The 57113-nt window shown below is 70.6% G+C and carries 48 protein-coding genes and 1 tRNA gene (1 of these 49 cut by a window edge); 28 read left to right on the forward strand and 21 right to left on the reverse strand.

What is annotated here, in order from left to right; all coding sequences use genetic code 11:
• On the forward strand, positions 1-270 hold the 3' end of the coding sequence (locus tag AB0B50_RS23310) for a pentapeptide repeat-containing protein (protein WP_362335043.1). The gene continues 591 nt to the left of window position 1, outside the view; the window shows 270 of its 861 coding nt (coding positions 592-861); its start codon lies beyond the left edge, outside the window; the stop codon is at positions 268-270.
• 36 nt (positions 271-306) lie between these two features.
• Here the strand turns inward: AB0B50_RS23310 and AB0B50_RS23315 are convergent, their stop codons facing one another.
• The gene (locus AB0B50_RS23315; protein WP_362335846.1) at positions 307-1203 is read right to left on the reverse strand and encodes a hypothetical protein; all 897 of its coding nucleotides are present in this window, start codon (positions 1201-1203) and stop codon (positions 307-309) included.
• A gap of 275 nt (positions 1204-1478) precedes the next feature.
• Between AB0B50_RS23315 and AB0B50_RS23320 the strand changes: the two genes are divergently transcribed.
• Both AB0B50_RS23320 and AB0B50_RS23325 read left to right on the forward strand, forming a co-directional pair.
• The gene (locus AB0B50_RS23320) at positions 1479-2273 is read left to right on the forward strand and encodes a serine protease (RefSeq protein ID WP_362335046.1); all 795 of its coding nucleotides are present in this window, start codon (positions 1479-1481) and stop codon (positions 2271-2273) included.
• Between the two features lie 201 nt (positions 2274-2474).
• Positions 2475-5588, forward strand: a complete 3114-nt coding sequence (locus tag AB0B50_RS23325; protein WP_362335049.1) for an endo-alpha-N-acetylgalactosaminidase family protein — start codon at positions 2475-2477, stop codon at positions 5586-5588.
• Between the two features lie 841 nt (positions 5589-6429).
• On the opposite strand, the gene AB0B50_RS23330 is transcribed toward AB0B50_RS23325, so the two are convergent.
• On the reverse strand, positions 6430-8193 hold the full coding sequence (locus tag AB0B50_RS23330; RefSeq protein WP_362335052.1) for a beta-galactosidase family protein: 1764 nt from the start codon (positions 8191-8193) through the stop codon (positions 6430-6432).
• 123 nt (positions 8194-8316) lie between these two features.
• Between AB0B50_RS23330 and AB0B50_RS23335 the strand changes: the two genes are divergently transcribed.
• From AB0B50_RS23335 to pepN, 3 genes are all read left to right on the forward strand, one after another.
• Complete coding sequence (locus AB0B50_RS23335) at positions 8317-9225, forward strand: AraC family transcriptional regulator (RefSeq protein WP_362335055.1); 909 nt, start codon at positions 8317-8319, stop codon at positions 9223-9225.
• Between the two features lie 11 nt (positions 9226-9236).
• Positions 9237-9593: a chorismate mutase gene (locus AB0B50_RS23340; RefSeq protein ID WP_362335058.1), complete on the forward strand. Its 357-nt coding sequence runs from the start codon at positions 9237-9239 to the stop codon at positions 9591-9593.
• 114 nt (positions 9594-9707) lie between these two features.
• The gene (pepN, locus tag AB0B50_RS23345; RefSeq protein ID WP_362335061.1) at positions 9708-12284 is read left to right on the forward strand and encodes an aminopeptidase N; all 2577 of its coding nucleotides are present in this window, start codon (positions 9708-9710) and stop codon (positions 12282-12284) included.
• A 68-nt stretch (positions 12285-12352) separates the two neighbouring features.
• On the opposite strand, the gene AB0B50_RS23350 is transcribed toward pepN, so the two are convergent.
• Entirely contained in the window at positions 12353-12502 is a 150-nt protein-coding gene (locus AB0B50_RS23350) for a hypothetical protein (protein ID WP_362335063.1), read from the reverse strand.
• Positions 12503-12521: 19 nt separating this feature from the next.
• Between AB0B50_RS23350 and AB0B50_RS23355 the strand changes: the two genes are divergently transcribed.
• From AB0B50_RS23355 to AB0B50_RS23365, 3 genes are all read left to right on the forward strand, one after another.
• Positions 12522-13376, forward strand: a complete 855-nt coding sequence (locus AB0B50_RS23355) for an NAD(P)H-binding protein (protein ID WP_362335066.1) — start codon at positions 12522-12524, stop codon at positions 13374-13376.
• A gap of 147 nt (positions 13377-13523) precedes the next feature.
• Positions 13524-14909 carry an aminotransferase class V-fold PLP-dependent enzyme gene (locus AB0B50_RS23360; RefSeq protein ID WP_362335069.1) on the forward strand — a complete coding sequence of 462 codons (1386 nt, stop codon included), beginning with the start codon at positions 13524-13526 and terminating at the stop codon, positions 14907-14909.
• Positions 14906-16357, forward strand: a complete 1452-nt coding sequence (locus AB0B50_RS23365) for a SidA/IucD/PvdA family monooxygenase (RefSeq protein WP_362335071.1) — start codon at positions 14906-14908, stop codon at positions 16355-16357. Before AB0B50_RS23360 ends, AB0B50_RS23365 begins: the two co-directional genes overlap by 4 nt.
• Here AB0B50_RS23365 and AB0B50_RS23370 read toward each other — a convergent pair.
• Entirely contained in the window at positions 16347-16757 is a 411-nt protein-coding gene (locus tag AB0B50_RS23370; protein WP_362335073.1) for a hypothetical protein, read from the reverse strand. The genes AB0B50_RS23365 and AB0B50_RS23370 overlap by 11 nt on opposite strands.
• Before the next feature lie 104 nt (positions 16758-16861).
• On the opposite strand from AB0B50_RS23370, the gene AB0B50_RS23375 reads away from it, so the two are divergent.
• Positions 16862-18043 carry a GDSL-type esterase/lipase family protein gene (locus AB0B50_RS23375; RefSeq protein ID WP_362335075.1) on the forward strand — a complete coding sequence of 394 codons (1182 nt, stop codon included), beginning with the start codon at positions 16862-16864 and terminating at the stop codon, positions 18041-18043.
• Positions 18044-18047: 4 nt separating this feature from the next.
• Here AB0B50_RS23375 and AB0B50_RS23380 read toward each other — a convergent pair whose 3' ends face one another.
• Positions 18048-19868: a 5'-nucleotidase C-terminal domain-containing protein gene (locus tag AB0B50_RS23380; RefSeq protein ID WP_362335078.1), complete on the reverse strand. Its 1821-nt coding sequence runs from the start codon at positions 19866-19868 to the stop codon at positions 18048-18050.
• A gap of 140 nt (positions 19869-20008) precedes the next feature.
• On the opposite strand from AB0B50_RS23380, the gene AB0B50_RS23385 reads away from it, so the two are divergent.
• Together AB0B50_RS23385 and pyk are read left to right on the forward strand one after the other, a co-directional pair.
• Positions 20009-20737 carry an SIMPL domain-containing protein gene (locus AB0B50_RS23385; protein WP_362335081.1) on the forward strand — a complete coding sequence of 243 codons (729 nt, stop codon included), beginning with the start codon at positions 20009-20011 and terminating at the stop codon, positions 20735-20737.
• A 120-nt stretch (positions 20738-20857) separates the two neighbouring features.
• Entirely contained in the window at positions 20858-22294 is a 1437-nt protein-coding gene (gene pyk, locus AB0B50_RS23390; RefSeq protein ID WP_362335084.1) for a pyruvate kinase, read from the forward strand.
• Positions 22295-22317: 23 nt separating this feature from the next.
• Here pyk and AB0B50_RS23395 read toward each other — a convergent pair whose 3' ends face one another.
• The 3 genes from AB0B50_RS23395 to AB0B50_RS23405 all read right to left on the reverse strand — a co-directional run bounded on the left by AB0B50_RS23395 (position 22318) and on the right by AB0B50_RS23405 (position 25323).
• A complete protein-coding gene (locus tag AB0B50_RS23395) occupies positions 22318-24258 on the reverse strand; it encodes an alkyl sulfatase dimerization domain-containing protein (RefSeq protein ID WP_362335087.1) in 1941 nt (646 codons plus the stop codon).
• 119 nt (positions 24259-24377) lie between these two features.
• Positions 24378-25142 (reverse strand): transcriptional regulator, encoded by a 765-nt coding sequence (locus AB0B50_RS23400; RefSeq protein WP_362335089.1) that lies wholly within the window; start codon positions 25140-25142, stop codon positions 24378-24380.
• Positions 25143-25249: 107 nt separating this feature from the next.
• Positions 25250-25323 (reverse strand) — tRNA-Leu (locus AB0B50_RS23405).
• 100 nt (positions 25324-25423) lie between these two features.
• On the opposite strand from AB0B50_RS23405, the gene AB0B50_RS23410 reads away from it, so the two are divergent.
• Positions 25424-26080 carry a response regulator gene (locus AB0B50_RS23410; protein ID WP_362335092.1) on the forward strand — a complete coding sequence of 219 codons (657 nt, stop codon included), beginning with the start codon at positions 25424-25426 and terminating at the stop codon, positions 26078-26080.
• An 84-nt stretch (positions 26081-26164) separates the two neighbouring features.
• On the opposite strand, the gene AB0B50_RS23415 is transcribed toward AB0B50_RS23410, so the two are convergent.
• The 5 genes from AB0B50_RS23415 to AB0B50_RS23435 form a co-directional block, all read right to left on the reverse strand.
• Positions 26165-26881: an ABC transporter ATP-binding protein gene (locus AB0B50_RS23415; RefSeq protein WP_362335094.1), complete on the reverse strand. Its 717-nt coding sequence runs from the start codon at positions 26879-26881 to the stop codon at positions 26165-26167.
• On the reverse strand, positions 26881-27702 hold the full coding sequence (locus AB0B50_RS23420) for an ABC transporter ATP-binding protein (protein WP_362335097.1): 822 nt from the start codon (positions 27700-27702) through the stop codon (positions 26881-26883). Before AB0B50_RS23420 ends, AB0B50_RS23415 begins: the two co-directional genes overlap by 1 nt.
• Positions 27703-27705: 3 nt before the next feature.
• Positions 27706-29550 carry a branched-chain amino acid ABC transporter permease gene (locus tag AB0B50_RS23425; RefSeq protein ID WP_362335100.1) on the reverse strand — a complete coding sequence of 615 codons (1845 nt, stop codon included), beginning with the start codon at positions 29548-29550 and terminating at the stop codon, positions 27706-27708.
• 5 nt (positions 29551-29555) lie between these two features.
• Positions 29556-30485, reverse strand: a complete 930-nt coding sequence (locus AB0B50_RS23430) for a branched-chain amino acid ABC transporter permease (RefSeq protein ID WP_362335103.1) — start codon at positions 30483-30485, stop codon at positions 29556-29558.
• Positions 30486-30648: 163 nt separating this feature from the next.
• A complete protein-coding gene (locus AB0B50_RS23435; protein ID WP_362335106.1) occupies positions 30649-31902 on the reverse strand; it encodes a branched-chain amino acid ABC transporter substrate-binding protein in 1254 nt (417 codons plus the stop codon).
• Between the two features lie 523 nt (positions 31903-32425).
• Between AB0B50_RS23435 and AB0B50_RS23440 the strand changes: the two genes are divergently transcribed.
• Positions 32426-32749, forward strand: a complete 324-nt coding sequence (locus AB0B50_RS23440; RefSeq protein WP_362335109.1) for a hypothetical protein — start codon at positions 32426-32428, stop codon at positions 32747-32749.
• A 34-nt stretch (positions 32750-32783) separates the two neighbouring features.
• Here the strand turns inward: AB0B50_RS23440 and AB0B50_RS23445 are convergent, their stop codons facing one another.
• From AB0B50_RS23445 to AB0B50_RS23455, 3 genes are all read right to left on the reverse strand, one after another.
• On the reverse strand, positions 32784-33182 hold the full coding sequence (locus AB0B50_RS23445; protein WP_362335111.1) for a hypothetical protein: 399 nt from the start codon (positions 33180-33182) through the stop codon (positions 32784-32786).
• A gap of 138 nt (positions 33183-33320) precedes the next feature.
• A complete protein-coding gene (locus AB0B50_RS23450) occupies positions 33321-33794 on the reverse strand; it encodes a hotdog fold thioesterase (RefSeq protein ID WP_362335114.1) in 474 nt (157 codons plus the stop codon).
• A 48-nt stretch (positions 33795-33842) separates the two neighbouring features.
• Entirely contained in the window at positions 33843-36122 is a 2280-nt protein-coding gene (locus AB0B50_RS23455; protein ID WP_362335117.1) for an FdhF/YdeP family oxidoreductase, read from the reverse strand.
• A gap of 124 nt (positions 36123-36246) precedes the next feature.
• Here AB0B50_RS23455 and polA point away from each other — a divergent pair, with 124 nt between their 5' ends.
• The 5 genes from polA to AB0B50_RS23480 all read left to right on the forward strand — a co-directional run bounded on the left by polA (position 36247) and on the right by AB0B50_RS23480 (position 43520).
• A complete protein-coding gene (gene polA / locus AB0B50_RS23460) occupies positions 36247-38988 on the forward strand; it encodes a DNA polymerase I (RefSeq protein ID WP_362335120.1) in 2742 nt (913 codons plus the stop codon).
• 246 nt (positions 38989-39234) lie between these two features.
• The gene (locus AB0B50_RS23465; RefSeq protein ID WP_362335122.1) at positions 39235-40185 is read left to right on the forward strand and encodes a serine hydrolase; all 951 of its coding nucleotides are present in this window, start codon (positions 39235-39237) and stop codon (positions 40183-40185) included.
• A gap of 200 nt (positions 40186-40385) precedes the next feature.
• Positions 40386-42185 (forward strand): lytic transglycosylase, encoded by a 1800-nt coding sequence (locus tag AB0B50_RS23470; RefSeq protein WP_362335125.1) that lies wholly within the window; start codon positions 40386-40388, stop codon positions 42183-42185.
• 172 nt (positions 42186-42357) lie between these two features.
• The gene (locus tag AB0B50_RS23475) at positions 42358-42492 is read left to right on the forward strand and encodes an SPW_0924 family protein (protein WP_362335128.1); all 135 of its coding nucleotides are present in this window, start codon (positions 42358-42360) and stop codon (positions 42490-42492) included.
• Positions 42493-42512: 20 nt separating this feature from the next.
• Positions 42513-43520 carry a DUF3068 domain-containing protein gene (locus AB0B50_RS23480; RefSeq protein ID WP_362335131.1) on the forward strand — a complete coding sequence of 336 codons (1008 nt, stop codon included), beginning with the start codon at positions 42513-42515 and terminating at the stop codon, positions 43518-43520.
• Here the strand turns inward: AB0B50_RS23480 and hrpB are convergent.
• Positions 43517-46096, reverse strand: coding sequence for an ATP-dependent helicase HrpB (hrpB, locus tag AB0B50_RS23485; RefSeq protein WP_362335134.1), 2580 nt, complete (start codon positions 46094-46096; stop codon positions 43517-43519). The genes AB0B50_RS23480 and hrpB overlap by 4 nt on opposite strands.
• Positions 46097-46100: 4 nt before the next feature.
• Positions 46101-46922: a class I SAM-dependent methyltransferase gene (locus tag AB0B50_RS23490; protein ID WP_362335137.1), complete on the reverse strand. Its 822-nt coding sequence runs from the start codon at positions 46920-46922 to the stop codon at positions 46101-46103.
• 344 nt (positions 46923-47266) lie between these two features.
• Between AB0B50_RS23490 and rpsA the strand changes: the two genes are divergently transcribed.
• Complete coding sequence (rpsA, locus tag AB0B50_RS23495; protein WP_362335140.1) at positions 47267-48769, forward strand: 30S ribosomal protein S1; 1503 nt, start codon at positions 47267-47269, stop codon at positions 48767-48769.
• A gap of 170 nt (positions 48770-48939) precedes the next feature.
• On the opposite strand, the gene AB0B50_RS23500 is transcribed toward rpsA, so the two are convergent.
• Complete coding sequence (locus AB0B50_RS23500; RefSeq protein ID WP_362335143.1) at positions 48940-49911, reverse strand: right-handed parallel beta-helix repeat-containing protein; 972 nt, start codon at positions 49909-49911, stop codon at positions 48940-48942.
• A 234-nt stretch (positions 49912-50145) separates the two neighbouring features.
• Here AB0B50_RS23500 and AB0B50_RS23505 point away from each other — a divergent pair, with 234 nt between their 5' ends.
• The 4 genes from AB0B50_RS23505 (at position 50146) to AB0B50_RS23520 (ending at position 52573) form a co-directional block, all read left to right on the forward strand.
• Positions 50146-51084 carry a PAC2 family protein gene (locus AB0B50_RS23505; protein ID WP_362335146.1) on the forward strand — a complete coding sequence of 313 codons (939 nt, stop codon included), beginning with the start codon at positions 50146-50148 and terminating at the stop codon, positions 51082-51084.
• 23 nt (positions 51085-51107) lie between these two features.
• Positions 51108-51707, forward strand: a complete 600-nt coding sequence (coaE, locus tag AB0B50_RS23510; RefSeq protein ID WP_362335149.1) for a dephospho-CoA kinase — start codon at positions 51108-51110, stop codon at positions 51705-51707.
• 18 nt (positions 51708-51725) lie between these two features.
• Positions 51726-52109: a DUF3592 domain-containing protein gene (locus AB0B50_RS23515; RefSeq protein WP_362335152.1), complete on the forward strand. Its 384-nt coding sequence runs from the start codon at positions 51726-51728 to the stop codon at positions 52107-52109.
• 86 nt (positions 52110-52195) lie between these two features.
• Positions 52196-52573: a tetratricopeptide repeat protein gene (locus AB0B50_RS23520; protein WP_362335155.1), complete on the forward strand. Its 378-nt coding sequence runs from the start codon at positions 52196-52198 to the stop codon at positions 52571-52573.
• Here the strand turns inward: AB0B50_RS23520 and AB0B50_RS23525 are convergent.
• Positions 52570-52830, reverse strand: a complete 261-nt coding sequence (locus tag AB0B50_RS23525; RefSeq protein ID WP_362335849.1) for a DUF6343 family protein — start codon at positions 52828-52830, stop codon at positions 52570-52572. The two genes, AB0B50_RS23520 and AB0B50_RS23525, sit on opposite strands and share 4 nt — an antisense overlap.
• A 128-nt stretch (positions 52831-52958) precedes the next feature.
• On the opposite strand from AB0B50_RS23525, the gene AB0B50_RS23530 reads away from it, so the two are divergent.
• The 3 genes from AB0B50_RS23530 (at position 52959) to AB0B50_RS23540 (ending at position 55162) form a co-directional block, all read left to right on the forward strand.
• Positions 52959-53861 (forward strand): acyltransferase domain-containing protein, encoded by a 903-nt coding sequence (locus AB0B50_RS23530; protein WP_362335852.1) that lies wholly within the window; start codon positions 52959-52961, stop codon positions 53859-53861.
• Positions 53862-53930: 69 nt separating this feature from the next.
• On the forward strand, positions 53931-54623 hold the full coding sequence (locus AB0B50_RS23535) for a class I SAM-dependent methyltransferase (RefSeq protein ID WP_362335855.1): 693 nt from the start codon (positions 53931-53933) through the stop codon (positions 54621-54623).
• A 107-nt stretch (positions 54624-54730) separates the two neighbouring features.
• Positions 54731-55162, forward strand: a complete 432-nt coding sequence (locus AB0B50_RS23540; RefSeq protein ID WP_362335158.1) for a DoxX family protein — start codon at positions 54731-54733, stop codon at positions 55160-55162.
• A gap of 22 nt (positions 55163-55184) precedes the next feature.
• Here the strand turns inward: AB0B50_RS23540 and AB0B50_RS23545 are convergent, their stop codons facing one another.
• Entirely contained in the window at positions 55185-55610 is a 426-nt protein-coding gene (locus tag AB0B50_RS23545) for an RNA-binding S4 domain-containing protein (RefSeq protein WP_362335161.1), read from the reverse strand.
• Positions 55611-55747: 137 nt separating this feature from the next.
• Here AB0B50_RS23545 and AB0B50_RS23550 point away from each other — a divergent pair, with 137 nt between their 5' ends.
• Positions 55748-57112 carry a M20/M25/M40 family metallo-hydrolase gene (locus AB0B50_RS23550; RefSeq protein ID WP_362335164.1) on the forward strand — a complete coding sequence of 455 codons (1365 nt, stop codon included), beginning with the start codon at positions 55748-55750 and terminating at the stop codon, positions 57110-57112.
• The last annotated feature ends 1 nt before the right edge of the window (position 57113 follow it).

The raw sequence follows: 57113 nt of genomic DNA on the forward strand, positions 1-57113 counted from the left end.
GGCGCCGACCTCTTCGGCGCCCGGCTCAAGGGTGCCGACCTCAAGGGCGCCGACCTGCGCGGCGCGTACCTCATCGCCGCCGACCTGCGGGACGCCGACCTGCGGGCGGCCGACCTGATCGGCGTGGACTTCCGCGACGCGGACCTGCGGGGCGCCGACCTCACCGGCGCGCTCTTCCTCACCCAGACGCAGGTGAACGCGGCCAGGGGCGATGAGCGGACGAAGCTGCCCAAGTCCCTTGAGCGGCCTTCGCATTGGGGCAGCGACTAGCGAGGCATCTTGGGCCGCAGCCCAGCGGGACCTCGGCTACGCGTCGCAGTCGAGGACCGTCCGGCACAGCGTGCACCGCGCCCGCACCCGCCCCCGTGCCGGCACCCTGATCCGCTGGTGACAGGTGGGGCAGGGGAACGACACCCGTAGCGTGCCGAGGCCGTCGGAGGAGAAGGAGTACACTCCCGCGGCCCCGCCCCGCGGCCCCGAAGCCCCTGCCGCCGCGGCTCCGTGCTCTCGCGCGTACCGCCGGTCCTTCGCGTACCGCCGTCGGCCCGCCCAGCCCGCGGCCGTCAGCGGCGGCTGCTGTTCGTCGCGGCGGGCCTGGGCGAGCCCCTTCGTGTACGCCGTGTACGCCTGCGGGCTGGTGAACCACGTCTCCGGCGCCTCGCCGAACGCCAACGCCCGCTTGGCCAGGACGTATCCGAACTCCTCCGGCGTGAGATAGCCGAGCTTCTGCGAGGACGCGCCGTCCTCGCGGTAGGCGTCGAGCAGCAGCCAGCCCGCCCCCAGGTACGTGGTGGCGGTGTCGGTCAGGATCTCGTTGTCGCGCGTGCCGGGGAACGACAGGTCGAGCCGGTGCAGATACACGTGCATGACCTCGTGGGCTAGCGCGGCGCCGATGTCCCTGCGATGCCTGCGGAAGCGGTCGTTCAGCTCGATGAAGTACTCGGGCCCCGCGGCCAGTTCGACGTATGCGGCGTGTTCCATCTCGCGGAAGCTGACGATCATCCGGGCGTCGGGAAGGCGCAGGTGCCGCACCATCTCGCGGGCCACGCGCTGCACGCCGAGGTGCAGGTCGTCCTGGTCGCTGAAGGCCACGTCGGCCGGGGCGACGCTGGTGTCGAAGGTGTGGACGGTGTCGTACGAAAGGCGTTTGTAGAGCGCGGTGACGGCGGCGCGCACGGTCTCCAGATGGGGGTAGCCGTGCATGACTGGACCGCCGTCGACCGTCACGTCCGTACCCCCGTAAGTCCGTTTCCCGGGACACCGCAACTGGGTCCCACTGTACGGGGGTTGCCGCGTCCGGGAGCGGGACCGTGCGACACGCCGTGGCTGGAAACCGCCCCTTGTCCTGAGCGGACACCGATCTCCATAATCCGCAACAACGCTTTGGCGGGCTCATGCCATCCACGCGCACCCTGTGGGGACGGCAAGGGCCCGTCATGCGTGCAACCCCCCACGAACCCCCCACGAAGGGAAGTCAGTTGAAGACCAAGCTGCGTGGAGTGAAGAGAGCCGCCACCCTCGGTGCGATCGGTCTCGCCGCCGTCAGCCTTCAGCCCGTGGCCGCCCAGGCGGCCGCGAAGCCGACCCCGCCGAGCGAGCGCGTCGTCGGCGGCACCCCTGCCGAGCAGGGTGAATTCCCGTTCATGGTCCGTCTTTCGATGGGCTGTGGCGGCGCTCTGTACGCCAAGGACATCGTGCTGACCGCCGCCCACTGTGTGGACGGCTCCGGTGACAACACCGGCATCACCGCCACCGGTGGCGTCGTGGACCTCGAGAGCCCCGACGCGATCAAGGTGAAGTCCACCAAGGTCCTCCAGGCCCCCGGCTACAACGGCAAGGGCAAGGACTGGGCGCTGATCAAGCTCGAGAAGCCGATCGACCAGCCCACGCTGAAGATCGCCAAGGACACCAAGTACAACGAGGGCGAGTTCGACATCGCCGGCTGGGGTGCCGACAAGGAGGGTGGCGACCAGCAGCGCTACCTCCTCAAGGCGAAGGTCCCGTTCGTCAGCGACGCCGACTGCGAGGCCGCGTACGGAGCCGACCTCACGCCCGGCGAGGAGCTGTGCGCGGGCAAGCTCGCCGAGGGCGGCACGGACACCTGCCAGGGCGACTCCGGCGGCCCGATGTTCCGCAAGGACGAGGCCGGCGAGTACATCCAGGTCGGCATCGTCAGCTGGGGCAACGGCTGCGCGCGGCCGAAGTTCCCCGGTGTCTACACCGAGGTGTCGACCTTCGCGGCCGACATAGAGAAGGCGGCGTCGGAGCTCTGAGGCTCTGATGTCCACGGCGGGGCGTTCGCGGTCGCGAGCGCCCCGCTTCGCCGTGTCCGGCGGCCGTGACGCTCCCCGGCACGCCACCCGACGGTTAGTCCAACACCTGTCCCTCCTTTGTCCATGGGCGCGTTCACCCCGTGCGACGCATGGTGAGCGGCACGAATTCCGTCCGTGTTCCGTCCCGTGGAGGGGTGCCCCATGCTGCCGTCAGAGACGTCAGGACCGACCGGACCGAGCCGCAGAGCCGTGGTCGCGACGGGTGCGATCGCCGGGATCGGGGTCGCCGTGGGGGCGGGTGGCAGCGCGTTCGCCGCGCCCGCGCCCGGTGCGCGCCCCGCGGACGAGGTGGTCCTGCGCTCGGCCGACCTCCACGTGCGCGTCGCCACCGACTTCCCGCGCGTCGTCTCGTACACGGACCGCCGGAGCGGCGCCGTGCTGCACGGCCGCGGTGACGCCGTCACCACGGTCCTCGTCGACGAGGCCGAGCACACCCCGAAGGTCACCGCGTCGGCGGGCAGGTCCCGCATCGCGTACGTACTCGCCTTCGAGGGCGGCACCCGGATCGACGTCGAGATCGCGGTCGAGGGACGGCAGGTCCACTGGCGCGTCACGAAGATCGCGGACACGGACGCGCTGCGGGTCGGCACCCTGCGCATCCCCGGCCTCGCCCTGCTCTCCGTGCGCAGTGACCAGCCCGGCGCGACCCTCCTCGCCGCGAAGATCCAGCTGGACAAGGCCAAGAGCGGCGACACCCTCGTGCGGCCGACGAAGGACACCCCTGCGGAGAAGGCGACCGGCTGCGCGTACGCCGTCGTCGCGCACGATGCGCTGGGCGGTGCGATCGAGACGAACACCGTCTACGACAAGCCGACCAGCGAGGCGGGCACCACGTGGGAGAACGGTCGGCTGTGGCGCGAGACGGTGAAAACAGGTGACTACGTAGAGGCGAGGTTGGCTCCGGGGCAGTGGACGCACCGCGCGGCGACCGCGCCCGTCGACGCCACCGAACCCCTCCCGTACGCGACCGTCGTGATCACGGGGGACAGGAACGGCGACGGCAAGGTCGACTGGCAGGACGCCGCCACCGCCTTCCGCGACATCATGGTGACCCCGCTCGGCGCCGACGAGCAGCATCTGCGGGTCGTCCCGCACATCCCCTTCAACTTCGCCTCGCAGGCCACCAATCCGTTCCTCGCCACGCTCGACAACGTCAAGCGGATCCATCTGGCGACCGACGGACTGCGCCAGTACACGCTCCTCAAGGGCTACCAGTCCGAGGGCCACGACTCCGCCCACCCGGACTACGCGGACAACTACAACGAGCGCGCGGGCGGCCTCGCGGACCTCAACACCCTGGTCCGCGAGGGCAAGAAGTGGAACAGCGACTTCAGCGTGCACGTCAACGCCACCGAGTCCTACCCCGTGGCGAACGCCTTCTCCGAGAAGCTCGTCGACAAGGCCGACGAGCAGTGGGACTGGCTCGACCAGAGCTACCGCATCGACCAGCGCCGCGACCTGGTCTCCGGAGACGTCGTCAAGCGCTTCGCCGATCTGCGCGCGCAGACCGACAAGGGCTTGAACACCCTCTACATCGACGTGTTCCGGGAGTCCGGCTGGACATCCGACCGTCTCCAGCGGGCCTTCCGCGAGCAGGGCTGGACGATCACCACGGAGTGGGGCCACGGCTTCGAGCGCTCGGCGATCTGGTCGCACTGGGCCACCGAACCCGACTACGGCGGCGACACCTCGCGCGGCATCAACTCCCGTCTGATCCGCTTCGTACGCAACCACCAGAAGGACGTCTTCGCCGACAAGTGGCCCACCCTCCTGGGCATCGCCCGCATGGGCAACTTCGAGGGCTGGGTCGGCAAGACCGACTGGCACGCCTTCTACGAACTGATCTGGACCCACTCGCTGCCCGCCAAGTACCTGCAGGCGTACCCCATCAAGACATGGGGCGAGCACGAGATCGCCTTCTTCGGAGACGCGCGGTCCGGCGCGGCGACGACGGTCTCCGACACCGGAGGCGCGCGACGCATCACCACCGACGGACGCGTCGTCTACGAAGACGGCCGCTACCTGCTGCCCTGGGAGCCCCGCAAGGCCACCGATCCGGCCAAGCTGTACCACTACAACCCGGCGGGCGGCAGCAGCAGTTGGCGGCTCCCGCGCGCGTGGGCGAGCCGCTCCCGGGTCGCCCTGTACCGGCTCACCGACCAGGGCAGGGTCTTCGAGTCGTACGTCTCCGTAGTGGGCGGAGAAATCACCCTGGACGCCAAGGCGAAGCAGCCCTACGTCGTCTACCGCGAGTCCGCCGCCGCGCTGCCCGATCCGCGCTGGGGGCAGGGCACCCCGCTGCACGACCCCGGCTTCCACTCCGGCTCGCTCAAGGGCTGGAAGGTCGGCGGGCCCGCCGCCGTGGAGCTCAGCGCGCTCGGTGACCACGAACTGGTCGTCGGTGCGGGTGGCGCGGCGTCGGTCGGGCAGCGGCTCGCGCGCCTGAAGGCCGGGACGTACGTCGCTTCCGTGCAGGTCGAGGTCGGGGAGAAGGCGGGGGAGCGGCGCAAGGCGTCCCTGGAGGTGCGCACCGCCGACGGCGTCACCGCGGTCAACTCCACCGAGACGTCCACCGCGGGCAACTATGTCGCCGCGGACCGCAAGCACGGCACCCGGTTCCAGCGCATGTTCACGTACTTCACCGTTCCCGAGGGCGGGGGGACGGCGGAGCTGACGCTGCGGGTCGAGGCGGGGCGGGCGCGGGTGCGCTTCGACAACGTACGGATCGTGGCGGGGCAGCGGCCCGCCAAGGCCCGCGGTGTCCTTGTCCGCGAGGACTTCGAGCATGTGCCGCAGGGCTGGGGGCCCTTCGTGAAGGGGGACGCGGGTGACGTCACCGATCCGCGCACGCACATTGCCCAGCGGCACGCGCCGTTCACGCAGCGCGGCTGGAACGGCAAGGTGATCGACGACGTCGTCGACGGCTCCAACTCCCTGAAGTCGCGCGGTGAGAACGTCGGTCTCGTGTACCGGACGGTGCCGCACAGCGTGCGCTTCATGCCGGGGCGTCGCTATCGGGTGTCGTTCCGGTACGAGAACGAGAAGGCCGGGCAGTACGTCTGGGTCACCGCGGTGGATGAGCCGGCGGCGCGCGAACTGGACCGCAAGGAGCTGCCGGTGGCTACGGGTCCCACGACGCTCGCCTATGAGTTCACCACCCCCGCGGAGGGGGAGACGTGGGTGGGGCTGCGGAAGACCGGGGAGGACGGGAAGGCGGAGTTCGTGCTGGACGGGTTCGAGGTGACGGAGGTGTAGGGGCTGGGGTCCAGGAGGGTTCCCTTCCCCAAGCCCGCCCCTTCCCGAAACTGGGGCTCCGCCCCAGCCCCCGCTCCTCAAACGCCGGAGAGGCTGGAAAAAAGGCAGGCGTCGGAGGGGTTGAAGGGAAGTTGGCGTCGGACGGGGCCGAAGAGAAGCGGACGCCGGAGGGGTTGGAAAGGAGCGGGCGTCGGGCGGGGCGAAGAGGAGCGGATGTCGGAGGAGCTGAAGAGGATCAGACGTCAGGCAGGGGCGAAGAGGAGCGGACGTCGGAGGGGTTGGAAAGGAGCGGGCGTCGGGCGGGGCGAAGAGAAGCGGATGCCGGAGGGCTGAAGAGAGGCAGGCGTCAGGCAGAGGGAAAGGAAGCGGACGTCGGAGGGGTTGAAAAGAAGCGGGCGTCGGACGGGGCCGAAGAAAAGCGGACGTCGGAGGGGCAGGCAAGAAGCGGGCGTCGGGCGGGGCTGAAGAGGAGTAGGCGTCAGGCAGGGGCAAAGAGGAGCGGACGTCGGAGGGGTTGGAAAGGAGCGGGCGTCGGGCGGGGCTGAAGAGGAGCGGATGTCGGAGGAGCTGAAGAGGAGTAGGCGTCAGGCAGGGGGAAAGGGAGCGGACGTCGGAAAGGCTGGAAAGAACAGGCTCCGGAGGGGCTGGAAAGAACAGGCTCCGGAGGGGCTGGAAGGAACCGATGTCCGGGCGGGCTGGAAAGAACGGGCGTCGGGTGGGATGGGGGTTTCAGCCCGTCCGGCGTTTGAGGACGAGCGCGGAGCGCGATCGACCGAGGCACGGGCGGCGGAGCCGCGAACTTCGGGAAGGGGCGGGATGGGGGAGAAGGAGCGTCTGAGCCTCAGCCCAGCTCCACCCGCTCCCCGGCCCCCTCCAACTCCAGCACCCACACCTCGTTCGCCCCCTCCCGAAGTACCGGGCCCGGAACGTACAGCGAATTCTGCGGGCCCGCACACCAGTAGCGGCCCAGGTTGAAGCCGTTCACCCACACGAAACCCCTTGCCCAACCCGGGAGTTCGAGGGACGCGTCACCCGGGGCGGCGAGTTCGATGACGCCTCGGTACAGGCCCGGCCGGCCCTCCCCGGGGCCGGTCACCGAAACCCCCCGCACCGCCGACGCCACGTCGAACGCGTCGAGCCGCAGCGCCCGCGCCCGCACCCCGTGCAGATACTGCCGCTCGTGCAGCACACCCCCCGTGATGCCCTTGGACTCACCCGTCCGCGGCCCGTAGTTGACCCGGCCCAGCGACTCCACCCACAGCTCCACGCGCGCGTGCCCGGCCACAGGGGCGAGCAGGGTGGGGGTGCCTTCCGTGAGGACGCCGGCCCGTTCCCCGTCGACGTACACCACCGCCCGGTCCCGAAGGCCCCGCACGCTCAGCGGATACGGCTCGCGCGGACCCGGCACGGTCAGGGAGTAGCGGACCAGGCCTCGGTCCACGTCCAACTCCTCGAACGTGGGCGGGACCGCGTGCTCGGACTCGGGGGTGCCCAGGGCGTCCAGGAGCGTGTCCAGGGAGCACCAGTCCGTCAGGGGGGCCGATACAGGCGAGCCCAGGGACGGGAGCGGTGGGGGCGGGTCAGGGAGCGGTGCGCTCGCATACTGCGCCAGGATCTCCCTGAATGCCCAGAACTTGGCCGTGGGGCGGCCGAACTCGTCGATGGGCGCGTCGTAGTCGTATGACGTGACGTCCGGCTGCAGCTCGCCGTCGTGCAGCGCGCCCCCGCCCCGGTTGGCCCCCGCCCAGCCCGCGAAGTTCGTGCCGCCGTGCGCCATGTAGAGGTTCACCGACGCCCCGCACTCCAGGATCTCGCGCAGCGCGTCGGCGGCGTCGGCGGCGTCCCGCGTCACGTGGTCCGCGCCCCAGTGGTCGAACCAGCCGCACCAGAACTCCATGCACATCAAGGGGCCCTTGGACCGGTGCCTGCGGAGCGTGGCGAAGCCCGCCCGCGCGCCCGAGCCGAAGTTGGCCGTGGCCAGGACGCCCGGGATCGAGCCGCCGGTCAGCATGTGGTCCTCGGGGCCGTCCGAGGTGAAGAGGGGGACCGTCACACCCTCGGCGCGCAGCAGGTCGGCCAGGTGGCGCAGGTACACCTGGTCCGAGCCGTAGCTGCCGTACTCGTTCTCGACCTGAACCATGATCACCGGGCCGCCGTCCGCGCCCTCGCCGCCACCGCCGTGCTGGCGCGCCACGATCTGCGGAAGCAGCCGGTGGAACCAGCGGTTCACATGGCCCAGGTACTCCTCGTCGCGGGTACGCGCGCGTGCCCCCACCGCGCCCGTCAGCCAGTGCGGAAGGCCGCCGTTCTCCCACTCCGCGCAGATGTAGGGGCCCGGCCGGACGATCGCCCACAGGCTCGCGTCGTGCGCGGCGTCCAGGAACCGGCCGAGCGCCTCGACGTCGTGGTACGTGCCGGGGCGCGGCTCGTGCAGGTTCCACGGGACGTACGTCTCCACGCAGTTGAGCCCCATCGCGCGCAGCATCGCCAGACGGTGGCCCCACTGCGCCTCGTGCACCCGGAAGTAGTGCAGCGCTCCGGACAGCAGCCGCACCGGCCGCCCGTCCAGCTCGAAATCGTCCTCGCCGACCCTGAACCCGTTCATTGCGTCCTCTCGCTCATGTCCGGCCACGATCACCTCTGGCGGGCGGCAGGGTCCATGGACAAAGATCGAGCCCGGTTGGACGCAAGGAGCGGGCAAGCGCCCGAACGAAAGGGGCGGAAGCGGATGTACCACACGTGGATGCGGTATTTCACTCCCAGCCCGGCCCACCACAAGCTGGGGCTCGTCTGCCTCGGCGTCGGCCTGCAGCACGGCCTCCTGCCGACCGTGGGCCCGCGCACCCTCGACCACCACGTCGCCGTCGTCGTGAGCGCGGGAGGCGGCTGGTTCCGCGGCACCGACGGCAGACGTACGAAGGTGACCGCTCCCGCGCTGATCTGGCTCACGCCCGGCGTGCGCCACCACTACGGACCCGACCCGGACACCGGCTGGGACGAGTGCTTCGTCGACTTCACGGGCCCCGCCACGGCGACGTACACCGAACTCGGCTACATCGAGCCCGCGCGCCCCGTCGTGCCGCTCTCCGACGCGGCGGCCGCCCGTGCCGCCGTCGGCCGCATCGCCCGCGCGGCCCGGCGCGGCAACCCCCTACTGGAGGTCGAGACGGGCGCCGCCGTGCACGAGCTCCTGGTGGCGCTGCGCCGTGCCCGCGCCGACATCGCCCCCGACGGCGACCCCGTCCTGCAGGCCCTGGCCCGCGACGCCTTCCAGCCCCTGTCCGTCGCCGAGCACGCGGCACGGCACGGCATGACCCCCGCCGAACTGCGCACCGCCGTGCGGCGCGGCGCGGGGTGCAGCCCCAAGGACTACCTCCTCGGTATCCGCCTGGGCCGCGCCAAGGAACTCCTCGCCGCCACCGAGCTGCCCGTCGCCGCCGTCGCCCGCCGCGTCGGCTACGACGACCCGGCGTACTTTTCGCGCCTTTTCACCCGCCGGGTCGGCATGGCCCCCGTCCGCTTCCGCGACCAGCAGGGAAGGGCCGTACCCGGCGGCTGGTCCCAGCAGATACCCGACCCCGACCACCCGCCGATTTTGCGCTCATCCGCGGCGGGCGGCACCGGACCGGCAACGTAGGCTCGTGGACCATGACCACCAGCCACACCACTGACGAGAACGGCGCGGGCACCTCCGCGGGCGCCTCCACCGGTACCGACGAGGCCGTGCGCGCCGAGCTGTCCCGTCTGCGCGACAGCATCGACAACATCGACGCCGCCGTCGTCCACATGCTCGCCGAGCGCTTCAAGTGCACCCAGCAGGTCGGCCACCTCAAGGCCAACCACCACCTGCCGCCCGCCGACCCGGCCCGCGAGGCCCGCCAGATCGCCCGGCTCCGCGAACTCGCGGAGAGCGCCAAGCTCGATCCCGCGTTCGCCGAGAAGCTGCTGAACTTCATCATCGCGGAGGTCATCCGCCACCACGAGACGATCGCCAAGTCCGCCTAGCACAGGACACGGGCCTAGCACAGGACACGGTCACCGCGGGGGCTGGGCGGTGAAGGCGCGGGGCTGAGAGCTCGGTCCTACACCGATGGCGGTGGCATCGGGCAGCATGGGCCCATGCCCGCACTGACGCGCGACGAAGCGCAGACCCGAGCCCAGCTCATCGATGTCCACCGGTACTCGGTCGAGCTCGACCTCACCCAGGCGGCCGATCCCGCCGGCGACACCTTCGGCTCCCGGACCGTCATCCGGTTCAGCGCCCGTGTGGACGGGGCCACCTTCGTCGAGCTCAAGCCCGTCGAGCTGCACTCCGTCACCCTCGACGGGCAGCCCCTCGACCTTGCTGCCCCGGCTGGACTCGTCGACAACCGCCTCGCGCTCGACGGACTCACCGCGGGCGAGCACGAACTGCGCGTGGACGCCACGATGCGCTATTCGCGCACCGGTGAGGGCATGCACCGCTTCACCGACCCCACCGACGGTGAGACGTACACGTACTCGCAGCTGTTCATGGACGACGTGCAGCGCGTCTTCGCCGCCTTCGACCAGCCCGACCTGAAGGCCGTCTTCGAGCTGACCGTCACCGCCCCCGAGGGCTGGACCGTGCTCGCCAACGGCGTCACCGAACACCTCGGCGAAGGAAAGTGGCAGGCCGCCGCCACCCCGCTGATCTCCACCTACCTCGTCGCCGTCGCCGCGGGCCCCTGGCACTCCGTGCGCACCGAGCACCGCGGGCTTCCCTTCGGCATCCACTGCCGCCGCTCGCTCGGGCCCTTCATGGACGCCGACGCCGAGGAGATCCTCGACGTCACGCGCGCGTGCTACGACCGCTACCACGAGAAGTTCGACGAGCCCTACCCCTTCGACTCATACGACCAGGCGTTCGTCCCCGAGTTCAACTCGGGCGCGATGGAGAACCCCGGACTCGTCACCTTCCGCGACGAGTTCATCCACCGCTCCGCCGTCACCGACACCGAACGGCAGACCCGCGCCATCGTCATCGCCCACGAGATGGCCCACATGTGGTTCGGCGACCTCGTCACCCTCAAGTGGTGGGACGACATCTGGCTGAACGAGTCCTTCGCCGAGTACATGGGCTTCCAGACCACCGCCGAAGCCACCCGCTTCAAGGGCCCCTGGACCGACTTCGGCGTCGCCCGCAAGTCCTGGGGGTACGACGCCGACCAGCGTCCCTCCACCCACCCGGTCGCCCCCGACCCGGACGCCGTGCCCGACACCGTGTCCGCGATGCTCAACTTCGACGGCATCTCGTACGCCAAGGGTGCGAGCGCCCTGCGCCAGCTCGTCGCCTGGCTCGGCGAGAAGGACTTCCTCGCGGGTATCAACACCCACTTCGCGCGGCACAAGTTCGCCAACGCCACCCTCGCCGACCTCATCGATTCCCTCGCCCACGCCACCGACCGCGACGTGCACGGCTGGGCCGAGGCCTGGCTGCGCACCACGGGCGTCGACACCCTCACCCCGCGGGTCTCCCACACCGGACGCGAGTGGACCCTCACCGTCGACCGGGACGGCGGCACCGGCGAGGGTGGCCCCGGCAGGGAAGGCGGCCCCGGTAAGCAAGGCGGTCGCCCCCACCGCATCGCCGTCGGCGTCTACGACCGCGACCTCTCCGGAGGCCCCGCCCTCGTCCTGCGCGAGCGCTTCGAGACGGACGTCCCCGCCACCGGGGCCGCCCCCGCGCGCGACGGCGGCCGCCCCGCCCTGATCGTCCCCAACGACCAGGACCTCACCTACGCCAAGATCCGCCTCGACGCGGTCTCCCAGGAGACCGCGCTGCGGAGCCTCTCCGGCGTCCCCGACGCCCTGACCCGCGCCGTCCTGTGGAACAGCCTGCGCGACATGGTCCGCGACGGCGAACTCGCCCCGGCCGCCTATCTGCGGGCCGCCCTCGCGCATCTGCCCGAGGAGACCGACCTCGCCATCGTCCAGGGCGTCATCACCTTCGCCGGCGCCCACATCGCCGACCGCTTCGCCACCCCCGAGGAGCGGCCCGCCGCCCTGGCGACCCTGGGCGAGCTCTGCCGCGACCTGATCCGCCGCACCGAGGACGGCTCGAACCCCGGCCTGCGCCTGACCGCCGTCCGCTGCGCCATCGACGCCGCCACCCAGCCGGCGCCCCTCCAGGCGTGGCTGGCCGAGGGCACCGTGCCCGGCGGCCCCGAACTCGATCCGGAGCTGCGCTGGCGCCTCCTCGCCCGGCTCGCCGTGCTCGACGCGACCGACGAGGCCGCCATCGACGCCGAGCTGGCGCGGGACCCGAGCGCCACCGGCAGGGAGGGCGCGGCGCGCTGCCGGGCCGCGCTGCCCGACGCCGCGGCCAAGCGGGCGGCCTGGGACGCGATGTTCGCCTCCGACGAGCTGTCCAACTACCTCTTCACCGCCACCGCCCAGGGCTTCTGGCAGCCCGAACAGACCGATCTCGTACGGGAGTACGTTCCCCGCTTCTACGAGGACGCGGTCGCCCTCGCCACCCGCAGGGGAGGAACCGCCATGGCCGAGGCCGCAGGACAGTACGCCTTCCCGCGGCCCTTCGTCGACGCCGAGACGCTCCGCCTGGGGGAGCGGTGCCTGGCCGACGCCCGGCCCACTCCGGCCCTGCGCCGCAAGCTCGTCGACCAACTCGACGACCTCGCGCGGGCGTTGAAGGTGCGCGAGGGACGCAGGTCCTAGGACCTCCGACCTGGTTCCCCTGGTCCCAAACGACGATCCGTCGACCGGTGGGCCCGGCCTAGGCTCGATCAAGAGCCGGGCCGGGCCCACCGGTCCGTCCGGCCGCCATCAGGAATCAGCAACACCCGGATCTCCATCACCCGGATCTCCATCACCCGGATCAGCAACACCCGGATCAGCAACACCAGGACCAGCAACACCAGGACCTGAAACACCAAGGCCAGAAGGAGCCCTCCTGTGATCGTCGTGACCGGTGCCACCGGAAACGTGGGCAGTGCCCTCGTCGACCAACTCGTCGCCGAGGGCGTCCCCGTGCGGGCCCTGACCCGCGACCCCGCACGCGCCCGCTTCCCCGAAGGCGCCGAGGTCGCCCGCCTCGACCCGTCCGAACCCGCCTCGCTCGCCCCGCTGTTCACCGGGGCGACCGGACTCTTCCTGCATCTGCAGGCCGTCGGCGAGCGCGGCGAGCACACCGCCGCGCTCCTCGAAGCGGCCCGCGCGGGCGGCGTCCGGCACGTCGTCGTCCTCTCCTCCGCCATCATCGCGGACGGCGCCGACGAGACCCACCCGATCCACGTCGTGCACGCCGCGCTGGAAGGAGCCGTGCGCGAGGCGGGCCTCGACTGGACCTTCCTGCGCCCGGGGGCCTTCGCCACCAACTCCCTCCAGTGGGCGCCCCAGACGCGCGTCGGCGACACCGTCCGCGGCCCCTTCGGCCGCTACGTGGGCAATCCGATCCACGAGGCCGACATCGCCGCCGTCGCCGTGCGGTCCTTCCTCGACGAGGGGCACAAGGGTGCCGTCCACCGCCTCTCCGGGCCCGAGCCCGTGTCCACCGAGGAGAGCATCCTGGCCATCGGTCGCGCCCTGGGCAGGGAGCTGCGGTTCGTCGAGATACCGCCCGAGGAGGTCACCCCCGAGATGTTCCCGCACGTGTCGGCCGCCGTGCTGCCCGAACTCCTCAAGTCCCTGGGCGCGTTCGTCGGCGCCGAGCCGGAGATCACCACCACCGTCGAGGCCGTCACCGGCAGGCCCGCCCGCACCTTCGGGGAGTGGGCGCGCGACCACAAGGACGACTTCCGCGCCCCGTAGGCCCGCATAGCACCCTCCGCCGCACCGACACGTTTTCTCCGCACGGCAGTACCACTTTCGGGTTCGGTTCGCCCCGGTATCGGGCGCGCCGCCCGCGCGCCGTACAGGCTGGTGCCCCTGTACGCGCGCACCCGAAGGACACGCTTCATGAGCACCCCGCCGCCCCTCGCCGGAGGCGCCCAAGGACCCGATGCCCTGCGGCCGTTGCTCGCGGCCGCGCTCGACGCCCTGCGCGAGGGGGCGGCCGCGCGCACGGGCCCGCTGCCCGCCGGCGGCCCCGAAGCCGTCGCCACGCGCGTACGGGCCGCCGCCGAACCGGTCCTGCCCGAGCGCGGCCTCGGCCCCGAAGCGGCCCTGCGCGCCCTCGTCCACAGCGTCGCCGAGGGCGCCGCCGACCCCGCGGACCCGCTGTGCGCCGCCCATCTGCACTGCCCGCCGCTCGCGGTCGCGGCCGCCGCCGACCTCGCCGCCTCCGCCCTCAACCCCTCGATGGACTCCTGGGACCAGGCGCCCGCCGCGTCCGTCCTGGAGGAGCTCGTCACCCGCGCGCTGGCCGCCGAGATCCACGAAGGCGGCGACGCCCTCGTCACCACCGGCGGCACCGAGTCCAACCAACTCGCCCTGCTCCTCGCCCGCGAGGCCCACGCCGACCGCGGCCCCGCGCGCCTCCTCGTCGGCGAGAACGCCCACCACTCCCTCGCCCGCGCCGCCTGGCTCCTCGGCCTGCCCGAACCGGTCGCCGTGCCCGCCCCCGCGGGCACCCTCGACCCCGCCGCGCTCGACGAGGCCCTCACCGAACTGGGCGGGCCGCCCCACACGTTCCTCGTCGCCGCCACCGCGGGCACCACCGACGCCGGGCTCATCGACCCCCTCGACGAGATCGCCGACCTGTGCGCGGCCCACGGCGCCCGGCTGCACATCGACGCCGCGTACGGCGGAGGGCTCCTCTTCAGCGACGTACGCAAGGGACTCCTGCGCGGCATCGAGCGCGCCGACACCGTCACCCTCGACCTGCACAAGCTCGGCTGGCAGCCCGCCGCGGCCGGTCTGCTCGCCGTCCGCGACCCGCACGATCTGGACGCCCTCGGCCACCGCGCCGACTACCTCAACGCCGACGACGACACCGACGCGGGCCTGCCCGACCTCCTCGGCCGCTCCCTGCGCACCACCCGCCGCCCCGACGTGCTCAAGATCGCCGTCACCCTCAAGGCGCTCGGCCGCACGGGGCTCGGCGCACTGGTCGACGAAGTCTGCGACCAGGCACGGGAGTTCGCCGACCTCATCGAGGCACACCCCGCCTTCGAGCTGTACGACACACCGGCCATCAGCACCGTCCTGTTCCGCCCCGAAGGCGCCGACGACGACCGCATCGCCGACGTGCGAAGGCGGCTGCTCACCGAGGGAACCGCCGTGCTCGGCCGCGCCGACCTCGACGGCCGCCGCTGGCTCAAGGCCACCCTGCTCAACCCCCACACCCGGCCCGGCGACCTCGCCGCGCTCCTCAAGCTCGTGGAAGGAACCACCCCCCGATGACCGGCACGCCCGACCGCCCAGAGCCGCAGCCGCTCACCACCCCCGAAGACCCCCGCGACCTGGTCGGCATCGGCATCGGCCCGTTCAACCTCTCGCTGGCCGCACTCGCCCAGCCCCTCGGCGGACTCGACACCGCCTTCTACGAACAGCGGCCCGCCTTCCACTGGCACCCCGGTCTCCTCATCGACGGCGCCACCCTCCAAGTGCCCTTCCTCGCCGACCTGGTGACCCTCGCCGACCCCGCGAGCCCCTGGTCCTTCCTCAGCTATCTCAAGACCCGCGAGCGGCTCTTCCCCTTCTACTTCGCCGAACGCTTCCACATCCAGCGCGCCGAGTACGACGCCTACTGCCGCTGGGTCAGCGAGAACCTCCCCGGGCTGCACTTCGGCCACCAGATCGACGCGGTCCGCTGGAACCCCGAACGCGGCCTGTTCGAGGTCGACTTCACCCAGCTCGACGCGGACGGGGAAGCCGAGGCCCTGGGGCGCACGTACACGAGGAACGTCGCCCTCGGCGTCGGCACCGCCCCCTACGTCCCCGAGCCCCTCAAGCCCCTCGCCGAGGCCCCCACCGTCCCGGTCATCCACTCCGCGGACTACCTCGACCACCGTGAACTCCTGCTCTCCGCCGAGCACATCACCGTCATCGGCTCGGGGCAGTCCGGCGCCGAGATCTTCCTCGACCTGCTGCGCGCACGCCCCGCCGGGCGCGAGAAGATCCACTGGCTCGCCCGCACCGAGGCCTTCGCCCCCATGGAGTACTCCAAGCTCGGCCTGGAGCACTTCACCCCCGACTACACCCGCTACTTCCACGCGCTGCCCGAAGCCGTCCGCGACGGCCTCGTCCCGCACCAGTGGCAGCTGCACAAGGGCATCGACGGCGACACCATCGCCGCCATCCATGAAGAGCTCTACCGCCGAACGCTGCACGGCGGTTGGCCCGACGCCGTCCTCACGCCCGGCGTCTCCGTGCGCACCGCGGGCCGCGTCGCCACCACCCGCGTCGAGCTCCATCTGGAGCACCTCCAGCAGGGCACCCGCTCCCGGCTCACCACCGACGCCGTGGTCCTCGCCACCGGCTACCGCGAGCGCCCCCTCGACCAGCTCCTCGCCGGACTCGACCCCTACATCCGCAAGGACTCCTCCGCCCGGCCCCGCATCGACGAGCAGTACCGCCTCGTCCTCGACCCGTCCATCACCGGCACCGGCTGCAACGTCTACGTCCAGAACGCCGAGCGCCACACCCACGGCGTCGGCGCCCCCGACCTCGGCCTCGCCGCCTGGCGCAGCGCGACGATCCTCAACTCCCTGACGGAGAAGGCGCCGTACCCCCTGCCGGAGCGCACCGCGTTCACCAGCTTCGGCCTCCAGGCCCCCGAGGGGCCGCACGCCGGCGCCGCGGGACGCATCGGCGAGCAGCGCGGGAACCTCGTACGCCTCAAGAGCTGAGGGATCCTACCGGCGCGATCACCTGCCGCGTCCTCGGGCACGACCACACGGCGACGCCTTTCACCACCCCGGCCTCCAGCGGATGCGAGTCGGGGTGCGTGGGGCACTCCGGCCACGTCGCGGGCTTTCCGGCGGCGCACAACTCCTCGACCGCCCAGCCCTGCGCCTGGTCCGCGAGATCCGCCACCTGCTCGGCGGGCCCCTGCCACTCGGAGACGGAGACGCCCTGACCCGAGCCGCCCGGCGCGTACAGCATGATGGTGTCCTCGCCGAGCCCCATGAAGTTCCGCTCCTCATGGACGATCGGCTGCACAGCGCACGTGGCCTTCACGTCCCGGAGTACGACGTCGAGCGCCACCGCGAGCGCCCTGTCCTTGAGATGTACGAGCTGGTCATCCATGAGCGCAATGGTGCGCCGACCGTTGCCGTCGCGTCGCGCGAATATTCCCCGAAAACAGGCCTCTGCCTCGAAATATCCGACCCGGCCGGGAGGTTGGGGCCATCATGACCACGCACTCCACCGCTTCCTGGGCCGCAGCCTTCCGCTCCGCCGTCATCAGCTCCCACGAGAGCATCGACCTCTTCGAACTCCGCGGCTTCGCCGACCAGACCCTGCGCCAGATCATCCGCCTCGACGGCGGCGGCAGCGCCGTCCGCATCCGCCTCAGCAACCGCTACGGCAAGGAGCCCCTCCACATCGGCGGCGCCCGCCTCGCCATTCGCACCGAAGGCAGCGGCATAGAATCCGGCAGCGACACGCCCCTGCGGGTCGGCGGCGCCGAGGAGTTCACCATCCCGGTCGGCGAGGACGCCGTCACCGACCCCGTCGAGCGGGCCGTGGCCGCGGGCGACGAACTCGCCGTCAGCCTCTGGCTGCCCGAGGACACCGGCCTGTCCACCTACTCCGCCGTGCCCCTGCGCACCGGCTACGCGGTGCCCGGCAACGCCCTCTCCGCGCCCGCCTTCGACGGCGTCGAAGGCCTGGAGGAACTCGTCACACGGCACTTCATCAGCGGCGCCGACGTCCTCGCCCCCGCCGGCACGGCCATCGCGGTCGCCTTCGGGGACTCCTGGTTCGAGGGCACGGGCACCACGACCGACACCGACCGACGCTTCCCCGACCTGCTCAACGACCGCCTGCGGGAGGCAGGAAGCACCGGCTGGGTGGTGAACCAGGGCCTGTCCGCCAACCGTCTGCTCACCGACGAGATCGGCGAACACGCGCTGGCCCGCCTCCAGCGCGACGCCCTCGACGTGCCCGGCGTCACCCACGTACTCGTCCACTTCGGCCTCAACGACCTCGGCATCCCCGGCCAGGAGGCCTACCCCGAGACCGCGCCCGTCCCGACGGCCGCCGAGCTCATCGCGGGCTTCACCGCCCTCGCCGACCGACTCCACGCGGCCGGGCTCACCGCGATCGCCACCACCGTCGGCCCGTACAAGGACACGGTCTTCGAGGGCTACTCCACCCCCGAGGGCGTCGCCGTGGCCCGTGAGGTCAACGACTGGATCCGCGGCGCCGACAGCCCCTTCGACGCCTACGCCGACCTCGCCGCCGCCGTCGCGGACCCGGCCGACCCCGACCGGATCCACGACGACTACGACAGCGGCGACGGCCTGCACGTCAACGACGCCGGCGCGCAGGCGCTCGCCGATGCCGTCGACCTCGCGACCCTCGCGCTGTAACGCCTCAGAACACCGGCGTGCCGTCCCGGGTCAGCTTCCAGTCCACCGACGCGAACCGGCCCGGGTCGATCGTCCCCTTCGCCTTCACCCAGCCGATGATCGTGTTCCGGATCTCCTCCGAGTTGGCCCACAGCTGCTTGGCGCCCGCGATGTGCGGGAAGTTGCCGCCGCCGCTCGCCCGGTAGTTGTTCACCGCGAGGACGAACTCGGCCTTGGGGTCGATCTCCTTGCCCTCGAAGGCGAGCTTCGCGATGCGCGACCCGACCGGCTTCGCGATGTCGATCTCGTAGGTGAGGCCGAGCACCGCGTCGTAGTTGTAGTCGGGGGTGTTGTCGGCGTTCGTCAGCTTCGCCGGGTCGACCGGGCCGCCCGCCGGGGTCCGCACGTAATAGCGCGCCGAGAACTCCAGGTACTCCTTGAGCTGCGCACCCGTGAGCAGCCGTGCCTCCAGGGTGTTCTCGAAGGGGTAGAGGCCCGCTGCGTCCCTGATCGTCACGTCGCCCGCCGGGATCTGCGCCGTGCGCGAGAAGCAGGAGGCCTGCGAGAGGACCGGCAGCGCCGCGTACGCGCCGCCCTTGAGGGCCTCGGCCACCGTCTCCTTCTGCACCTGGTTGATCAGATCGATGATCGGTACGTCCTTGACGGGGCCCTCGGCCGTGCTCATCGCGGCCTTGGAGGTGCCGATGACCTGGTTGACGTAGGCGACGACCTTCTTGTGCTCGTCGGCCAGGAGCCTCGTGACCTTCCTGTCCTCCTCGGCCGTGTTGGAGTTGAGGACCTTCGCACCGACCTTCTCGACCGACCAGCGGCCCTTGGCCCACACCAGGTCGAAGTCGAACAGGGTCAGGCGCTGGCCCCACTTCAGCGGCTCGGACAGGACGACCTTCTTGCCGGTCTCCTTGTTCTCCACGAAGTACTCGGGGATCTCCGTGTGCGCGTGCCCGACCAGGATCGCGTCGATGCCGGGCACCTGCTCGGCCACCAGGCCCGCCGCGTTCTCGACGTACGGGAGCTGGTCGCCGTACGACGAGGTGCCGCTGGAGCCGGAGTGCGCAGACACGATGACGACGTCCGCGCCCATCGACCGCAGCTTCGGCACCCACTTCGCGGCCTGCTCCTCAAGGCCCGGGAACGTCATCCTGCCCTGCACGTTCGCCTTGTCCCAGATCGCGATGCCCGGGTTGGTCAGGCCGAGCACCGCCACCTTCACGTCCCGGCCGTGCGGAGTGCGCAGGCGCCTCATGAAGTACGGCGGGAAGGCGGGCTTCTGCGTCTTCGCGTCCAGCGCGTTCGCCCCGAGCAGCGGGAAGTCGCACTGCTCCTCGAACTTGCGCAGCACCGGGATGCCGTAGTTGAACTCGTGGTTGCCGAGCGCCGCGGCGTCGTACCCGATCGCGTTCATCGCCTGCGCCATCGGGTGCACCGGGCCGTGCTCGGCGGTGATCGGGTCGACCTTGGCGTAGTAGTACGAGAGCTGGGTGCCCTGGATGGTGTCGCCCGCGTCGATGAGGAGGGTGTTCCCGCGGCCCTTGTCCTTGCGGACCTGGTTCACGAGCGTGGAGATCTTCGCCAGGCCCACGTCGTTGTGGTCCTTGTCGTCGAACTCCTTGTCCGTGAAGTAGTCCCAGTTGAAGACGTTGCCGTGCAGGTCCGTCGTGCCGAGCACGGTGAAGGAGTACCGCTTCTTCCGCTGCGCGGGCTTCCCGGGCCGGCCGGGCCTCCCGTGCGCCTGGGCGGCGGACGGCGCGACGGCCGCCCCCGTGAGCGCCACACCCACGCCGGTGGCGGCGGACGTGCCCAGGAACTTCCTGCGGTTCAGCGGCATTTCTGTACTCCTCGGTCGACCCAAGTAACGCGCGTAGACAGCGCGCGTAGATTCTGACCCGGCAGCCACATCCGCAACAGACCCCGCAGGTTTCGATCCGGTGACTGTCCGGTACGTCCAGGCGATGCCAGAGTGTCCGCATGGAAACGACGCCCACCCACACTCCCTACGGCACCCCCGACGCACCCCGCGTCGCCGTCCGCGGCGAGGCACGCCTCGAGGTCGACCCCGAGATCGCCCGCATCGGCATCACGGTCAGCGCCCGCGGCACCGACCGGCGCGAGGCGCTCGCCGACCTCACCCGGCGCAACGCCGCCGCCCTCGACCTCGTCAAGACCTACGGAGAGGCCGTGGAGAAGCTGGAGACCGGCGCCTTCTCCATCAGCCCCCAGCTCACCAAGCACGGCCGCGGCGAGAAGATCCGCGCCTACCACGGCCGCGTCCACATCACCGCCGAGCTCGCCGACTTCACCGCACTCGGCGAGCTCACCACCCGCCTCGCCGACCTCGACCTCACCCGCGTCGAGGGACCCTGGTGGGCCCTGCGCCCCGACTCGCCCGTCCACCGCCGCGCCCGACAGCAGGCCGTCCGCGAGGCCGTGCAGCGCGCACGGGAGTACGCGGAGGCGCTCGGCACCGGCCTCGCCGCCCTCGTCGAACTCGCCGACATCGGCGCGGAGAACACCCCCGCGTACGGCTACGGCGGCCCCGCCGGCGGCATGCGCTCCGCCGCGTACGCCGGGGCGCCCGACTTCGCGGAGGACGCGCCGCCGCTGGACCTCGAACCGCAGCGCCAGCACGTCTACGCACAGGTCAATGCCCGATTCACCATGACACCACCGGAATTGAGGGCGTCGGGCGCACGGTGACCGCTCATCGGAGCGGCGCCCCGCACAATTCAACACTTGTCAATAGCCCTTCATGCAAAGGTTGTTGAGTAGTCACGCCCGACCAATTCTCTACCGGTGGGTAAGGCCTAGGGTCGAAGCATGCGCCGAGCGAAAATCGTCTGCACCCTGGGCCCCGCCACCGACTCGTACGACCAGATCAAGGCACTGGTCGAAGCCGGAATGGACGTAGCCCGCTTCAACCTCAGCCACGGCACCTACGCCGAGCACGAGGAGCGCTACCAGCGCGTGCGAAAGGCCTCCGAGGAGACCGGCCGCAGCGTCGGCATCCTCGCCGACCTTCAAGGCCCGAAGATCCGCCTCGGCCGCTTCAGCGAAGGTCCCGTACTCCTTGAACGGGGCGACGAGTTCACCATCACCGTCGAAGAGGGCGTCCAGGGCGACCGCCAGGTCTGCGGCACCACCTACGAAGGCCTCGCCGACGACGTCACCACCGGCGAGCGCATCCTCGTCGACGACGGCAAAGTGACCCTGGAGGTCACCGCGGTCGACGGACCCCGCGTCACCACCACCGTCATCGAAGGCGGCATGGTCTCCGACAACAAGGGCCTCAACCTCCCCGGCGTCGCCGTCTCCGTCCCCGCACTCTCCGACAAGGACGAGGCCGACCTCCGCTGGGCCCTGCGTTCAGGATTCGACGTCATCGCCCTGTCCTTCGTCCGCAGCGGACGCGACATCGAGGACGTCCACCGCATCATGGACGAGGAAGGCCGCCGCCTCCCCGTCATCGCCAAGGTCGAGAAACCCCAGGCCGTCGAGAACATCGAGGACATCGTCGCCGCCTTCGACGGCATCATGGTCGCCCGCGGCGACCTCGGCGTCGAAATGCCCCTGGAGCAGGTCCCGATCGTCCAGAAGCGCGCCATCAAGTTCGCCAAGCGCAACGCCAAACCGGTCATCGTCGCCACCCAGATGCTCGACTCGATGATCGACAACTCCCGCCCCACGAGGGCCGAGGCCAGCGACGTGGCGAACGCCGTCATCGACGGCACGGACGCCGTGATGCTCTCCGGCGAGACCAGCGTCGGCAAGTACCCCATCGAGACGGTCCGCACGATGGGCCGCATCGTGGAGGCGGCCGAGGAGGACATCCTCGCCAAGGGCCTGCCCCCGCTGACCGAGCGGAACAAGCCCCGCACCCAGGGCGGCGCGGTGGCCCGCGCCGCCGCCGAGATGGGCGACTTCCTCGGCGCCAAGTTCCTCGTCGCCTTCACCCAGTCCGGCGACACGGTCCGGCGCCTGTCCCGCTACCGCTCGCCGATCCCGCTGCTCGCCTTCACCCCGGACGCGGCCACCCGCGCCCAGCTCAACCTGACCTGGGGCGTGGAGACCTTCCTCGGCCCCCACGTCGAATCCACCGACGCCATGGTCGACCAGGTCGACGAACTGCTCCTGAAGATCGGCCGCTGCCGCAAGGGCGACACCGTCGTGATCACGGCCGGGTCCCCGCCCGGAGTCCCCGGCTCCACGAACCTCGTACGGATCCACCACATCGGCGAGGACGACAGCCCCAAGTAGCGGCGCCTCCGCGTCACTTGTGGCTACGGCGTCACGATGGGGAAGTTCGGATCGGGCTTCCCCACCACGCCGAGCAACTCGGTCAGCAGCGACGCGTCACCCTTCACGTCGATGTCGCCGAGCCCCTTGCCGGCCAGCATCGCCAGCAGCTGCGGCTTGGTCATGGTCAGCGTGACCCCGGCCTCCGGGTCGGCCTTCGTGTCACTGCGATACGTCAACACGCCGTGCCGCAGCGTCAGATGCCAGACCTTGCCGCCGAGCGAGGGCAGGCTCCAGTCCATCCGCAGCTTCAGGTCCCACGCCTTGGGGCCCTCGATCCGTATCGCCACGGAATCGATCAGCTGGTCCACGTCCAACGCCAGCATCATGTCCGGACTCACCACGGACGTCGGCGACTCCTGGATGCCCTCGCGCAACTCCTGTGCACCCGTGAGATAGAAGTTCCGCCACACCGCGTTCTCCGAGGCCTGGCCCAGCCGCGTGTAGACCTTGGCGAGTTCGGACTTGGCGTGCCTGTTCTCCGGATCCGCGAAGACGACGTGATTGAGCAGCGTGGCGGCGAACCGAAGATCACCGTCGCGGGCGAACCCTCTGGCCTTGGCAATGGTCGCCGAACGCCCACCCATGGCCCTCACATACCGCTTCGCCTCGGCGACCGGCGGATGCTCCCACAAATGCGCGGGGTTCCCGTCGAACCAGCCCATGTAACGCTGGTAGATCCCCTTCACGTTATGGCTCAAGGACCCGTAATACCCGCGATTCGCCCACACCTCGGCGAGCGCGGGCGGCAACTCGATCTCCTCGGCGATCTCCCGTCCCGTCATCCCCGAATTGATCATCCGCAACGTCTGATCATGCATGTACGCATACAGATCCCGCTGCTGCTCAAGAAGTTCCACAATGAGATCACCGCCCCACGTCGGCCAATGGTGCGAAGCAAACGCAACATCGACCTTCCCGTCGAAAAGCGTGACGGACTCATTCAGGTAATGCGCCCACTGCCGGGCATCACGCACCTGCGCGCCGCGCAACGTAATGATGTTGTGCATCGTGTGCGTAGCGTTCTCGGCCATGCAGACGGCGCGGAGCTCGGGCAGCAAGAAGTTCATCTCGGCAGGGGCCTCGGTACCCGGCGTCATCTGGAACTCGAACCGCACACCGTCGACGGTCTCCGTCTGCCCCGTCTCGGTGATGTCCTTGGTGGGCGGTATCAGCCCGATCGACCCGAGCGACACGGTCTGCCCGAGCCCGCAACCGATCTGCCCCGCGGCCGACTTGGGCAGCTGGGCCCCGTACATGTACCCGGAGCGCCGCTGCATCGCCGTACCCGCGTAGACGTTCTCGGAGACGGCGTGCTCCATGAAGCCGTCGGGGGCGAGGATCGGCACGCCGTCACGCGCCCCGTCCGGCAGGACGCCACGGCAGCCGCCGAAGTGATCGACGTGGGGATGGGTGTAGATGAGCCCGGTGACTTTCCGGTCGCCCCGGTGCTTCCGGTAGAGCTTGAGCGCGGCGGCGGCGGTCTCGGCGGAGATGAGGGGATCGATGACGACGACACCGGCGTCCCCTTCGATGAGCGTCATATTGGACAGATCGAGCCCACGGACCTGATAGATCCGGTCGGCGACCTTGTAGAGCCCCTGCTTCGACACGAGCTGCGACTGCCGCCACAGACTCTTGCTGGCGGTCTTCGGGGCGCTCTTCTCCAAAAACTTGTACGCGTCGGCATCCCAGACGACCTGCCCCTTGGCGTTCTTGACGACGCCGGGCGTGAGGGCGGCGATGAACCCCTTGCCGGCGGCCTCGAAGTCGTCCCGGTCGTGGAAGTCGAGCTCGCCCTCGTCGGTGGCGCCGCGTTGCTCCCCGGCGGGCAGGGCGGAAGCGGTCTCGGGACTGAGGGCGACAGCCGCGGCGGCGGCACCCGCGGCCGCGGCGACGAAGTTGCGACGGTTCAACGGAGTCATGGGGCCGAACGTCGCAGTGGGGCGTAGGGAGGGGCAAGGAAGCGGAGGGGATTTGGGGCAGGTCCCAATGGGGGTGCGGGAGAGGAGTGACGCGTCCTATTGCCCGGGAGCGATGGGGGTCAGTACTTGGGGCCTACGTGGGTGTCCATGAGGGCGACGGAGGCTTTGCGGGCGATGGAGATGTTGCGGTGGTTGGCCGCCTTCCAGGCGACGCCGAGCTTGTCGAGGGTGCCGGTGAAGAGCTGGATGATGTCGCCCGAGAGGTTGGTGAAGAAGTACCGCGGATACTCGTAGCGCTTGCGCTCGCCGCCGACGACGCGGGTCGTCCAGTTGGTGATGCGGCAGCCGTCGGAGTGGATGAGCCCCCGGATGAACTCCCACGGGTGGGCGTCGACGATCGCCTGCTGCCAGGGTTCGAGGGCGATCGTGCGCTCGTGCTTCTTGCCGGGGCCGTGCTGGGGGAAGAGGCAGGGCCAGTGCCGACTGTAGCCAACCACCGAGACGTAGCCCACTGCCTGCACGCGGTTGGACTTTCCGCTGGGATTGACGGATTCGATGGCTGCGGCGCAGGCCTCGATGAGGCCGGGCCAAGAGTTGGCACAGGCGACGCGAAGGAAGTAGCCCGTCCGCACGCCTGCACTGATGCAGCCATCGCCGAGATAGAGCCCAAGGAGGTACGAGTAAGCCGCACTGTCGGGTGGTGGCTTGGGGACAGGAGCACACCGGACGCATGGCTGATGCTGCATGCGAGGCAGCGGTTCGATGCGTGACTGCCAGGACCGGATCGCCGCCCGCGAGACCCCGGTCTCCTTGCTGACTGAGTTCAGACTGCGGCCCTGGTCGACCAGAGCCAATGCCCGCGCGCGGGTACCCATGTCGTACATGTGAGGCACGGTGCTTGATGGCCGGTAGTGACACGCAGAGAAAGACAGATATTCACGAGAACGGGAACATCCACTTTCCGTCGACGACCTTCGGATCGAAGGAAAAGTGCCCTGGGTGGGATTTGAACCCACACTGAATGGTGTTTGAGACCATCGCCTCTGCCGATTGGGCTACCAGGGCCCAACGAATCGAAGGTTAGCCTCGACCCGCTGCCTGCCCACCATATCGCAGCTAGGTAGGCTCTTGGGAGCAGTACCCCTGCCCTGAACAAGGAGCCCCCGTGACCGCCCCCGAGTCGCCCCAGCCCACCGACGTGTCCGACGACGACAAGTCGCACGTCCCGCCGCTGACGACCCGCGTCGTCATCGCCGAGGACGAGGCCCTGATCCGGCTCGACCTCAAAGAGATGCTCGAGGAAGAGGGGTACAGCGTCGTAGGCGAGGCCGGCGACGGCGCGAAGGCCGTCGAGCTGGCCCGCGAGCACAAGCCGGACCTGGTGATCCTGGACGTGAAGATGCCCGTCCTCGACGGCATCTCCGCGGCCGAGAAGATCGCCGAGGAGTCCATCGCCCCGGTCCTCATGCTCACCGCCTTCTCGCAGCGCGACCTCGTCGAGCGGGCCCGTGACGCGGGCGCGATGGCGTATCTCGTGAAGCCCTTCAGCAAGAGCGACGTCGTCCCGGCGATCGAGATGGCCGTCTCCCGCTTCACGGAGCTGAAGACGCTGGAGAAGGAGGTCGCCGACCTCTCCCAGCGCCTGGAGACCCGGAAGCTGGTGGACCGCGCGAAGTCGATCCTCCAGACCGAGTACGGCCTCACCGAGCCCGCCGCGTTCCGGTGGATCCAGAAGACGTCGATGGACCGCCGCCTGTCCATGCAGCAGGTCGCCGAGGCCGTCATCGAGGACGCCGAGGAGAAGAAGGCGGCGAAGGGCTAGCCCCGGATTCCGTACGCGCAGGCATATGAGGAGGCCCGCACCCCGTTCCCGGGGTGCGGGCCTCCTCGTGTAGGGGGCAGAACCTCAGTCCTCGCCCAGGTACGCCTTGCGCACCGACTCGTCGTGCAGCAGGTCGTTGCCCGTCCCGGAGAGGACGACCTTTCCGACCTCCATGACGTGACCCTGGTCGGCGAGGGAGAGCGCCGCCTGGGCGTTCTGCTCGACGAGGAGGATCGTCGTGCCGTTCGCCTTGAGCTCGGCGATGGTCGCCATGATCTTCTGCATCATGATCGGCGAGAGGCCCATGGAGGGCTCGTCGAGCATCAGGAGCTTCGGCTGGGACATCAGGGCCCGGCCCATCGCGAGCATCTGCTGCTCGCCGCCGGAGAGGGTGCCCGCCGCCTGCTTCCTGCGCTCTCCCAGGATCGGGAAGAGCTCGTACGCGCGCGCGATGTCCTTCTCGATGCCCGCCTTGTCGGAGCGCAGATAGGCGCCGAGGCGGAGATTGTTCTCGATGGTCATGCGCGGGAAGATGTGGCGGCCCTCGGGGGAGTGGGCGAGGCCCAGTTGCACGATCTGGTCGGCGCGGTACTTGCGCAGGGCCTTGCCGTTGAACCTGATCGAGCCCGCGACCGGCTTCAGCAGACCGGAGATGGTGCGCAGCGTGGTGGTCTTGCCCGCGCCGTTGGTGCCGATCAGGGTGACGACCTGGCCGGCCTCCACCGTGAACGAGATGCCCTTGACGGCCTCGATCTTGCCGTAGGCGACGCGGAGGTCCTCGACCTCAAGGAGTGCGGTCATCAGTTGTTCTCCTCGAAGGGCTCGCCGAGGTATGCGGCGATGACGCGGTCGTCCTGTTGGACCGTTTCGCTGGTTCCTTCGACGAGTTTCTCGCCCTGGACGAGGACGGCGACGCGGTCGCAGAGGTTGAAGATGAAGCGCATGTCGTGCTCGATGACGAGGATGGCGATGCCCATCTCTCGGATGGCGAAGACCAGTTCCTCGGTGGCGCGGGTCTCCTGCGGGTTCATGCCGGCTGTCGGCTCGTCGAGGAGCAGGAGGCCGGGCTCGCTCGCGAGTGCCCGTGCGATCTCCAGCTTGCGCTGTTCTCCGTAGGGGAGGTTGCGGGAGAGGTGGTCGGCCTTGTCGGCGAGGCCGACGAACTCCAGGAGCTCCATGGCGCGCGTCCGGGAGGCGGCCTCGGCCTTGTGGAAGCCGGGGCCGCGAAGGAGCGCCGACCACAGGCCCTCCTTCGTCCGCGTGTGACGGCCCACGAGCACGTTCTCCAGGACCGTCATGTTGGCGAAGAGACGGATGTTCTGGAAGGTACGGGCGATGCCGGCCGCCGTGACCTTGAACGACTTGGCGGGCAGGACCGTGCCCTTGTACCGGACTTCGCCCTCGGTGGGGATGTAGAGGCCGGTGAGGCAGTTGAAGAAGGTGGTCTTGCCGGCGCCGTTGGGGCCGATGAGGCCGACGATCTCGCCGCTGTTGACGGTGAGGTCGACGGAGCGGACGGCGGTCAGACCGCCGAAGCGCATGGTGACGCCGCGGGCGTCGAGGACGGTCTCACCGGCCGGGGTGGCCGGGGTGGCGTCCTCTTTGGTGATGTCTGTGGTCATGGGTCAGGCCCCTGTCTTGCTGAGGACTGCGGGCGGCGGCGTCTCGCCGGGTTCGAGTTCGGCCTCGTGGAACTCGAGCTGGCGGCGGCGGTTCGGGATGAGGCCTTCGGGGCGGAAGCGCATGAGGAGCACGAGGGCGAGTCCGAAGGCGAACAGCTGGTAATCGCCGAGGAACTGGAGCTTGGTCGGGATCAGGTAGAGCAGCGCGGCGCCGACCAGGGGCCCGCTGATGGTGCCCATGCCGCCGAGGACGACGGCTGCCAGGAGGAAGGCGGAGTTGGGCGGGACGGAGTTGGCGAACAGGTACTGCTCGGGTGTGACGGTGTAGGTCACGTGTGCCTGCACGGTGCCGGCGAGTCCGGCGAGGGAGGCGCCGAGTGCGAAGGCGATGAGCTTTACGCGGAAGCCGTTGATGCCCATGGCGAGCGCGGCGGTCTCGTCCTCGCGGATGGCGACCCAGGCGCGGCCGATGCGGGAGTTCTCGCTGCGCCGGAAGACGAGGACGACGACGAGGGTGATGAGCAGCATCAGGAAGAAGTAGTTCGCGAAGCGGCCGATGGTGAAGCCGCCGATGCTGTGCTGCAGGCCGAAGTCGAAGCCGAAGATCTTCAGGTTCGGGATGGAGGAGATGCCGTTGGAGCCGTTGGTGATGTCGGGGCCCGACGATCCGTCGGAGTTGTTGGCGGCGATGCGGAAGATCTCGCCGAAGCCGAGGGTCACGATGGCGAGGTAGTCGCCGCGCAGCCGCAGGGTGGGGGCGCCGATGAGGACGCCGAAGACCAGCGAGGCGCAGGCGCCGACGAGGATTGCGCCCCAGAAGGGCAGATGGACGTCGAAGGGTGAGGACGGGGCCCCGGAGACCATGGACGCGGCGTAGGCGCCGACGCCGAGGAAGGCGACGTATCCGAGGTCGAGGAGTCCGGCGAGGCCGACGACGATGTTCAGGCCGAGGGCGACGGTGGCGAAGATGAGGATGTAGACGCCGGTGGTGGCGTACTGGTCGTTGCTCTGGGTGAAGGGGAACGCCGCGGCGGCGAGGAACGCCCCGGTGAGGGTGATGTTGCGGTGCCGTGCGGTGTAGGTGGAGACCTGGGCGACGAGTCCGGCCTTGGCGAGCGCGGCGAAGCCGAAGCCGACGGTGATGAGGAACCCGATGAAGAGTTGGTCGTATTCGGTGCCGATGCCGTAGGTGAAGACGAGCAGTCCGACGGCGAGGGCGGCGATGATGATGAGGATCTCGACGTACGAGTTGAGTTTGCGCGGCGCGGGGGGAGCCTCGGCGGCGAAGGCGCCCTTGAGGACCGTCTTTCCGTTGCGTGCGCGGTGCTTGAACTGCTCCCAGGCGCTGTCCTCGGGGTCCACCGGGTAGGTGTGCGGCCGGTCGAAGGGCAGGGCCAGGGCGCCGACGAGCGCGGCGAGGGTGGCGAGGGCCGCGATCCAGCCGCCGGGTTCGAGGTTGGCGAGTCCGCCGAGCTCCGCGCTGATGGCGAACATCGTGTACCAGGCGGTGGCGAAGCCGGCGAGCGCGGCGTACTTGAGGGCGGCGTCGGCTCCGGCGGGGGCGAGTGCGCGCACGCCTCGCACGCCGTACGAGGCGAGGCCGAGGAGCGTGGTCAGGGCGCCCGAGATGAGCACGAGCCATTGGAGGCCGCCGGGGTAGCCGTAGACGGTGAGGTCGCCGGGGAACGCGGCGGTCCAGGTCCAGGCGAGGAAGGCGGAGACGACGGTGAGGGCGCCGCCGCCGGTGGCCAGCGCGCGGGCGGGTCCGGGCGGGATGGCGATGAGGCCGGTGGGGGCCTTGTCCTTGTGCGGGAGAGGGCTGTCGGCCGCTGTGGTCTGTGTGGTCATGGATGTCACGCCCTGTCCGCGACGCGCTCGCCGAGGAGGCCCTGGGGCCTGACGAGGAGGACGATGATGAGAAGTACGAACGCCCAGACGTCGGCCCAGGATTGGCCGCCGAGCTTGTCCATGCCGGGCACGTCGTTGATGTAGGCGGTGGCCATGGACTCGGCGAGGCCGAGGACGACGCCGCCGATCATGGCGCCGTAGATGTTGCCGATGCCGCCGAGTACGGCCGCGGTGAAGGCCTTGAGGCCGAGGATGAATCCCATGCGGAAGTCGATCTGGCCGTACTTGAGGCCGCGGCAGACGGCGGCGATGCCCGCGAAGGCGGCGCCGATCGCGAAGGCGACGACGATGACGCGGTCGGTGTTGATCCCCATGAGTTTGGCGGTGTCGGGGTCCTGGGCGGTGGCTTGCATGCCGCGTCCGATGCGCGTCTTCATGACGAAGTAGCCGAGGATGATCATGCAGATGGGGGCGGTGACGAGGAGGAAGACGTCGGCGGGCTGCATGGTGACGGAGCCGATGTGGATGGTGCCGCCGGGGAGTTCGGGGAAGGAGCGGGCCGACTTGGCCTCGGGGTACCAGGCCCACACGGCCTGCTGCAGGGCGAGCGAGAGGCCGATGGCGGTGATCAGCGGGGCCAGGCGTGGCGCTCCGCGCAGGGGGCGGTAGGCGAACCGCTCGGCGCCGATGGCGATGGTGGTGGAGACGAAGATGGCGCCGATCAGCATGAGGGGGAGCGCGGTCCAGACGCTGGTTCCCGCGGGGAGCCAGAGCCAGACCGTGAGGGCACCGAAACCGCCGGTCATGAAGATCTCGCCGTGGGCGAAGTTGATGAGCTGGACGATGCCGTAGACCATTGTGTAGCCGATGGCGATCAGGCCGTACATGGATCCCAATAGCAGGCCGTTGACCAGCTGTTGCGGCAGTTCGTGCACCGCAGGTCCTCCGAGTCTTTCGTTGTCGTACGGCCGTCTCGCGGTGGCTCATCGGCCTGCGCGCGGCCGCACGTTCCAGGTGACGAATGCGACGGATGCGACACCGCGCGGGGCGCTGGCTTGCGGCGCCCCGCGCGGCATGTCGTGGGCTGCGGGTCGGGTGCTAGTTGGACCCGGTGTAGGTGCCGGACTGGACGGGCTTCCAGCCGGTCTTGGGGTCGGTCGACTTCACCTGGTACACGGTGAGCTGCTTGTTGGTGGCGTCGCCGTACTCGTCGAAGGAGACCTTGCCGGTCACGCCGTCGAAGGAGACGCCCTTCATCGCGTCGATGACCTTGGAGCGGGTGTCGTCACCGGTGGGGAGCTTGCCGTCGTTGTCGTCGACGACCTTCTTGACGGCCTCGATGATCGCCCAGGCGCTGTCGTAGGAGTAGCCGCCGTAGGCCTCGTAGGCCTCCTTGTAGCCGGCCTTCTTGTAGTTGGCGATGAACTCCTTGGCGGAGGGCAGGTCCTCGACGGGCTGGCCGACGGAGGTGGCGAAGTCACCGACGCCCTGCTTGCCCGAGAGCTTGATGAAGTCGGCGCTGTAGATGCCGTCGCCGCCGACGAGCGGGGCCTTGGACCCGGCCTGCTTGATCTGCTTGCTGAGGGGGCCTGCCTGGGGGTATTCGCCGCCGTAGTAGACGAGGTCGGCGTCGCTGTTGCGGATCTTGGTCGCGACGGCGCCGAAGTCCTTGGTGTCCGGGTTGATGTGCTCGGTGCCGACGACCTTGCCGCCGAGCTTGGTGAACTCGTCCTTGAAGGTGGCGGCGAGGCCCGCGCCGTAGGTCTTCTTGTCGTCGACGACGTAGACCTTCTTCTTCTTGGCCGTGTTGTACAGGTACTGCGCGGCGAACGGGCCCTGGATGGCGTCGGTGGTCGCGGTGCGGAAGTAGGACTTGTACGGACGGGCCTTCTTGCCGCCGTTCCAGTCCGCGCCCTGGGTGAGGGCGGGGTTGGTGTTGGCGGGGGAGACCTGGACGAGTTTGGCGTCGTCGAAGACCTTCTGCATCGACTCGGCGACCGAGGAGTTCAGGGGGCCGACGGCGCCGAGCACGTCCTCGTCGGCGACGAGCTTGGTGGCGTTGGTCTGGCCGGACGAGGGCTGGCCCTGGTCGTCGAGCGCCTGGATCTTGAAGGTGACGCCGTCGACGTAGTTCTTGGCGTTGGCCTGCTTGGCGGCCAGGTCGACGGAGTTGCGGATGCCGAGGCCCAGCGCGGAGAGTTCGCCGGTCAGCGGCGCGTCGACACCGATGACCACCGTGGTCTTGCTCCCGGTATCGCCGTCCTTATCGTCGTCGCGCGAGCCACAGGCGGTGAGGGTGAGAGCCCCCGCGGTGAGTGCAGCGGTGATGGCTATGAGCGAACGTTGACGCACGATCAGTCCTTTCCCCTGGCACGGCTGTCCCTTGTTGGGATGCCGAGTCGAGCGCGGAACCGAACTGACAGGAATCCGGTGGGCGCGGTGACTGGCCGTGACTCTAAGGGCGCCTTTGTTCCAGGTGGAGTGGTCGGACCAAGGCTGTGACGCTCTTGTTATGCCACGGAGTATTCCGGGCTGGAACGCAGGGGGCGGTTGGGGCTGAATATGGCCTTGTTCGGCGGATCTCGACGTATCCGCATGCTGAGAATCTCCAGGACAACTGGCAGGACTGTAAGTGTGTTTGACTCATGACATCCGTGTTCGCGGGCATGCGGCGGTGAGGGCGCGAGAAAGATCATTCGCGTATTCCGGACCGAGGATGTAACTCTGCTTCTCGATTGCGCGCGCATTACGCAGTGTTACTTCCAGGAAAGGGAGTCCGGCGTTCCGTGGCACTTCTCCGCATTCGCGAATGTGCATCGTGATGATCAACTTCCGGGGGGTTCCCGTTTTCACCGCGAAAGGGGTGGGAGGGGATGTGCTGACCGAAAGCGCCGCCGACGGCTGGGTGACCCGGCGGACGGTCGTCGGCGGTCCCGACTCCTGGGTGAGGGTGACGGAGAAGGTGAAGTTCCGGTCCCCGGCGGTGGGGTGTGACATCCCGCCCGCGTACCGCACCGACACGCTCTGCGACGGCCAGGGCGGCGGCGGTGGGGGCGGCGGCTCCGGGCGGGTCAGATACAGGGTGAGCCCGGCGGCGCCGACGACCGCGGCCGCCGTGACCGCCACCGCGGTGCGGCGGTGCCGCAGCCGCCGCGGATCGAGCCGCACCTGGGGCGGCGTCGCGGTCTCGTGGCCGTAGGTGTCCTCGCCCGGCTCGACAGGGCCGATGGCGTTCATACCCACGGCCCGCCGCTCGGCCCGCCGTCGCGGTAGCGCTTCGCGCACCGCTCGCGTGCCTGACGGTCGATCAACTTCCGCCCCGCGGCGGCCGATTCGCTTCTGCGCTCGGCGCGTGCGGCGTCCAGGATATGGCGCAGGATCATGTACTGCCCGTTCGACAGGCCCATCGACTGGTAGTCGCCGTAGCCCGGGTCGCCCGACTCGTAGATCTCCCGGGCCCACTTGGTGATGATCGTCGCGCACAGATCGGAGGGCGACGTGGTGCTGGGGGAGGCCTCCGGGCTGCTCGTGGTGGCGTCCGCGTCCGGGGTTCCGGAGTCGCCGCAGCCGACGGTGGAGAGGGTCAGGGGGAGAGCGAGGGCGAGCGCACAGAGCCGTATCCGGTGCCTCATGCACCGACGCTAGACCGGAGCCTCACGCTCCGACAATGCGTGTGCGCCCGCCGTGTGCGCCCGCCGTGTGCACCCGTCGTGTGTGCCTGCTCTGTGCGCCCGCTCAATGTGCCCGCGCCGTGCGCTCGCCGCGCGGGATCAGCCGGCCGCGCCGTCCGTGGGCACGTCCTTCAGCATGCACGTCAGGCGCGCGCTGCACACCCGCCGGTCCTGCTCGTCGCTGATCACGATCTCGTACGTCGCCGTGGAGCGGCCCCGGTGCACGGGGGTCGCCACGCCGGTGACCAGGCCGGAGCGGGCGCCGCGGTGGTGCGTGCAGTTCAGGTCCACGCCGACGGCGATCTTGCTGAGGCCGCCGTGCAGCATCGCGCCGACCGAGCCGAGCGTCTCGGCGAGCACCGCGGACGCGCCGCCGTGCAGCAGGCCGTACGGCTGGGTGTTGCCCTCGACCGGCATGGTGCCGACGACGCGCTCGGCGGAGGCCTCCAGGACCTGGACGCCCATGCGGGTGCCGAGGTGCCCCGCGGAGAACAGGGAGGGCAGGTCGACACCGAGCGAGGCGTACTCGTCGATGACCTCCTGCGGGAACTTCACGTGGTGCTGCTCGCCCATGGGGCCCTGCTCCGTTCGTTCGTCGTCACCTTGTCGCTGAGCAAACGCTCAGTCGATCGCCGATTGTTCCAGGCGTACGACGACGGACTTGCTGGCAGGGGTGTTGCTGGTGTCCGCGGTGGCGTCCAGCGGGACCAGCACATTGGTCTCGGGGTAGTACGCGGCGGCGCAGCCCCGGGCCGTCGGATAGAGCACGATCCGGAAGCCGTCCGCGCGGCGCTCCACGCCGTCCTGCCACTCGCTGACGAGATCGGCGTACGTCCCCTCGGCGAGGCCGAGCTCACGGGCGTCGTCCGGGTTGACGAGGACGACACGGCGGCCGTTCTTGATGCCGCGGTAGCGGTCGTCGAGGCCGTAGATCGTGGTGTTGTACTGGTCGTGGGAGCGCAGGGTCTGCAGCAGCAGCCGCCCCTCGGGCACGGCCGGGTACTCGACGGGGGCCGCCGTGAAGTTGGCCCTGCCGGTGGCGGTGGGGAAGCGGCGCTCGTCCCGCGGGGCGTGCGGCAGGGCGAAGCCGCCGGGGCGCGCCACCTTCTCGTTGAAGTCCTCGAAGCCGGGGACCACGCGCGCGATGCGGTCGCGCACGGTGGCGTAGTCCTTCTCGAACTCCTCCCAGGGCGTACGGGATTCGCTGCCGAGGACGCGGCGCGCCAGGCGGCACACGATGGCGGGCTCGGACAGGAGCTGCTTGCTCGCGGGCTCCAGGCGGCCGCGCGAGGCGTGCACCATGCCCATCGAGTCCTCGACGGTCACGAACTGCTCGCCACCCCCCTGAAGATCGCGCTCGGTACGGCCCAGCGTCGGCAGGATCAGGGCACGCGCGCCCGTGACGGCATGCGAGCGGTTCAGCTTCGTCGAGACGTGCACGGTCAGGCGGGCCCGGCGCATCGCCGACTCCGTCACGTCCGTGTCGGGGGAGGCCGCCACGAAGTTGCCGCCCATCGCGAAGAACACCTTCGCCTCGCCGTCCCGCAGCGCCTTGATGGCGCGGACGACGTCCAGGCCGTGGTGGCGGGGCGGCGCGAAGCCGAACTCCTTCTCCAGGGCGTCGAGGAAGGCGGGCGCGGGTCGCTCGAAGATGCCCATCGTGCGGTCGCCCTGCACATTGGAGTGGCCGCGCACGGGGCAGACCCCGGCGCCGGGGCGGCCGATGTTGCCGCGCAGCAGCAGGAAGTTGACGACCTCGCGGATCGTCGGCACGGAGTGCTTGTGCTGGGTCAGGCCCATCGCCCAGCACACGACGGTGCGCTTGGAGGCGAGGACCATGCGCAGCGCTTCCTCGATGCGCTCGCGGGTCAGGCCCGTGGCCTTCAGCGTCTCGTCCCAGTCGGCGTCGCGCGCGGCGGCGGCGAACTCCTCGTACCCATGGGTGTGTTCGCGGACGAACTCCTCGTCCACCGCCCCCCGGGTCTCCAGGATCAGCTTGTTCAGGAGGCGGAAGAGGGCCTGGTCGCCGCCGAGGCGGATCTGCAGGAAGAGGTCGGTCAGGGCGGTGCCCTTGAGCATGCCCTGCGGGGTCTGCGGGTTCTTGAAGCGCTCCATGCCCGCCTCGGGCAGCGGATTGACCGTGATGATCTTCGCGCCGCCGCGCTTGGCCTTCTCCAGGGCGGAGAGCATGCGCGGGTGGTTCGTGCCCGGGTTCTGCCCGGCGACGATGATCAGGTCCGACTTGTAGAGGTCCTCCAGGAGGACGCTGCCCTTGCCGATGCCGATCGTCTCGGTCAGCGCGGAGCCCGACGACTCGTGGCACATGTTCGAGCAGTCGGGGAGGTTGTTCGTGCCGAGCTCACGGGCGAACAGCTGGTACAGGAACGCCGCTTCGTTGCTGGTGCGCCCCGAGGTGTAGAAGACGGACTCGTCCGGGCTCTCCAGCGCCGCGATCTCCTCGGCGATGATGTCGAAGGCCCGCTCCCAGGAGACGGGTTCGTACGCCGCGGCGCCCTCCGCCAGATACATGGGGTGGGTGAGGCGGCCCTGCTGACCCAGCCAGTACCCACTGCGGGTGGCGAGGTCCGCGACCGGGTGCGCGGCGAAGAAGTCGGGGGTGACGCGGCGCAGCGTGGCCTCTTCGGCGACCGCCTTCGCGCCGTTCTCGCAGAACTCCGCCTTGTGGCGGTGGTCCGGCTCGGGCCAGGCGCAGCCGGGGCAGTCGAAGCCGTCCTTCTGATTGACGCGCAGCAGCGTCAGCGCGGTGCGGCGCACGCCCATCTGCTGCTGTGCGATGCGCAGGGTGTGACCGATGGCAGGCAGCCCCGCCGCCGCGTGCTGCACCTCCGCGACCTGCGGCGCGTCCTGGACCGGATCACCCTTGGGCGGCTTGCTTGCCATGGTCGGCTCCCCTTCGAGCACGTGCGTGAGCTATGTCTCCGATCCTCCCACGCGACGGTGACAACGCCGGGGGCCGGGGCCAGGTGGGACCGGACTGTCAGTGGGGCGTGGCAGGATCGGGGACGTGGCAGAAAAAGCAGCGAAGAAGAAGTCCGAGACCGCGACGAAGCCGAGTGGCGAGCAGCGGCCCCGCCTGCTCCTCATGGACGGGCACTCCCTGGCGTACCGGGCGTTCTTCGCGCTGCCCGCGGAGAACTTCACGACCGCGACGGGCCAGCCGACGAACGCGATCTACGGCTTCGCGTCGATGCTGGCGAACACGCTGCGCGACGAGGCGCCCACGCACTTCGCCGTGGCCTTCGACGTCTCGCGCAAGACGTGGCGCTCCCAGGAGTTCCCCGAGTACAAGGCGAACCGCTCCAAGACCCCCGACGAGTTCAAGGGCCAGGTCGAGCTGATCGGCGAGATGCTCGACGCGATGCACGCGGTGCGCTTCGCGGTCGACGGCTTCGAGGCGGACGACGTCATCGCCACCCTGGCCACCCAGGCGGAGGCGGCGGGCTTCGAGGTCCTGATCGTCACGGGCGACCGCGACTCCTTCCAGCTGATCACCGACCACGTGACGGTGCTGTACCCGACGAAGGGCGTCTCGGAGCTGACGCGCTTCACTCCGGACAAGGTCCAGGAGAAGTACGGCCTGACCCCGAGCCAGTACCCCGACTTCGCGGCGCTGCGCGGCGACCCGTCGGACAACCTCCCCGGCATCCCCGGCGTCGGTGAGAAGACCGCCGCGAAGTGGATCAACCAGTTCGGTTCGTTCGCCGACCTCGTCGAGCGCGCCGAGGAGGTCAAGGGCAAGGCCGGGCAGAACTTCCGCGACCACCTGGAGGCGGTCAAGCTCAACCGCCGTCTGACGGAGATGGTGCGCGACGTCGAACTGCCCAAGAGGGTCGAGGAGTTGGAGCGCGCTCCGTACGACCGCACGGCGCTCGCCCTGGTCCTGGACACCTTGGAGATCCGTAACCCCTCGCTGCGCGAGCGCCTCCTGGCCGTCGACCCGGGCGCCGAGGAGGCCGAGCAGACCCCGGCCGAGCCGGGCGTCGAACTGGACGGCGCGGTCCTCGGGGCGGGCGAGCTCGCCCCGTGGCTGGCCGAGCACGGCAAGGCGGTGCTCGGCGTCGCCACGGTCGACACCTGGCAGCTGGGTGCGGGCACGGTCACGGAGGTGGCGCTGGCCGCCGCGGGGGGCGCGGCGGCCTGGTTCGACCCGTCGGCGCTCGACGAGTCCGACGAGAACGCCTTCGCGTCCTGGATCTCCGACCCGGCCAAGCCCAAGGTCATGCACAACGCCAAGGGCGCGATGCGGGTCTTCCCCGAGCACGGCTGGACGGTGGACGGCGTCACCATGGACACGGCGCTCGCCGCGTACCTGGTGAAGCCGGGACGCCGCTCCTTCGCCCTGGACGCGCTCTCCCTGGAGTACCTGGGCCGTGAGCTGGCCCCCGCCTCGGCGGCCGACGGACAGCTCGCCTTCGGCACGGAGGAGGACGACCAGGCCGAGGCCGAGTCCCTGATGGCGCAGGCCCGCACGATCCTCGACCTGGGCACGGCCTTCGGCGACAAGCTCCAGGAGGTGGGCGCGGGCGACCTGTTGAAGGACGTCGAGCTGCCGACCTCCACGCTCCTGGCCCGCCTGGAGCGGCACGGCATCGCGGCCGACCGCGCCCATCTGGAGGCCATGGAGCAGCAGTTCGCGGGCGCGGTACAGCAGGCCGTGAAGGAGGCGCACGCCGCCGCCGGGCACGAGTTCAACCTGGGCTCGCCCAAGCAGCTCCAGGAAGTCCTCTTCGGCGAGCTGAACCTCCCCAAGACGAAGAAGACGAAGACCGGCTACACCACGGACGCGGACGCCCTGGCCTGGCTCGCGGCCCAGACGGAGAACGAACTGCCGGTCATCATGCTCCGCCACCGCGAGCAGGCGAAGCTGCGCGTCACCGTCGAGGGCCTGATCAAGACGATCGCCGCGGACGGCCGCATCCACACCACCTTCAACCAGACGGTGGCGGCGACGGGCCGGCTGTCCTCCACGGACCCCAACCTCCAGAACATCCCGGTCCGTACGGACGAGGGCAGGGCGATCCGCCGCGGCTTCGTGGTCGGCGAGGGCTTCGAGTCCCTGATGACCGCGGACTACAGCCAGATCGAACTCCGCGTCATGGCGCACCTCTCCGAGGACGAGGGCCTCCTGGAGGCGTTCACGTCCGGCGAGGACCTGCACACGACGGTCGCCTCGCAGGTGTTCGGCGTGGAGCGCTCCGAGGTCGACGCGGAGATGCGGCGCAAGATCAAGGCCATGTCGTACGGCTTGGCGTACGGCCTGTCCGCGTTCGGCCTCTCCCAGCAGCTGAACATCGACGCGGGCGAGGCGCGTGCGCTGATGGACACGTACTTCGAGCGGTTCGGCGGCGTGCGCGACTATCTGCGCCGCGTCGTCGACGAGGCCCGCGCCACGGGGTACACGGAGACGATGCTCGGCCGCCGCCGCTACCTCCCCGACCTCAACAGCGACAACCGCCAGCGCCGCGAGATGGCCGAGCGGATGGCGCTGAACGCCCCGATCCAGGGCACGGCCGCGGACATCGTCAAGATCGCCATGCTGAACGTGCACGGGGCGCTGACCGCGGCGGAACTGGATTCCCGGATGCTGCTCCAGGTCCACGACGAAATCGTCCTGGAAATCGCCCCCGGGGAGCGGGCGAAGGTGGAGGAGCTGGTCCGTCGGGAGATGGCGGGAGCGGTGGCCCTGCGGGCGCCGCTGGATGTTTCGGTGGGCGTCGGCGCCGACTGGGAATCCGCAGCGCATTAGCCCTCCCGGGCGGGGGAGCGGAGAGGGTTCGGGGAGGGGCGGTTGCGTGGTCGGCTGCGGGTGGTTCGTGGTTGCTCGCGCAGTTCCCCGCGCCCCTGAAGACGGGGCACGGCTCGGCTGCGCCCCGTAAGGGGCGCGGGGAACTGCGCGACCAGCCACAACTCACCCGCAGTCGAACGGTGCCGCCTCACCCACGTGGCCCCCGGTGAAACGCCCCGGCACGAGGGCACGGTCAGGATGAGGGGCATGGCCCCTCACCTGCGAACATGCCGCTCGGCTGTCGTCGCGGCGGTCACCGCGGCGCTGCTGGCGCCGATACCCGCCACCGCCGCCGAAGCCAGTACCCGGCAGAGCCCGGCCCTCTGCACGGCCGTCCGCGATCGCGCCCTCGCCTCCCGCATGTCGCACGACATCCGGGAGGCGCTGTCGGACAGGACCGGCAGCGTCTCCGTCTCCGTGCACGACACCCGCACCGGCCTGGTCTGCGGCCTCGCGAACCGCCGTCGCTACGACGCGGCGAGCGTCGCCAAGGTCCTGATGATGGAGGCCGCGCTGCGCCGCTCCCAGGACCGGCGCCGCGAACTCACCGGCTTGGAGCGCGGACGGATCCGCCCCATGATCACCGCCTCGGACAACAACGCGGCCTGGCGGCTCTGGAACGACCTCGGCCACCCCTACCTCTCCCGCTTCCTGCGCCGCGTCGGCACCACCGCCACCACCCTTGGCTCGGGCGGCTATTGGGGCCTGACCCGCACCACGGCCGCCGACCAGCTGCGCCTGCTCGGCGTGCTCACCGGCGCCCGCGACGTGCTCGAGCCCGGCGCGCGTGCGTACGGCCTGCGGCAGATGGCCGACGTTCGGCGGGACCAGCGCTGGGGCGTGCCCGCGGGGATGCCGCGCGGCATCCGCGCCCACCTCAAGAACGGCTGGCTGCCCAGGGCCACCCACGGCTGGCGCGTGCACAGCATCGGCGCGTTCACCGGCGGCGGCCGCACGTACCGCATCGTCGTCCTCACCCACGACAACCCCTCGATGGCATACGGGGTGCGAACCGTGGAACGCGTCGCACAGGCCGTGCACCGCGGGCTCAACAAGGGCCGTGCCGTGGGCCAGGGACTCACTCCGGAGAGCGAGATCAGCGAGGTCCCCGACGGATCGGCGCCAACGGAAGGCGAAGACGGGGAGTCCACCGCGTAACAGCCCTGTCGCGGCGTCTCGGCCAACCGGTAAAAACCGGGCACGGACGGGTGTCTGGGCGCCGTAAGTTGTCGTAGTGTCGCCTGAGTCGGCCCGCTGGCAGTACGCGCGTACGAAGGAAAGCATGTGCGTGCAAGGCAAGCGTCCAGGCACGTGGGGGCGGCGTGCAACAGTTTTCAAAGGGGAGGGGTGGCTCGGTCATGGCGCCGGTATTCGGCAGGCGGCTGCGCAGGGGAGCGGTGACCACCGCGGTGGCCGCGGCGGCGGTGGCGGCTCTCGCCGCCTCGCAGGCCCCGGGAGTGACGAACGCCCCGCGTGACGAGCGGGCCGCGGACTCCTCGGACAGCACACCCCCGCCCGGTGACTCCGCGACCGGCAACTCCCCCTACTACACGGACCTGCCGCCCCTGCAGAGCCCCGTCCCGCCGACCGGCGCCGCGCCCAACGGCGGTGACAAGGAGGCCGAGGCGGGCCTGCCGGCCACCGTCCTCGACGCGTACAAGAAGGCGGAGACCGCGCTCGCCACCGACAAGCCGGGCTGCAACCTCCCCTGGCAACTGCTCGCCGCCATCGGCAAGGTCGAGTCGGGCCAGGCCCGCGGCGGCCGCGTCGACGCGAACGGCACGACGCTCACGCCGATCCTCGGCCCGGTCCTGAACGGCAAGGGCTTCGCGAAGATCACCGACACCGACGGCGGCGCGTACGACGGGGACTCGACGCACGACCGCGCGGTCGGCCCCATGCAGTTCATCCCCTCGACGTGGGACAGCTGGGGCCAGGACGGCAACAACGACGGCGAGAAGGACCCCAACAACATCTACGACGCGGCGCTCGCCGCGGGCCGCTACCTGTGCGCGGGCGACCGCGACCTGTCCGTCGAGGCCGACCTGCACAAGGCGATCCTCAGCTACAACCGCTCCACGGAGTACCTGAACACGGTCCTGTCGTGGCTGGAGTACTACCGCAAGGGCACCCACGAGGTCCCGGACGGCAGGGGCGTCCTGCCGGACGACCGCAGCGACAGCCGCGTCCCCGGTGTGGGCCCGACGCCCGGCAACTCCGGTTCGCCCTCGCCGAATCCGGGCGGGTCCGGCTCGAAGCCCGGCCCGAACAAGCCCGGCCCGAACAAGCCGGACAAGCCCGGCGACGGCGGTGGCAGCACCAAGCCGCCGGAGAAGCCCGGCGACGGCGGCTCCGAGACCCCCGACCCCACGCCCTCGCCGGCCGAGCGGGTCGCCCACCTGGAGAACGCGGGCACCGGCACGCTCACCGCGACGGCCGGCGACGCCTTCGCCGAGCGCGTCGAGGTGCGTACGGAGTCCAAGTCGGGTGCCTCCGTGGCCAAGGTCAAGGTGAAGTTCGCGATCGTCGGTGACACGGACGCCCGCTTCGAGGGCGGCGAGCGGAGCGCCACGGTCACCACGGGAGCCACCGGCAAGGCCACCGCCCCGAAGATCGACGCGGGCGAGAAGGCGGGGAAGTTCACGGTGCGGGCCACGGTCGTCGGCCGTTCGCTGCCCGGCCTGGACTTCGCCGCGGAGGTCACCGCCCGCCAGGCCGACGCGCTCGCGCGGACCGGCGACAAGGACCTGGTGTGCGAGGCGGGCAAGGAGTTCGCCGACCGGGTCGAGGTCAAGGCGACGTACAAGGGCAAGGCGGCCGGCAACGTCGAGGCCACGGCCACGATGATCAAGTCGGCGACCGACGCGACGGAGGGCGACAAGGGCCCCTACTTCAAGGACGCGGACGGCAAGCCGGTCCGCACCCTCAAGGGCCTGAAGACCGACGCGAACGGCGTCCTGAAGCTCCCGAAGATGTACGCGGACGACGCGGCGGGCACCTACCTCCTGCGCATCGCCACCGTCGGCGGCGGCACCCTCACCGTCGAACTGAAGGTGACCGCGGCGGAGCCCGACACGACGCCCTCGCCGACGGACTCCTCCAGTGCCTCGCCGAGCGCTTCTCCGAGCACCTCCGCGAGCGCTTCGCCGAGCTCCTGACCGGGGCGGCCGCCCGGCCGCCGCACAGCTCCTTCGGACCGCCCCCGCGCCCTCCACGGCGCGGGGGCGGTCCGTGTTTGTGCAACGTGTTCTCATCTCGCCCCTCCGTTGCTACGGTGCCCGCCCTGACGCCCTATCAGTTCCGGCCGCACGCCGAATCGGGAGGCCCCGCATGCGCGCCCTCATCGCCGCCGCCACCGGCCTCGCCGTCGCGGTCGCCCTGGTTCTGACGATCACGGCGATCGGCGCCCCACCGGGCGAGACGTCGCCCGAGCCGCTCCTCACCACAGTCCCCAAGCACCCATAGACGTAGGGAGGGCCGCCGCGATGCGCCGCAAGGCCAGCCTCGTCCTGCTCGCCTTCGCCGTGTTCTTCACGGCCATGTCCCCGCTCATGCGCTGGTACGCCTTCCCGCGCCTCGCGAAGATCCCGCCGAGCCAGTACCAGGAGGCCGTCCTGGAGGCGAAGAACCCGACCCTCATCGACTACGGCAGCATGAAGGCCAAGAAGGTCGACAAGGTCACCATCGTGCAGACCCTCAAGGGCAACGTGGAGGCCTCGGAGAAGATCGAGAAGAACGACGGGGACTCTTCCCGCGACGTCGTCGTCTGGGACGCCCTCAGCTACGTCCAGGACGCCGAGGGCAAGATGGTCTCCAAGGTCCCCGAGCGCTACATCTTCGACGCGCACAGCCAGGAACCGGTGCACGCCACCGGGGAGTCGGTCGACGGCGACCCGGTCAAGCGCGAGGGCATCGAGTTCAAGTGGCCCTTCCTGACCGAGAAGCGGGATTACGAGTACTTCGACGCGCAGGCCCGCGTCACCCGTCCCATCCACTACAAGGGCACCCGGAAATTCCGCGGCATGGAGGTCTACTACTTCGAGCAGACCATCCCCTGGACCAAGGTGCCCTTCCCCAAGACGATGCCGGTCAAGGGCATCACTCCGGAGTCCCTCGCCAAGACCGGCACCACCCGCTGGTACACCACGGTCCGCAAGTTCTGGGTCGACCCGACCACCGGGGCGCCCGTCTACGGCGAGGAGATCCAGAACAACGAACTGCGCGGCGGCACGCTCCTCGGCGGCCGCGACAAGGTCACCGTCTTCTCCGGGCACGTGAAGATGCGCGAGGACTACATCCAGGACACCGTCAGCCTGGTCAAGTCGCAGCGCGTCCTGGTGCTCCTGCTGACCTCGTACCTGCCCTGGGGCTTCCTGATCCTCGGCGCGCTCCTGCTGGCGCTCTCCCTCTGGCTGGAGGCCCGCGGCCGCAGGCCCGGCGACCCGGCCCCCGAGGCGTCGAGCGACCCCGAGCCGGAACCCGTCAACGCCTAGCCGCCGGAACCCTGCCGCGCCTGCCGGGCCTTGGTGTACCGGGTCGGCTCGGCCGCGGCGGGGTCCTCGGGCCACGGGTGCTTCGGATAGCGGCCGCGCAGATCGGCGCGGACGGCGCGGTAGCCGGACCCCCAGAAGGACGCGAGGTCGGCCGTGACGGCCGCGGGACGGCCCGCGGGGGAGAGCAGGTGGACCAGGACGGGTACGGCACCGCCCGCGATCCTCGGCGTCTCGGCGAGCCCGAACATCTCCTGCAACTTCACGGCGAGGACCGGCTGTTCGGGGTCGGAGTAGTCGATCCGGATCCTGGACCCGCTCGGCACCTCCAGGCGCTCGGGGGCCAGCTCGTCCAGGCGCGTGGCCTCACCGGTCGCCCATGGCAGGAGCCGCGCGAGCGCCTGCCCCGCGTCGATCCGCGCCAGGTCGGCCCGGCGCCGGGCCGCGGACAGCTCCGGCTCCAGCCATTCCTCCACGCGCGCGTGGAGGGCGTCCTCCGCCACGTCGGGCCAGGGCGCACCGAGGTGCCGGTGCAGGAACGCGAGCCGCTCCCGCAACTCCCGCGCACTCCGGGACCACTTCAGCAGCACGGTCCCCTCCTCCCGCAGGCCTCGCAGCAGTCCCTCGCGTACGAGGCCGGGGGCGGGGTCCTTCAAGGGGCGCACCACCAACTCGATGGCCCCCAGGCGCTCGACGTGCCGCGCGACGAGATCGCCGCAGGACCAGGCCACTTCGTCGCCCTCGGAGTGCAGCGGCGCGGCGGCGCTCCGCGCGACGTCCTCGTCGATGTGCCCGGCCAGCAGCACGCGCGCGTGCCCGGAGCCCACCGGCCGGTCGGCCACGGCCACGGCGAGCCACCGCGCCCCGGCGAGCGCCGACCCCTGCCGCACCTCGGCGCGGGTACCGCCCGCCATGAGGTACGCCCCGTTCCCCGCGCTCCGGGCCACCCGCTCGGGGAACGCCAGCGCGGCCACGAGCCCGGCGACGTACTCGTCGCTCCCGGCCCGCTCGCCCCCGGCGGACTCCTCCGCGCCCGACGCTCCCGAGCCCTGGTCCCGCACCGCCGACGCCAGGCGCTTGGCCTCGGTCCGCCAGCGCGCCGCATACGCGTCCTGGCCCCGCCGCGCTGTCCGCAGGGCGCCCGCGAGGTCGTCCCCGTACTCCCGGGGCGGCTCCTCGCTCAGCAGGGCCACGGCCTCCGCCGCCCGCCGGGTGCCGATGCGGGGCGCCGCGTCCAGGAGGGCGCGGGCAAGGCGCGGGTGCAGGCCCACCCGGGACATCCGCGTGCCCCGCTCCGTCGCACGGCCCGTGCCCGCGTCCACCGCGCCGACCGCCGCGAGGACGTCCCGCGCCGCCGCCATCGCGCCGCCCGGCGGGGGATCGAGGAGCGCGAGCCCGGAGGCGTCCGGATCCCCCCAGCACGCCGTCTGCAGGGCGAACGCCGCGAGGTCCGCCACCTTGATCTCCGGCGACGGGAAGCGCGGCAGACGCCCGTCCTCCGCCTGTGCCCAGCACCGGTACACCGCCCCCGGCGCCTCACGCCCGGCACGGCCCGCCCGCTGCCGCCCCGCCGCCTGCGAGGCCCGCACGGTGGTCAGCGCGCTCAGCCCGCGCGCGTGGTCCACCCGCGGCTCGCGCGCGAGCCCCGCGTCCACGACCACCCGCACCCCGGGCACCGTCAGGGACGACTCGGCCACTGAGGTCGCGAGCACCACCCGCCGCCGCTCACCCGGGGCGAGCACCGCGTCCTGCACCGCCGCGGGCGCCCGCCCGTGCACCTGCAGGACCTCGACGTCCCCGAGACTCCCCAACTGCCCGGCCACCCGCGCGATCTCACCGACCCCGGGCAGAAAGCACAGGACGTCCCCGTCCCGCTCGGCAAGGGCCCGCCGCACCACCGAGGCCACGTGCGTCAACAGCGCCGGGTCGACGCGCATGCCGTGCGGCGGCCGCACCGCGCGCGTGGGCGGGGCCCACACCACTTCCACGGGATGCGCGATGCCGTGTGCCTCCACCACGGGCGCGTGGCCGAGGATCCGCGCCCAGCCCTCCGCGTCGGTCGTCGCCGATGCCGCCACGAGCCGCAGCTCGGGCCGCAGCGCCGCCCGCACGTCCACCAGGAACGCCGCCACGGTGTCCGCGTCCAGATGCCGCTCGTGGCACTCGTCGAGGATCACGACGTCCACGCCCGACAGCTCCTGGTCCCGCTGCAGCCGCTGCAGCAGGACACCCGTCGTGACGACCTCCACGCGCGCGTGCGGCGACACCACACGCTCCCCGCGCACCGTGTACCCGACGCTCTCGCCGACCTTCTCGCCGAGCAGCCACGCCATCCGCCGCGCGGCGGCCCGAGCGGCGATGCGCCGCGGCTCGGCGACGACGACACGACGTACACCGTGTCCCGGCCCTTCGAGGGCGCCGTCGAGCAGACCGGCGAGGGCCAGCGGCACCAGCGTCGTCTTGCCCGTGCCGGGCGGCGCGCACAGCACCGCGCCGCCCGGCCCCTCCAGAGCGGAGCGGAGGGCGGGCAGCGCGTCGCGTACGGGCAGGTCCAGGGCGTCGTTGCGGAGACCGATCACGTACTCAGTCTCGTACGCACACGTAGATCGCCGTCCCCGGGATCAGGTTTCCGCGCAGCGGGGACCAGCCGCCCCACTCCTGGGTGTTCCACGCGGGCCACTCCGGCTCCACGATGTCGACGAGGCTAAGGCCGGCGGCCACGATGTCCCGTACCCGGTCGCCGATCGTCCTGTGGTGCTCCACATACACGGCGTTGCCCTGCTCGTCCTGCTCCACATAAGGAGTGCGGTCGAAATAGGAGGCCGCTACGGAGAGGCCCTCCGGGCCCGGCTCGTCGGGGAACGCCCAGCGGATCGGGTGCGTCGCGGAGAACACGAACCGGCCGCCGGGCCGCAGCACGCGCCGCACCTCCTTGAGGACCAGCACGGGGTCGGCCACGAAGGGCAGCGCCCCATAGGCGGAGCAGGCGAGGTCGAAGGAGCCGTCCCGGAACGGCAGCACGCCGGCGTCGGCCTGCACCAGCGGAACGTTCCCGCCGATGCGCAGCGCGTGCTGGAGCTGGCGGTGCGAGAGGTCGAGGGCCACGGGCCGCGCGCCCTGGGAGATCAGCCAGCGCGAGCACTGGGCCGCGCCGGCGCCGATCTCCAGGACGTCCTTGCCCTTCAGCTCCTCGGGCGGACCGAGCAGTTCCGCCTCCACCTCGTCGAGGCCTTCGGGCCCCCACACGAAGCGGTCGTCCCCGAGGAACGTGCCGTGCTCGATCTGGTATTCGTCGGCGTTCCGGTCCCACCAGCCGCGGTTCGCGCGGCTGCTCTCCGTGACGTCGGCGTCACGCCGGGTGGCCTCGGGCTCGGGCAGCTCGGACTCTTGGATGATCGGCTCCATCGTCGTAATCTTCCGTCGAACCCGTCGCGAGGGGGCGTCCTGCGGCCCGTGTGGCCTCATGCGACAGGAATTGTGCCGGGTATGCGGCGTTCCGCCCCGGGTGTGCGCCTTCGCGCATTGACCCTGCCCGGCAGCCCCCGTATGCTACAAGTTGCGCTGCGAGCCTGCGCTCCTCAGACATAGCAGGCTGCGCTCGCGTCTGTTGTATGTCCCCTCGGTTGTCGAGGCGCCTTCCGTTTCAGCGGAAGTCGCGCTTCCAAGGCTGTCCGGCTTCTGCAGAGCGAAATCGGCTCCGGCGTTGCAGTACCTACGACTTCAATGTCCGTACCGGAGCCCTTTCCCACATGACGAGCAGCACCGAGACCACCGCCACCACTCCGCAGGTAGCGGTCAACGACATCGGTAACGAGGAAGCCTTCCTCGCCGCGATCGACGAGACGATCAAGTACTTCAACGACGGCGACATCGTCGACGGCGTCATCGTGAAGGTCGACCGGGACGAGGTCCTGCTCGACATCGGTTACAAGACCGAAGGCGTCATCCCGAGCCGCGAGCTCTCCATCAAGCACGACGTCGACCCGAACGAGGTCGTCGCCGTTGGTGACGAGATCGAGGCCCTGGTTCTCCAGAAGGAGGACAAGGAAGGCCGCCTGATCCTCTCGAAGAAGCGCGCCCAGTACGAGCGTGCCTGGGGCACCATCGAGAAGATCAAGGAAGAGGACGGGATCGTCACCGGTACCGTCATCGAGGTCGTCAAGGGTGGTCTCATCCTCGACATCGGCCTCCGTGGCTTCCTCCCGGCCTCCCTGGTCGAGATGCGCCGCGTCCGCGACCTTCAGCCCTACGTGGGCAAGGAGCTCGAGGCCAAGATCATCGAGCTGGACAAGAACCGCAACAACGTGGTCCTGTCCCGCCGCGCCTGGCTCGAGCAGACCCAGTCCGAGGTTCGCCAGACGTTCCTCACGACCCTGCAGAAGGGCCAGGTCCGCTCCGGCGTCGTCTCCTCGATCGTCAACTTCGGTGCGTTCGTGGACCTCGGCGGCGTCGACGGTCTCGTCCACGTCTCCGAGCTTTCCTGGAAGCACATCGACCACCCGTCCGAGGTTGTCGAGGTCGGCCAGGAAGTCACCGTCGAGGTTCTCGACGTGGACATGGACCGCGAGCGCGTCTCCCTGTCGCTCAAGGCGACGCAGGAAGACCCGTGGCAGCAGTTCGCCCGGACCCACCAGATCGGTCAGGTCGTCCCGGGTAAGGTCACCAAGCTCGTTCCGTTCGGTGCGTTCGTGCGCGTCGACGAGGGCATCGAGGGCCTGGTCCACATCTCCGAGCTGGCCGAGCGCCACGTGGAGATCCCGGAGCAGGTCGTCCAGGTCAACGACGAGATCTTCGTCAAGGTCATCGACATCGACCTCGAGCGTCGCCGGATCTCGCTGTCGCTGAAGCAGGCCAACGAGTCCTTCGGCGCCGACCCGTCGGCCGTCGAGTTCGACCCGACCCTGTACGGCATGGCCGCGTCCTACGACGACCAGGGCAACTACATCTACCCCGAGGGCTTCGACCCCGAGACCAACGACTGGCTCGAGGGCTACGAGACCCAGCGCGAGGCCTGGGAGACCCAGTACGCCGAGGCGCAGCAGCGCTTCGAGCAGCACCAGGCTCAGGTCATCAAGTCCCGCGAGGCCGACGCCCAGGCGGCGGCCGAGGGCGGCGACGCCGCGGGTGCGGCTCCGGCCGCGGCCGCCGGTGGCGGTTCGTACTCCTCGGAGTCGGACGACAACTCCGGCGCCCTGGCTTCGGACGAGGCGCTGGCCGCGCTTCGCGAGAAGCTTGCCGGCGGTCAGAGCTGACCTCGCGTCGCTCTCTCTAGGCGGTAGTTGAACGCTGCGGGCCCGCATCTCCCTTACGGGGGGTGCGGGCCCGTTGTCGTTGTTTTTCGGGTGCGGGGCCGTTGGGGCTGGTCGCGCAGTTCCCCGCGCCCCTTCGGGGCACTACCTGCGGGGCACTTTGAAAGGGGCTGCTACGGAGTAACCGGGATGTTCGTCAGGCCCCTGCCGCCCGTCACCGTGTTGCTCGCGTGCACCGTCGTCCTGCAACTGCCGCTCTGGTTCGTGACGTTGATCGCCAGTTGTTTGTCGCCCGTCGCGCCCGTCAGGGTCGACCTGTTGGCGCGGAAGACCGTGCCGCAGCCCCAGCCGGACTGCTGGGTGTGGGTCTCGTAGCCGTTGTTCAGGGTGTTCTTGCCGGTGTTGTTCTCGATGACGTAGTCGTTGCCCTTCACGTCGACCCATGAGTCGTCGTAGTGGTTGCCGGTCAGGCCCTTGCCGTCGAACGTGTTGCCCGAGACCTTGCCGCCCGTGGTGCCTTCCTTGAGGTCGATCGCCTCGCCGCCCACGTCCGGGCCGATGGTGTTGCCGATGATCTGTACGCGGTCGCTCTTGTCGGAGAGCGTGTTGGCGGTGCCTACGTAGACGCCCTCTCCCATGCCGCGGTCGTCGTTCCCGGTGTCGTGGATCCGCGAGTTCTTGATGACGCCGTCGCTGCTCGACTTCCTGAAGTGGACGCCCTCCATGTCGAGTCCGTGGACCGTGACGCTGTCCACGACGACGCCTCTCGCGGAGTCGATCATGATGCCCTTCTGGCCGCCGGTGACGGTGATGCCCTGCACGGTCCAGTACGCGGCGCCGTTCAGATGGAGGCCGTAGCCGCCGCCTGCCGTGAGGACCGCCTTCGACGAACCGGTCAGCGTGATGCGGGAGTTGGCGCTCGCCGCCACGGAGGTCTTGAAGTTCCCGGAGTACGTGCCGTCGGCGAGGTGGATCGTGTCGCCGGGGGAGGCGTCGGTGAGCGCCGTCTTCAGTTCGGCGGCCGTGGAGACCTCGATGGTCCGCGCCGGCGTGGGTGAGGCGGTCGCGGTCGCCGCCGCGACAAGGCCTCCGGTGGTGGCCGTCGCGGCGAGCAGGGCGGTCAGCAGGGTTCGTCGGGTGCGCATGTGGGGTGGCCTTCCCGTCGGTTCGCTGGGGGAGAAGTTCCGTCAAGGTTCAGCTATGTGAACACCGGGTTCTGACATGAACGTAGATGAACGTAAAGGCGGGGCATGTGCGCGTCAAGGTATGGACCAGGTAAGGGAGTTCACGCATACGAACAGTGATCGGGGCGGCGTGGCCGGGAATGCCCGTGCCGCCGCGTGCGTTCTTCGATACGAACACGAGGAGGAGCGGTCACAGTGCTTGATCCGCAGGGTTTGTACGCATGGGAGCCGAAGGGCCTCGCCGTCGTCGACATGGCGCTCGCCCAGGAATCGGCCGGTCTTGTCATGCTCTACCACTTCGACGGGTACATCGACGCGGGCGAAACCGGCGACCAGATCGTCGAGCGGCTCACCGACAGCCTTCCCGGGCAGGTGGTGGCGAGGTTCGACCACGACCGGCTCGTCGACTACCGCGCGCGCCGCCCGCTGCTCACCTTCCGCCGCGACCGCTGGAGCGACTACGAGGTGCCGACGCTCGACGTCCGCCTCGTGCAGGACGCCACCGGCGCGCCCTTCCTGCTGCTCTCCGGGCCCGAGCCGGACATCGAGTGGGAGCGCTTCGCGGTGGCCGTCCAGCAGATCGTGGAGCGGCTCGGCGTGCGTCTGTCGGTGAACTTCCACGGCATCCCCATGGGTGTGCCGCACACCCGCCCCGTGGGCCTCACCCCCCACGGCAACCGCACCGATCTGGTGCCCGGACACCGCAGCCCCTTCGACGAGGCGCAGGTGCCCGGCAGCGCGGCCTCGCTCGTCGAGTACCGCCTCGTGGAGGCGGGCCACGACGTGCTCGGTGTCGCCGCGCACGTCCCGCACTACATCGCGCGCTCCGCGTACCCGGACGCGGCCCTCACGGTCCTGGAGGCGATCACCGCCGCCACCGGCCTGGTGCTGCCCGGCGTCGCGCACGGACTGCGCACCGAGGCGCACCGCACCCAGACCGAGATCGACCGGCAGATCCAGGAGGGCGACGAGGAACTGGTCGCGCTCGTCCAGGGACTTGAGCACCAGTACGACGCGGCGGCGGGCTCGCAGGAGCGGGGCAACATGCTCGCCGAGCCGGTGGACATACCGTCGGCGGACGAGATCGGCCGTGAATTCGAACGCTTCCTTGCGGAGCGGGAAGGCGACGCGTAACGCCAGGGCCTAAGCTTCCGCTCATGCTGAAGGTGGGCCTGACCGGCGGAATCGGCGCCGGCAAGAGTGAAGTCTCGCGGCTGCTCGTCGCGTCCGGTGCCGTCCTGATCGACGCGGACAAGATCGCGCGTGAGGTGGTGGCGCCGGGAACTCCTGGCCTCGCGGCCGTCGTTGACGCCTTCGGGCGGGAGATCCTCGCTCCGGACGGCTCACTTGACCGGCCGAAGCTGGGCGCGATCGTCTTCGCCGATGCCGAGAAGCTGGCCGTCCTGAACTCGATCGTGCACCCGCTCGTCGGAGCCCGCTCCGCCGAGCTGGAGGAGTCCGCCTCCGGAGACGCGGTGGTCGTCCACGACGTGCCGCTGCTCGCGGAGAACGGCCTCGCTCCGCTGTACGACGTCGTGGTCGTCGTCGACGCGAGCCCCGAGACGCAGCTGGACCGCCTGGTGCGGCTGCGCGGGATGAGCGAGGAGGACGCCCGCGCGCGGATGGCCGCCCAGGCCACCCGTGAGAAGCGCCTGGAGATCGCGGACATCGTGATCGACAACGACGGCCCGCTGGACGGCCTGAAGGAGCGGGTCGCCGAGGTGTGGGCCGACCTCGCGCGCAGAGCACGCGCCTAGGGAAGGGGCGGGGGCAGAGTGGTCGTACTGGCGGCGTTCACGGCTCTGGGTGGTCTGGTGTCGGTCCTCGCCGGCGCGTACGGCCTGCGGCAGACCCGGCGCATCACCGCGGCGGGCGCGGTCGCGCAGGCCCTGGTGAAAGCGGTGCCGCCCGGCGCAGAGCGGCCCACCCTGCAGTTCGAGACGGGCGACGGACGGGTCGTCGAGGTGGTCTCGCCCGTGCCGCCGAGCCGGCGCAGGCCGCTCGCTTCGGGCGACCGGGTCAGCATCGCGTACGACACCGAGGACCCGCGCGAGACCGTCCTGATCGGCGGCGAGCGCACCGGCCTGGACCGGGCCTTCGTGGGCGCGGGCGCGGCGGTGTTCGTGCTGGGGCTCGTCCTGATCGCCGTCGCGCTCTGAGGCCGCCCGCGCGCGTGGGACGCGGGGGTGGAATATCCCGGGCCGCGGCGGGCGTTGACACAGGGGAGCGAGGGAAGGAGTCCGGCGTGCCCGAAATCACCCCGGAGACCCATGTCATCGATTTCCGTGCGGCCGAGCAGCTTCTTGCCGCGCGGGATCCGCGCGGCGCGGTGAAACTGCTGGACACGGTCATCGCCGCCCACCCGGAGAACACCGCGGCCCGGCTGCTGCGGGCCCGTGCCTTCTTCGCCGCCGCCCAACTGCGCGCCGCCGAGCTGGAGTTCTCCATCGTCCTGGAGCGCGAGCCGGACAATGCCTTCGCGCACTTCGCCCTGGCCCGCACATACGAGCGCGGCTCGCGGCACGAGCAGGCCCGGCGGCACTTCCGCCTGGCCGCGGCGCTTGATCCGCAGCCGGAGTATGTGGCCGCGGCGCGCTTCGACAGCCCGACCGAGGAGGGCTAGGGCCTGTCCGGAGGCTCGTACGGAGGGATGTCGCGGCCCGGCTGGTAGTGGGCTCCCTGGCGCATGCGGTGCAGCACCCAGGCCAGGTCCGCCGTCACCACAAGGATCAGTACCCCGCACGCCACCGCCCACCCCGTGCGGCCCGTGAGGGCGAAGGCGACGGTGCCGAAGACCGCCCAGATCAGGCCCCATACGCCGAACCACAGGCGCATCCGCAGGGGGCTGCGTGCGGTGACCGGTTCACTGCCTGTGCGCATCATGAGAGGTCATCTCCTCCTTTCAGGATAAAGAGGGTGGGAACGTGCTGGAAGCGCTCAGGGCCGACGACGAGCTCGCCGCCTGGCTCAAGGACCTGGAGGCCGCGGGGGAGCCGCGGGCCGAGGCGGTGCTCCCGGACGCCGACGCCCTCCCGGAGGTGCTGCTCGACCTCGCCGTGCCGCACGAGGACATCAACGCCCTGGTGGCGCTGCGCGGCCGTCTGTGGGCCGACCCCGAGGCGCGGTGGTTGCTCGACCGCTGTGTCGACATCCTCGTACGCGACATGGGTGTGATCGGCGGGGGCGGCCGGATCCCTGTGCTGCCCGAGGAGCTGGGCGAGCTCGGGCGCTGCTTCTTCGTGTACGTGTACGTGGCCGGGCTCGAACACGTGCGGGCCTACCACCGCGGCCGTGGCATACCCGACGACGTCTCGCGCCGCACCCTCGCCGACCTCGGCCGCCATCTGGCGGTGCACCGCAGGGCGCACGGCGGCCGTGGCCTCCTCGTGCCCGGGTGGCCAGGGCTGCACTTCCGGGGCGAGATCTATCAGTTGGGGCGGCTGCAGTTCCAACGGGCCGTCCTCGGCGCGCGGATGGGCGGGGCGACGGCCGCCGCCGGGCATGTCGCCGGACCCGGGGACTTCTGTCTCAACGTCCACATCACCGACTACCGGGGGCAGCTGACCCCGCGGGCCTGCGACCGCTCGGTGGCGCTGGCGCGGGAGTTCTTCGCGCGCCACTTCCCCGAGGAACGATATGAGACAGCCGTGTGCCACTCCTGGCTGCTCGACCCGCAGTTGAGGGACCACCTGCCCGAGGACTCCAACATCGTCCGCTTCCAGGAGCGATTCCGTCCCGCGGACGGTTACCGCCGGGAGGCGGACGACGGCAGTCCGGTCGCCTTCGTCTTCGGTGACCGGACCATCCCCGTGGCCGAACTGCCCAGGCGGACAGGGGTGGAGCGGGCCGTGGGCGACCATCTGAGGGCGGGCGGCCACTGGTACGGCGGGCATGGCTGGTTTCCGCTGTAGGCGGTCGGCCCGCGAGGGGAGGGGGAACGCGGCCGCGGAGTGCTTCGTTGGCCGGGCATGAGTGTGGAGATGCGTGAGGGATACGAGGGAACGGGACCCGGCGCGATCACGCCGGACGGCTGCGCGGTCGACCTGTACACGCGCCTTTCCGTGGGGGACGAGCCCGATGTCGTCGCCGGCGCCGTGCCGGCCGGGTCGCACATTCTGGAACTGGGCAGCGGCGCGGGGCGGGTGACGCGTCCGCTCCTGGAGCGGGGCTTCAGGGTGACGGCCGTCGACGAGTCCGCCGAGATGCTGGCGAAGGTCGCCGAGCTCGACGGCGGGGTGCGCACGGTCCGGAGCACGATCGAAGGGCTCGACCTGGACGAGAAGTTCTCCGTGGTCATGCTCGCGTCGTTCCTCGTCCACCACGGCGACGACGCGGTGCGGCGCGGCATCCTGCGGGCCTGCCGCAAGCACGTCACGGACGACGGCTGCGTCCTGATTCAGCGCGAGGGCGAGGACTACCACACGAATCTGCCCCGGGAGCGCGTCGACCCGGGCGGCTACACGGTCAGGATCCTCTCGGCGGAGCCGGTCGGCGACGGCGTGAACCGGATCCACGCGGAGTACGTCTTCCCGGACGCCGTCTGGACGCAGAAGTTCCTGGCCCGCCCCTTCACGAAGGAAGAGTTCGAGGAGGCGCTCGCGGAGGCCGGTCTGAAGGTCGACAAATACCTCACGGACGACGGGACTTGGGTGCGGGCGGTGCCGATCGGCTGATTCACGGGCCTCGTCCGAATCATTCGTGCGGCGAGCGATGAGTTCCACCGGAGCGGCGGGTCTACCTCCACGACAGCACAGCACCCCCGCTCACCGAGGAGCACACCATGTCCGCCACCACCGCCCCCACCACCCGTACCGCCCGCCGCGCCACGACCCGTGGCCGCGGCGCCCGCGTCACGCTGCGGTCCCTGCAGGTCCTGCTGGGTGTGTTCTTCGCCGTCGCGAGCGGCGCGCCCAAGCTGATCGCGCATCCGACCGCCGTCGAAGCCTTCGACAAGCTGGGATGGGGCGCGCCCGGCATGTACACCATCGGGGCGCTGGAAGTGCTCGGCGGGATAGCGCTGTTGCTCCCGCTGCTCTCCTCGGTCGCCGCGACGGCCCTCGTCGGCCTGATGATCGGCGCGTTCGTCGTGACGGTCACGGCGATGGGCGGGGAGAACGCGGCGACGCCGCCGATCCTGATCCTGCCGCTGGTGTGGATCGCCTGGGCGCGGCGCGAGGAGACGACGAAGCTGATCGCGCGCCTGCGGGGGTGAGGCGCGCGCCGGGCGCCGCCCCTCAGCCGTCCTTGAGTGCTTGGCTCGCGTGGTCGCCCCTCAGCCGCTCCATCTCCCGCCGGTCCCGCTTCGTGGGGCGGCCCGTCCCCCGGTCGCGGATGCCCGCGGGGGCGACCGCCTCGCGGGGCGGGGGCGGCGGGCTGTTGTCCACGTAGCACTCGACGGCGACCGGTGCCCCGACGCGCTTGCGGATCAGCCGCTTCACGACGACGATCCGCTCCCGGCCGCCCGCCTGGCGTACGCGGACCTCGTCGCCGACGTGCACGCCGTACGCGGGCTTGACCCGCTCGCCGTTGACCCGCACATGGCCGCCCTTGCAGGCGGTGGCGCCGGCCGAGCGGGTCTTGACGAGGCGGACCGACCAGATCCAGCTGTCGACCCGCACCGAGCCCCCGCCCGCCGTGTCGATGGAAGTCTCCGAAGCCATGCCACGACCTTAGTCCGGCTTCGGCGCGGCATCCCCGGCCTCCCGGCGAGCCGTTCGGAATCCGTCCGCCCCGGCCGCCGATAATTCGGACGCATCACACCAAAACAGTCCGGATTCGACTCCCAGGGGTGCTGCCCATGACGTCCTCTTTCGAAGCCACGGTCGACGGTCTGATGGACGGGTTGCGCGCCGACCTCGAACGTCTCGCCGCGATCCCCTCGATCTCCTTCCCCGGCTTCCCGCCCGAACCGGTGCGGGAGGCCCACGACCTCCTGGTCGGACTGTTGCGCGACGCCGGGGTCCCGACGGTCGAGCGGCTCGATCTGCCGGACACCGCCCCCGTGATCTACGGCGAGATCCCGCCCCCGTCCCCCGACGCGCCGACCGTCCTGCTCTACGGCCACTACGACGTGCAGCCACCCGGCGACGCGTCGCTCTGGAAGTCCCCGCCCTTCGAACCCACGCCCGTCGAGGGCGGACTGCGCGCCCGGGGCATCGCCGACGACAAGTCCAACGTCATCGCGCACCTGGGGATGTTGCGGGCCTACGAGGGACGGCCACCGGTCGGCGTCAAGATCGTCATCGAGGGGCAGGAGGAGTACGGCAGCGCCTTCGACGACTACCCGCCGAGCGACCCGGACCGCTTCGCCTGCGACGCCATGGTCATCGCCGACCTCGGCAACCTCCGCCCCGGTACCCCCACCCTCACCACGGGCCTGCGCGGCGCGTCCGAGGTGACGGTCGAGGTCCGCACCCTCGACGAGCCGCGCCACAGCGGCGAGTTCGGCGGCGCGGCCCCCGACGCCCTGCTCGTCCTGATCAAGGCGCTCGGCACCCTGCACGACGTCCACGGAGATGTCGCGGTCGAGGGACTGCGGCGGGAGGAGTGGACCGGAACCTCGTACACGGAAGAGGAGTTCCGCTCGCTCGCGGGCGTGCGCGAGGGGGTGCCGCTCGTCGGCAGCGGCAGCCTCGGCGAGCGGCTGTGGAGCGGGCCCGCCATCACCGTCATCGGCCTGGACGCGCCGAGCGTGGAGCACGCGGCGTCCGCCGTCGTGTCGTACGCACGCGCCAAGTTGAACCTCCGCTTCCACCCAAGACAGGACCCGAGGGAGGCGCAGTCCCGGCTCGTCGAGCACCTGCGCTCGCTCAAGCCCTTCGGCGTCGCGCTCACCGTCACGCCCGGCGACACGGGCCCCGGCTACGAGGCCGCCACCGGCGGACCCGCCTACCGCGCCGCGCTCGCCGCGCTCAGGGAGGGCTGGGGCCAGGACGCCTCGTACGTCGCGACCGGCGGCTCCATCCCGCTGGTCAACGGACTCGCCAAGGCGGCACCCGGCGCCGAGGTGCTGCTCTTCGGGGCGCAGGACAGCATGTGCAACCTGCACGCCCCGAACGAGCGCGTCCTCTTCTCGGAGCTGCGCAACACGGTCGTCGCCATGTGCGCCTTCGTGCGCGAGTACGCCGCCGACTTCCGCAAGTCGGGAGGCGGTGCCGCGTGAG

This window comes from Streptomyces sp. NPDC041068 (assembly GCF_040647455.1).
GTDB lineage: Bacteria > Actinomycetota > Actinomycetes > Streptomycetales > Streptomycetaceae > Streptomyces.

Excerpts from the sequence above, each read along its gene's own strand:
- AB0B50_RS23540 (WP_362335158.1), top strand. The coding sequence starts at position 54,731 with ATGTCCGCCACCACCGCCCCCACCACCCGTACCGCCCGCCGCGCCACG.
- AB0B50_RS23340 (WP_362335058.1), top strand. The coding sequence starts at position 9,237 with ATGACCACCAGCCACACCACTGACGAGAACGGCGCGGGCACCTCCGCG.
- AB0B50_RS23550 (WP_362335164.1), top strand. The coding sequence starts at position 55,748 with ATGACGTCCTCTTTCGAAGCCACGGTCGACGGTCTGATGGACGGGTTG.
- AB0B50_RS23365 (WP_362335071.1), top strand. The coding sequence starts at position 14,906 with ATGACCGGCACGCCCGACCGCCCAGAGCCGCAGCCGCTCACCACCCCC.
- rpsA (WP_362335140.1), top strand. The coding sequence starts at position 47,267 with ATGACGAGCAGCACCGAGACCACCGCCACCACTCCGCAGGTAGCGGTC.
- AB0B50_RS23445 (WP_362335111.1), bottom strand. The coding sequence starts at position 33,182 with ATGAGGCACCGGATACGGCTCTGTGCGCTCGCCCTCGCTCTCCCCCTG.
- AB0B50_RS23325 (WP_362335049.1), top strand. The coding sequence starts at position 2,475 with ATGCTGCCGTCAGAGACGTCAGGACCGACCGGACCGAGCCGCAGAGCC.
- AB0B50_RS23330 (WP_362335052.1), bottom strand. The coding sequence starts at position 8,193 with ATGAACGGGTTCAGGGTCGGCGAGGACGATTTCGAGCTGGACGGGCGG.
- AB0B50_RS23490 (WP_362335137.1), bottom strand. The coding sequence starts at position 46,922 with ATGGAGCCGATCATCCAAGAGTCCGAGCTGCCCGAGCCCGAGGCCACC.
- pyk (WP_362335084.1), top strand. The coding sequence starts at position 20,858 with ATGCGCCGAGCGAAAATCGTCTGCACCCTGGGCCCCGCCACCGACTCG.
- AB0B50_RS23415 (WP_362335094.1), bottom strand. The coding sequence starts at position 26,881 with ATGACCGCACTCCTTGAGGTCGAGGACCTCCGCGTCGCCTACGGCAAG.
- AB0B50_RS23375 (WP_362335075.1), top strand. The coding sequence starts at position 16,862 with ATGACCACGCACTCCACCGCTTCCTGGGCCGCAGCCTTCCGCTCCGCC.
- AB0B50_RS23315 (WP_362335846.1), bottom strand. The coding sequence starts at position 1,203 with ATGCACGGCTACCCCCATCTGGAGACCGTGCGCGCCGCCGTCACCGCG.
- AB0B50_RS23395 (WP_362335087.1), bottom strand. The coding sequence starts at position 24,258 with ATGACTCCGTTGAACCGTCGCAACTTCGTCGCCGCGGCCGCGGGTGCC.
- AB0B50_RS23385 (WP_362335081.1), top strand. The coding sequence starts at position 20,009 with ATGGAAACGACGCCCACCCACACTCCCTACGGCACCCCCGACGCACCC.
- AB0B50_RS23500 (WP_362335143.1), bottom strand. The coding sequence starts at position 49,911 with ATGCGCACCCGACGAACCCTGCTGACCGCCCTGCTCGCCGCGACGGCC.
- pepN (WP_362335061.1), top strand. The coding sequence starts at position 9,708 with ATGCCCGCACTGACGCGCGACGAAGCGCAGACCCGAGCCCAGCTCATC.
- coaE (WP_362335149.1), top strand. The coding sequence starts at position 51,108 with ATGCTGAAGGTGGGCCTGACCGGCGGAATCGGCGCCGGCAAGAGTGAA.
- AB0B50_RS23465 (WP_362335122.1), top strand. The coding sequence starts at position 39,235 with ATGGCCCCTCACCTGCGAACATGCCGCTCGGCTGTCGTCGCGGCGGTC.
- AB0B50_RS23420 (WP_362335097.1), bottom strand. The coding sequence starts at position 27,702 with ATGACCACAGACATCACCAAAGAGGACGCCACCCCGGCCACCCCGGCC.
- AB0B50_RS23380 (WP_362335078.1), bottom strand. The coding sequence starts at position 19,868 with ATGCCGCTGAACCGCAGGAAGTTCCTGGGCACGTCCGCCGCCACCGGC.
- AB0B50_RS23450 (WP_362335114.1), bottom strand. The coding sequence starts at position 33,794 with ATGGGCGAGCAGCACCACGTGAAGTTCCCGCAGGAGGTCATCGACGAG.
- AB0B50_RS23525 (WP_362335849.1), bottom strand. The coding sequence starts at position 52,830 with ATGCGCACAGGCAGTGAACCGGTCACCGCACGCAGCCCCCTGCGGATG.
- AB0B50_RS23335 (WP_362335055.1), top strand. The coding sequence starts at position 8,317 with ATGTACCACACGTGGATGCGGTATTTCACTCCCAGCCCGGCCCACCAC.
- AB0B50_RS23370 (WP_362335073.1), bottom strand. The coding sequence starts at position 16,757 with ATGGATGACCAGCTCGTACATCTCAAGGACAGGGCGCTCGCGGTGGCG.
- AB0B50_RS23480 (WP_362335131.1), top strand. The coding sequence starts at position 42,513 with ATGCGCCGCAAGGCCAGCCTCGTCCTGCTCGCCTTCGCCGTGTTCTTC.
- AB0B50_RS23475 (WP_362335128.1), top strand. The coding sequence starts at position 42,358 with ATGCGCGCCCTCATCGCCGCCGCCACCGGCCTCGCCGTCGCGGTCGCC.
- AB0B50_RS23535 (WP_362335855.1), top strand. The coding sequence starts at position 53,931 with ATGCGTGAGGGATACGAGGGAACGGGACCCGGCGCGATCACGCCGGAC.
- AB0B50_RS23360 (WP_362335069.1), top strand. The coding sequence starts at position 13,524 with ATGAGCACCCCGCCGCCCCTCGCCGGAGGCGCCCAAGGACCCGATGCC.
- AB0B50_RS23470 (WP_362335125.1), top strand. The coding sequence starts at position 40,386 with ATGGCGCCGGTATTCGGCAGGCGGCTGCGCAGGGGAGCGGTGACCACC.
- AB0B50_RS23400 (WP_362335089.1), bottom strand. The coding sequence starts at position 25,142 with ATGTACGACATGGGTACCCGCGCGCGGGCATTGGCTCTGGTCGACCAG.
- AB0B50_RS23455 (WP_362335117.1), bottom strand. The coding sequence starts at position 36,122 with ATGGCAAGCAAGCCGCCCAAGGGTGATCCGGTCCAGGACGCGCCGCAG.
- AB0B50_RS23545 (WP_362335161.1), bottom strand. The coding sequence starts at position 55,610 with ATGGCTTCGGAGACTTCCATCGACACGGCGGGCGGGGGCTCGGTGCGG.
- AB0B50_RS23425 (WP_362335100.1), bottom strand. The coding sequence starts at position 29,550 with ATGACCACACAGACCACAGCGGCCGACAGCCCTCTCCCGCACAAGGAC.